The 55,858-nt window shown below is 72.2% G+C and carries 54 protein-coding genes (1 of these 54 cut by a window edge); 25 read left to right on the top strand and 29 right to left on the bottom strand.

The features are described from left to right. Positions 1-573, top strand: partial view of a thymidine phosphorylase gene (locus ACYVOO_RS16440; protein WP_461016435.1) — the 3' portion only. It extends 705 nt beyond the left edge of the window; 573 of the gene's 1,278 nt are visible here — the last part of the coding sequence; the start codon falls outside the window, past its left edge; it ends in the stop codon at positions 571-573. Positions 574-1,052: 479 nt separating this feature from the next. Beyond that, positions 1,053-2,438 carry a helix-turn-helix domain-containing protein gene (locus tag ACYVOO_RS16435; RefSeq protein ID WP_461016383.1) on the top strand — a complete coding sequence of 462 codons (1,386 nt, stop codon included), beginning with the start codon at positions 1,053-1,055 and terminating at the stop codon, positions 2,436-2,438. On the opposite strand, the gene ACYVOO_RS16430 is transcribed toward ACYVOO_RS16435, so the two are convergent. Together ACYVOO_RS16430 and ACYVOO_RS16425 are read right to left on the bottom strand one after the other, a co-directional pair. Continuing rightward, positions 2,344-3,681, bottom strand: a complete 1,338-nt coding sequence (locus ACYVOO_RS16430) for an aminotransferase family protein (protein ID WP_461016382.1) — start codon at positions 3,679-3,681, stop codon at positions 2,344-2,346. The two genes, ACYVOO_RS16435 and ACYVOO_RS16430, sit on opposite strands and share 95 nt — an antisense overlap. Then, positions 3,678-5,117 carry an aldehyde dehydrogenase family protein gene (locus ACYVOO_RS16425; protein ID WP_461016381.1) on the bottom strand — a complete coding sequence of 480 codons (1,440 nt, stop codon included), beginning with the start codon at positions 5,115-5,117 and terminating at the stop codon, positions 3,678-3,680. Before ACYVOO_RS16425 ends, ACYVOO_RS16430 begins: the two co-directional genes overlap by 4 nt. A 161-nt stretch (positions 5,118-5,278) precedes the next feature. Here ACYVOO_RS16425 and ACYVOO_RS16420 point away from each other — a divergent pair, with 161 nt between their 5' ends. From ACYVOO_RS16420 to ACYVOO_RS16405, 4 genes are read left to right on the top strand one after another with little or no spacing between them, the layout of a single operon-like run. After that, positions 5,279-6,043, top strand: a complete 765-nt coding sequence (locus ACYVOO_RS16420) for a HalD/BesD family halogenase (protein WP_461016380.1) — start codon at positions 5,279-5,281, stop codon at positions 6,041-6,043. 28 nt (positions 6,044-6,071) lie between these two features. Continuing rightward, positions 6,072-7,532 carry a hypothetical protein gene (locus ACYVOO_RS16415; protein ID WP_461016379.1) on the top strand — a complete coding sequence of 487 codons (1,461 nt, stop codon included), beginning with the start codon at positions 6,072-6,074 and terminating at the stop codon, positions 7,530-7,532. A gap of 52 nt (positions 7,533-7,584) precedes the next feature. Next, positions 7,585-8,232 (top strand): LysE family translocator, encoded by a 648-nt coding sequence (locus ACYVOO_RS16410; protein ID WP_461016378.1) that lies wholly within the window; start codon positions 7,585-7,587, stop codon positions 8,230-8,232. 20 nt (positions 8,233-8,252) lie between these two features. Continuing rightward, positions 8,253-8,942, top strand: a complete 690-nt coding sequence (locus ACYVOO_RS16405) for a TauD/TfdA dioxygenase family protein (protein ID WP_461016377.1) — start codon at positions 8,253-8,255, stop codon at positions 8,940-8,942. A 33-nt stretch (positions 8,943-8,975) separates the two neighbouring features. Here the strand turns inward: ACYVOO_RS16405 and ACYVOO_RS16400 are convergent, their stop codons facing one another. Genes ACYVOO_RS16400 through ACYVOO_RS16390 form a run of 3 tightly spaced genes read right to left on the bottom strand, consistent with a single transcriptional unit; the run spans position 8,976 to position 11,308 of the window. Then, positions 8,976-9,203 carry a non-oxidative hydroxyarylic acid decarboxylases subunit D gene (locus ACYVOO_RS16400; RefSeq protein ID WP_461016376.1) on the bottom strand — a complete coding sequence of 76 codons (228 nt, stop codon included), beginning with the start codon at positions 9,201-9,203 and terminating at the stop codon, positions 8,976-8,978. Positions 9,204-9,252: 49 nt separating this feature from the next. After that, a complete protein-coding gene (locus tag ACYVOO_RS16395) occupies positions 9,253-10,680 on the bottom strand; it encodes a non-oxidative hydroxyarylic acid decarboxylases subunit C (protein ID WP_461016375.1) in 1,428 nt (475 codons plus the stop codon). A gap of 49 nt (positions 10,681-10,729) precedes the next feature. Further along, entirely contained in the window at positions 10,730-11,308 is a 579-nt protein-coding gene (locus tag ACYVOO_RS16390; protein ID WP_461016374.1) for a non-oxidative hydroxyarylic acid decarboxylases subunit B, read from the bottom strand. Between the two features lie 57 nt (positions 11,309-11,365). Here ACYVOO_RS16390 and ACYVOO_RS16385 point away from each other — a divergent pair, with 57 nt between their 5' ends. After that, the gene (locus tag ACYVOO_RS16385; RefSeq protein WP_461016373.1) at positions 11,366-11,806 is read left to right on the top strand and encodes a MarR family winged helix-turn-helix transcriptional regulator; all 441 of its coding nucleotides are present in this window, start codon (positions 11,366-11,368) and stop codon (positions 11,804-11,806) included. A gap of 948 nt (positions 11,807-12,754) precedes the next feature. Here ACYVOO_RS16385 and ACYVOO_RS16380 read toward each other — a convergent pair. Then, entirely contained in the window at positions 12,755-14,077 is a 1,323-nt protein-coding gene (locus ACYVOO_RS16380; RefSeq protein ID WP_461016372.1) for an MFS transporter, read from the bottom strand. Between the two features lie 92 nt (positions 14,078-14,169). On the opposite strand from ACYVOO_RS16380, the gene ACYVOO_RS16375 reads away from it, so the two are divergent. Continuing rightward, complete coding sequence (locus ACYVOO_RS16375; protein WP_461016371.1) at positions 14,170-15,111, top strand: LysR family transcriptional regulator; 942 nt, start codon at positions 14,170-14,172, stop codon at positions 15,109-15,111. Between the two features lie 17 nt (positions 15,112-15,128). On the opposite strand, the gene ACYVOO_RS16370 is transcribed toward ACYVOO_RS16375, so the two are convergent. Further along, positions 15,129-15,761, bottom strand: coding sequence for a helix-turn-helix domain-containing protein (locus ACYVOO_RS16370; protein ID WP_461016370.1), 633 nt, complete (start codon positions 15,759-15,761; stop codon positions 15,129-15,131). Between the two features lie 101 nt (positions 15,762-15,862). On the opposite strand from ACYVOO_RS16370, the gene ACYVOO_RS16365 reads away from it, so the two are divergent. Next, complete coding sequence (locus ACYVOO_RS16365; protein WP_461016369.1) at positions 15,863-16,813, top strand: class I SAM-dependent methyltransferase; 951 nt, start codon at positions 15,863-15,865, stop codon at positions 16,811-16,813. Positions 16,814-16,834: 21 nt separating this feature from the next. On the opposite strand, the gene ACYVOO_RS16360 is transcribed toward ACYVOO_RS16365, so the two are convergent. Further along, positions 16,835-17,638: an alpha/beta hydrolase gene (locus ACYVOO_RS16360; RefSeq protein WP_461016368.1), complete on the bottom strand. Its 804-nt coding sequence runs from the start codon at positions 17,636-17,638 to the stop codon at positions 16,835-16,837. 205 nt (positions 17,639-17,843) lie between these two features. On the opposite strand from ACYVOO_RS16360, the gene ACYVOO_RS16355 reads away from it, so the two are divergent. Together ACYVOO_RS16355 and ACYVOO_RS16350 are read left to right on the top strand one after the other, a co-directional pair. Beyond that, a complete protein-coding gene (locus ACYVOO_RS16355; protein ID WP_461016367.1) occupies positions 17,844-19,013 on the top strand; it encodes an adenosine deaminase in 1,170 nt (389 codons plus the stop codon). Between the two features lie 148 nt (positions 19,014-19,161). Then, entirely contained in the window at positions 19,162-19,599 is a 438-nt protein-coding gene (locus ACYVOO_RS16350) for an ATP-binding protein (protein ID WP_453349338.1), read from the top strand. Between the two features lie 176 nt (positions 19,600-19,775). Here ACYVOO_RS16350 and ACYVOO_RS16345 read toward each other — a convergent pair whose 3' ends face one another. The 5 genes from ACYVOO_RS16345 to afsQ1 form a co-directional block, all read right to left on the bottom strand. Then, the gene (locus ACYVOO_RS16345) at positions 19,776-19,973 is read right to left on the bottom strand and encodes a PspC domain-containing protein (protein ID WP_453347890.1); all 198 of its coding nucleotides are present in this window, start codon (positions 19,971-19,973) and stop codon (positions 19,776-19,778) included. Positions 19,974-20,054: 81 nt separating this feature from the next. Beyond that, positions 20,055-20,684, bottom strand: a complete 630-nt coding sequence (locus ACYVOO_RS16340; protein WP_461016366.1) for a VanZ family protein — start codon at positions 20,682-20,684, stop codon at positions 20,055-20,057. A 126-nt stretch (positions 20,685-20,810) separates the two neighbouring features. Beyond that, positions 20,811-21,479 carry a hypothetical protein gene (locus ACYVOO_RS16335; RefSeq protein ID WP_461016365.1) on the bottom strand — a complete coding sequence of 223 codons (669 nt, stop codon included), beginning with the start codon at positions 21,477-21,479 and terminating at the stop codon, positions 20,811-20,813. After that, positions 21,476-23,083 (bottom strand): ATP-binding protein, encoded by a 1,608-nt coding sequence (locus ACYVOO_RS16330; RefSeq protein WP_461016364.1) that lies wholly within the window; start codon positions 23,081-23,083, stop codon positions 21,476-21,478. The genes ACYVOO_RS16335 and ACYVOO_RS16330 overlap by 4 nt, the downstream gene beginning before the upstream one ends. Beyond that, positions 23,080-23,757, bottom strand: coding sequence for a two-component system response regulator AfsQ1 (afsQ1, locus tag ACYVOO_RS16325; RefSeq protein WP_453347893.1), 678 nt, complete (start codon positions 23,755-23,757; stop codon positions 23,080-23,082). The genes ACYVOO_RS16330 and afsQ1 overlap by 4 nt, the downstream gene beginning before the upstream one ends. A 252-nt stretch (positions 23,758-24,009) precedes the next feature. Here afsQ1 and ACYVOO_RS16320 point away from each other — a divergent pair, with 252 nt between their 5' ends. Further along, a complete protein-coding gene (locus ACYVOO_RS16320; RefSeq protein ID WP_461016363.1) occupies positions 24,010-24,765 on the top strand; it encodes a SigE family RNA polymerase sigma factor in 756 nt (251 codons plus the stop codon). 170 nt (positions 24,766-24,935) lie between these two features. Here the strand turns inward: ACYVOO_RS16320 and ACYVOO_RS16315 are convergent, their stop codons facing one another. Then, entirely contained in the window at positions 24,936-25,526 is a 591-nt protein-coding gene (locus tag ACYVOO_RS16315) for a uridine kinase (protein WP_461016434.1), read from the bottom strand. 147 nt (positions 25,527-25,673) lie between these two features. Next, complete coding sequence (locus tag ACYVOO_RS16310) at positions 25,674-26,885, bottom strand: pyridoxal phosphate-dependent aminotransferase (RefSeq protein ID WP_461016362.1); 1,212 nt, start codon at positions 26,883-26,885, stop codon at positions 25,674-25,676. A gap of 116 nt (positions 26,886-27,001) precedes the next feature. On the opposite strand from ACYVOO_RS16310, the gene ACYVOO_RS16305 reads away from it, so the two are divergent. The 3 genes from ACYVOO_RS16305 (at position 27,002) to ACYVOO_RS16295 (ending at position 28,967) form a co-directional block, all read left to right on the top strand. Then, positions 27,002-27,682 carry a winged helix-turn-helix transcriptional regulator gene (locus tag ACYVOO_RS16305; RefSeq protein ID WP_461016361.1) on the top strand — a complete coding sequence of 227 codons (681 nt, stop codon included), beginning with the start codon at positions 27,002-27,004 and terminating at the stop codon, positions 27,680-27,682. A gap of 143 nt (positions 27,683-27,825) precedes the next feature. Then, a complete protein-coding gene (locus tag ACYVOO_RS16300) occupies positions 27,826-28,725 on the top strand; it encodes an alpha/beta fold hydrolase (RefSeq protein WP_461016360.1) in 900 nt (299 codons plus the stop codon). Positions 28,726-28,766: 41 nt separating this feature from the next. Beyond that, positions 28,767-28,967, top strand: a complete 201-nt coding sequence (locus ACYVOO_RS16295) for a hypothetical protein (protein ID WP_461016359.1) — start codon at positions 28,767-28,769, stop codon at positions 28,965-28,967. A gap of 37 nt (positions 28,968-29,004) precedes the next feature. Here ACYVOO_RS16295 and ACYVOO_RS16290 read toward each other — a convergent pair whose 3' ends face one another. From ACYVOO_RS16290 to deoC, 3 genes are read right to left on the bottom strand one after another with little or no spacing between them, the layout of a single operon-like run. Next, positions 29,005-29,922, bottom strand: a complete 918-nt coding sequence (locus tag ACYVOO_RS16290) for an aldehyde dehydrogenase family protein (protein ID WP_461016358.1) — start codon at positions 29,920-29,922, stop codon at positions 29,005-29,007. Beyond that, positions 29,915-31,378: an aldehyde dehydrogenase family protein gene (locus ACYVOO_RS16285; RefSeq protein WP_461016357.1), complete on the bottom strand. Its 1,464-nt coding sequence runs from the start codon at positions 31,376-31,378 to the stop codon at positions 29,915-29,917. Before ACYVOO_RS16285 ends, ACYVOO_RS16290 begins: the two co-directional genes overlap by 8 nt. Positions 31,379-31,381: 3 nt before the next feature. Next, positions 31,382-32,344 (bottom strand): deoxyribose-phosphate aldolase, encoded by a 963-nt coding sequence (deoC, locus tag ACYVOO_RS16280; RefSeq protein ID WP_461016433.1) that lies wholly within the window; start codon positions 32,342-32,344, stop codon positions 31,382-31,384. Between the two features lie 110 nt (positions 32,345-32,454). Here deoC and ACYVOO_RS16275 point away from each other — a divergent pair, with 110 nt between their 5' ends. The 4 genes from ACYVOO_RS16275 to ACYVOO_RS16260 all read left to right on the top strand — a co-directional run bounded on the left by ACYVOO_RS16275 (position 32,455) and on the right by ACYVOO_RS16260 (position 34,765). After that, positions 32,455-33,183, top strand: a complete 729-nt coding sequence (locus ACYVOO_RS16275) for a PH domain-containing protein (protein WP_461016356.1) — start codon at positions 32,455-32,457, stop codon at positions 33,181-33,183. Between the two features lie 196 nt (positions 33,184-33,379). Next, a complete protein-coding gene (locus ACYVOO_RS16270) occupies positions 33,380-33,673 on the top strand; it encodes a type II toxin-antitoxin system RelE/ParE family toxin (protein WP_461016355.1) in 294 nt (97 codons plus the stop codon). Next, a complete protein-coding gene (locus tag ACYVOO_RS16265) occupies positions 33,673-34,008 on the top strand; it encodes a helix-turn-helix domain-containing protein (protein ID WP_461016354.1) in 336 nt (111 codons plus the stop codon). The genes ACYVOO_RS16270 and ACYVOO_RS16265 overlap by 1 nt, the downstream gene beginning before the upstream one ends. 142 nt (positions 34,009-34,150) lie before the next feature. Further along, positions 34,151-34,765: a methylated-DNA--[protein]-cysteine S-methyltransferase gene (locus ACYVOO_RS16260; RefSeq protein ID WP_461016353.1), complete on the top strand. Its 615-nt coding sequence runs from the start codon at positions 34,151-34,153 to the stop codon at positions 34,763-34,765. Positions 34,766-34,881: 116 nt separating this feature from the next. On the opposite strand, the gene ACYVOO_RS16255 is transcribed toward ACYVOO_RS16260, so the two are convergent. Continuing rightward, entirely contained in the window at positions 34,882-35,511 is a 630-nt protein-coding gene (locus tag ACYVOO_RS16255) for a TetR/AcrR family transcriptional regulator (protein ID WP_461016352.1), read from the bottom strand. 98 nt (positions 35,512-35,609) lie between these two features. Here ACYVOO_RS16255 and ACYVOO_RS16250 point away from each other — a divergent pair, with 98 nt between their 5' ends. Further along, entirely contained in the window at positions 35,610-36,482 is an 873-nt protein-coding gene (locus ACYVOO_RS16250) for a ketopantoate reductase family protein (protein ID WP_461016351.1), read from the top strand. A 111-nt stretch (positions 36,483-36,593) separates the two neighbouring features. Here the strand turns inward: ACYVOO_RS16250 and ACYVOO_RS16245 are convergent, their stop codons facing one another. The 4 genes from ACYVOO_RS16245 to ACYVOO_RS16230 form a co-directional block, all read right to left on the bottom strand. Beyond that, positions 36,594-38,282, bottom strand: a complete 1,689-nt coding sequence (locus tag ACYVOO_RS16245) for a phospho-sugar mutase (protein ID WP_461016350.1) — start codon at positions 38,280-38,282, stop codon at positions 36,594-36,596. Positions 38,283-38,385: 103 nt separating this feature from the next. Further along, positions 38,386-39,207, bottom strand: a complete 822-nt coding sequence (locus tag ACYVOO_RS16240) for a purine-nucleoside phosphorylase (protein WP_453347906.1) — start codon at positions 39,205-39,207, stop codon at positions 38,386-38,388. 138 nt (positions 39,208-39,345) lie between these two features. Next, positions 39,346-39,621 (bottom strand): type II toxin-antitoxin system RelE family toxin, encoded by a 276-nt coding sequence (locus tag ACYVOO_RS16235; protein WP_461016349.1) that lies wholly within the window; start codon positions 39,619-39,621, stop codon positions 39,346-39,348. Positions 39,622-39,732: 111 nt separating this feature from the next. After that, positions 39,733-40,170, bottom strand: coding sequence for a gamma-glutamylcyclotransferase (locus ACYVOO_RS16230; RefSeq protein ID WP_461016348.1), 438 nt, complete (start codon positions 40,168-40,170; stop codon positions 39,733-39,735). A 95-nt stretch (positions 40,171-40,265) separates the two neighbouring features. Between ACYVOO_RS16230 and ACYVOO_RS16225 the strand changes: the two genes are divergently transcribed. Together ACYVOO_RS16225 and ACYVOO_RS16220 are read left to right on the top strand one after the other, a co-directional pair. Beyond that, complete coding sequence (locus ACYVOO_RS16225; RefSeq protein ID WP_453348004.1) at positions 40,266-41,714, top strand: NAD(P)H-quinone dehydrogenase; 1,449 nt, start codon at positions 40,266-40,268, stop codon at positions 41,712-41,714. A 212-nt stretch (positions 41,715-41,926) separates the two neighbouring features. Beyond that, positions 41,927-42,913 carry a DeoR/GlpR family DNA-binding transcription regulator gene (locus ACYVOO_RS16220; protein ID WP_461016432.1) on the top strand — a complete coding sequence of 329 codons (987 nt, stop codon included), beginning with the start codon at positions 41,927-41,929 and terminating at the stop codon, positions 42,911-42,913. Between the two features lie 101 nt (positions 42,914-43,014). On the opposite strand, the gene ACYVOO_RS16215 is transcribed toward ACYVOO_RS16220, so the two are convergent. Further along, positions 43,015-44,790, bottom strand: a complete 1,776-nt coding sequence (locus tag ACYVOO_RS16215; RefSeq protein ID WP_461016347.1) for an acetyl/propionyl/methylcrotonyl-CoA carboxylase subunit alpha — start codon at positions 44,788-44,790, stop codon at positions 43,015-43,017. A gap of 370 nt (positions 44,791-45,160) precedes the next feature. Here ACYVOO_RS16215 and ACYVOO_RS16210 point away from each other — a divergent pair, with 370 nt between their 5' ends. Continuing rightward, on the top strand, positions 45,161-45,676 hold the full coding sequence (locus ACYVOO_RS16210; protein WP_461016346.1) for a hypothetical protein: 516 nt from the start codon (positions 45,161-45,163) through the stop codon (positions 45,674-45,676). A gap of 51 nt (positions 45,677-45,727) precedes the next feature. On the opposite strand, the gene ACYVOO_RS16205 is transcribed toward ACYVOO_RS16210, so the two are convergent. The 4 genes from ACYVOO_RS16205 to mmpB all read right to left on the bottom strand — a co-directional run bounded on the left by ACYVOO_RS16205 (position 45,728) and on the right by mmpB (position 49,345). Next, the gene (locus ACYVOO_RS16205) at positions 45,728-46,201 is read right to left on the bottom strand and encodes a CstA-like transporter-associated (seleno)protein (RefSeq protein ID WP_461016345.1); all 474 of its coding nucleotides are present in this window, start codon (positions 46,199-46,201) and stop codon (positions 45,728-45,730) included. After that, positions 46,198-48,393 carry a carbon starvation CstA family protein gene (locus ACYVOO_RS16200; RefSeq protein ID WP_461016344.1) on the bottom strand — a complete coding sequence of 732 codons (2,196 nt, stop codon included), beginning with the start codon at positions 48,391-48,393 and terminating at the stop codon, positions 46,198-46,200. Before ACYVOO_RS16200 ends, ACYVOO_RS16205 begins: the two co-directional genes overlap by 4 nt. 131 nt (positions 48,394-48,524) lie before the next feature. Then, on the bottom strand, positions 48,525-49,160 hold the full coding sequence (locus tag ACYVOO_RS16195; protein ID WP_461016343.1) for a Maf family protein: 636 nt from the start codon (positions 49,158-49,160) through the stop codon (positions 48,525-48,527). 56 nt (positions 49,161-49,216) lie between these two features. Continuing rightward, positions 49,217-49,345, bottom strand: coding sequence for a morphogenic membrane protein MmpB (gene mmpB, locus ACYVOO_RS16190; protein ID WP_461016342.1), 129 nt, complete (start codon positions 49,343-49,345; stop codon positions 49,217-49,219). Between the two features lie 309 nt (positions 49,346-49,654). Here mmpB and ACYVOO_RS16185 point away from each other — a divergent pair, with 309 nt between their 5' ends. Beyond that, positions 49,655-50,320, top strand: coding sequence for a hypothetical protein (locus tag ACYVOO_RS16185; RefSeq protein ID WP_461016341.1), 666 nt, complete (start codon positions 49,655-49,657; stop codon positions 50,318-50,320). Then, on the top strand, positions 50,320-54,510 hold the full coding sequence (locus ACYVOO_RS16180) for a putative T7SS-secreted protein (protein ID WP_461016340.1): 4,191 nt from the start codon (positions 50,320-50,322) through the stop codon (positions 54,508-54,510). The genes ACYVOO_RS16185 and ACYVOO_RS16180 overlap by 1 nt, the downstream gene beginning before the upstream one ends. A gap of 237 nt (positions 54,511-54,747) precedes the next feature. Here the strand turns inward: ACYVOO_RS16180 and ACYVOO_RS16175 are convergent. Continuing rightward, a partial coding sequence (locus ACYVOO_RS16175) for a replication initiator (RefSeq protein ID WP_461016339.1) occupies positions 54,748-55,858 on the bottom strand: 1,111 nt, incomplete at its 5' end.

Here is a 55,858-nt window from a genome sequence, read left to right as displayed (position 1 = left end):
CTGACCGGTATGGCCACCCCGCTGGGCCGCACGGCAGGGAACGCGCTCGAAGTCCGCGAGTCGGTCGAGGTGCTGGCCGGGGGCGGCCCGGCCGACGTGGTCGAGCTGACCCTCGCGCTGGCCCGCGAGATGCTGACGGCCGCCGGGCTGCCGGACGCCGACCCGGAGAAGGCGCTCGCCGACGGCACCGCGATGGACCACTGGCGACGCATGATCACCGCGCAGGGCGGCGACCCGGACGCGCCGCTCCCCGAGGCCCGCGAGCGCCAGGTGGTGACCGCGCCCTCGTCCGGGACGCTGACGCGGCTCGACGCGTACGCGGTCGGCCTGGCCGCCTGGCGCCTCGGCGCGGGACGCGCCCGCAAGGAGGACCCCGTGCAGGCGGGCGCGGGCGTGGAGCTGCACGCCAGGCCGGGGGACAGGGTGGTGGCGGGACAGCCGCTGCTGACCCTGCACACGGACACCCCGGAGAAGTTCCCGTACGCGGAGGCGGCGCTGGCGGACGCGACCGAGATCGCCACGGGCGCGGTGGACTTCGAGGCGCCGCCGATCGTGCTGGAGCGGGTGGGCTGACGGGAGCGCGCCCGCGCACGGGTCACGGGGCGCGGTCACGCGGGGTGCGGCGCTCGCGGGGCGCCACCCGTGCGGGGGCGGGCCCGCGCCGTTCGCGTCCCGTTCGCGGCGGCGCGGGGTGCTTGCCGCGAGGCGTTGCCCGCGCGACGGGTGGGCAGCGCGGTGGCCGGGTCCGGCGTTCGGGCCGGGAGGAGCGGTCGGGGGCGTTCCCGGACCGTTTCCCGGCCGTTCGCGGGCGGGGCCGGGTGCGATACAAGCCATTCCGCCGGGAAGGCGCTCCGCGCCCACTGTGCGGGCCGCCATCGCGGTTTGCGCGGCGCTGCGGGTGGTAGTGCTTGGGCGTGAGCCCTCTGTGCCACCCGCCAAGGGCGTCCGTCACGCTCTGCCACGGCCCGGCAACCGGTTCACGTTGACGGGACGGGCGCGTGCTCCGTCCCGCCGGGGGTCGCTCTCGGCCGTCACGGGGGTCTGGTTCGCTCATGGGAAACCGCGTACTCGTCATCGAACGGAACGGCTTCGCCCCTGGCCGTCCGGCCTGGCCTCCGTATCCGGCCGACGACGCCGACGACGAGGTCCGTATCGCGCACGACTCGCTCACGGCGTGGCGAACGGCCCGCGAGTGGCGCCCCGATGTCGCGATCGTCAGAACGGACCTCCTCGCGGTCCGTGATGTCGCTTTATTACGCGGCCTGGCGGACAACCCGTCAGGCCCTCCTCCCGCGCTGGTGCTGATCGCCGCGTGCGACGACACGGAGCTGCTGCTCGACGCCGTGCGCGCCGGAGCACGCGGGTTCCTCTCCCCTGGCACGTCGGCCGAGTCGGTCCGCAAGGCCACCCGGACCGTGCTGGACGGCGGCGCCCACCTCGGCCCCGAGGCCGCCGACCGCCTCCTCGGGAACGCCACCTCCAGGGAGGCCCCGGACGGCGGCGCCCCCGCGCACCCCGCCGCGTCCACGCCCGCCGTGCCGCGTCCGTACGCGCCGTCGCCCGCGCCGTCGTCCGCGCGCGGGACGGGGCGGCCCTTCGACCATGAGCCGCAGCGGCTGCTGGCCGAGGACGCCGCCGCGATCCCGCTGCTGCTGGAGGCGCTCTCGCACCGCGTGTCCCGGCACCTCGACCGCCTCGCGGGTCACCCGCCCCCGGCCCACCAGTCGCCCCATCAGTCACCGCACCGGCCACCCCGCCCGGCCGCGCCCCCGCCGCCCGGCGGTTCACGCGTCGTCGCCGTGGCGGCGCTCGACGGTGCGGAGGGGCTGCCCGAGCAGGTGCGCGAGCGCCTGGCGGAGAGCGGTACGCCGCTGCCCGTGGCCCGTACCTACGGCGCCGTGCTGGTGGTGGCGCCCGAGCGCGTATGGCGGAAAGTGGCCCTGTCGCTGCTGGCCCTGGAGCGCCCCGTCCACCTCGGCGTCTCCGAGACCCTCGCGGACGACGACGACCTCGACGCCGCGACCGCCGACGCGCTCGCGGCCCTGCGGCAGTTGCGCCACCACGCGGCCCCGCCGGGCAGCGAGCTGTCGGCCGCCGAGTTCACGCTGCCCATGTGGCTGGCCGACGCGGCGCACCGCGCGGCGCTCAGCAGGCGGATACCGGCGTCCTTCGTCAGGCTGCGCGAGCACCCGACGCTGTCGAGCACCCTCGCCGCCTGGCTCGTCCACGACTGCGACGTGCGACGGGTGGCCAGCTCGCTGCACATCCACCCCAACACCGTGCGCTACCGGCTCTCCAGGGTCGAGCAGATCACCCAGCACAGCCTGTCCGAGATGCCGGTGCTCACGGCGCTGTATCTGACAGTGCTGGCGTTTCCCGCGACGATGGGGCTGCCGCCCGAGACCGTCGGCCTGATACACGCGACAGCGCGGCGCTGATCGCCACCGGAATGCGGTCGATGTCCTCGTCGCCGATGACGAACGGGGGCGAGATCTGGAGCGCGTCGCCGCCCGTCACCCGCATCAGCATGCCCTCGTTCACCACGGCGTGGGCCACCTCCTCCGCGACGTCGTGCCCGCGCAGCGCCACGGCCGCCATGAGCCCGGTGCCGCCGCGCACATCCGCGACGAGGGGGTGCTCGCGCAGCGGCAGCAGCGCCTCCAGCAGCCGCCCCTCGCGGGAGCGGACGCGGCCCACCAGGTCCTCGCGCTCCAGGATGTCCAGGTTGGCGAGCGCGGCGGCGCACGCGGAGGCGTGCCCCGAGTAGGTCAGGCCGTGCTGGAAGACGTGCGGCGAGCCCGGGGCCCAGAACGCCTCCGCGACCCGGCCGCCCGCGACGGCGGCCCCCAGCGGCAGATAGCCCGAGGTGAGCCCCTTGGCCAGCAGCATGATGTCGGGGCGCAGCCCGTAGCGCTCGGCGGCGAACATGCTGCCCGCCCTGCCGAACCCGGTGACCACCTCGTCGAGCATGAAGACGATGCCGTGCTCACGGCACAGCTCCTGAGCGCCCGTCAGATAGCCGTCGGCAGGCGGCACCACGCCCGCGCCCCCGGCGATCACCGGTTCGCACAGGAACGCCGCGATCCGGTCGGGGCCGTGCGCCAGGATGGCCGCCTCCAGCGCCGCCAGATCCATCGCGGGCACGGTCAGCGCGCCGGGCAGCAGGGCGCCGAAGCCCTCGCGGAAGGCGGGGACGCCGACGATGCTCGTGCCGAAACCGTGCAGCCCGTGATAGCCGCCCTCGCGGGTGATGACAGTCTGGCGCGCGGGCTCGCCCGTCAACTGCCAGTAGCGCCGCACGAGTTTGACGGCGGCCTCCAGCGCCTCCGAACCGCCGCTGGTGAAGAACACCTTCGCGTCCTCGACCGGCACGAGGCCCGCGATCCGGTCGGCCAGCTCCTCGGCGCGCGGATTGCAGAAGTCACCGAACACCGGATACGTCGCCAGCTCGCTCAGTTGCCTGTGCACGGCGTCGGCGATCTCGGCGCGGCCGTGCCCGACGTTCGCGAACCACAGCCCGGCCGGTACGTCGAGCAGTTCGCGGCCCGCGTCGTCGTAGACGTAGGCGCCCGCGCCGCGCACGATGCGGTGCTCCCTGCCGGGCATGGTGGGCATGTGCGCGTGGTTGTGCCACAGCGCGTTCACACTGTTCGCGCTGTTCGTACCGTTCGCGGTGTTCACAGGGTTCCCCCGTCCGGCAGTGCGGCCATGACGTGCTTGAGACGGGTGTACCCGTCGAGTGCCTGGACGGACAGATCCGTCCCGTGCCCGGAGCCGCCGAAGCCGCCGAAGGGCATCTCCGAGGTGATGGGCCCGTGCTCGTTGAGCCAGACGGTGCCGAAGTCCAGCTCGCGCGCGAGGTCCAGCGCCCGGCCCAGGTGGTCGGTCCACACGGAGGCGGCCAGCCCGTACGGCACGTCGTTGGCGAGCCGCAGCGCCTCCCCGGGGTCCGTGGCGCGCTGCACGGTGAGCACGGGCCCGAACACCTCGCGCTGCACGATCTCGTCGTGCTGCTCCACGCCGGTCAGGACGGTGGGCTCGCAGTAGGCCGGGCCGAGGCCCGCGTCGCCGCCGCCCGTCAGGACGCGTGCCCCGCGCTCGCGGGCGCGCTCCACGAAGCCCCGCACCCGCTCCCGGTGCTCCGCGCTGACGAGCGGGCCCATCTCCGTCGACGGGTCGGCCGGGTCACCGAGCCTGATGCCGCGCGCCATCTCGACCAGCGCCTCGGTGACGGCCTCGAAGACCGGGGCCTCGGCGATGACGCGGGCAGCGGCCGTGCAGTCCTGGCCGCCGTTCCAGAAGGCGCCCGCGCGCAGCCCGGCGGCGACGCGCGCGGGGGAGGCGTCCGCGAGGACGACGGCCGGCGCCTTGCCGCCCAGTTCGAGGTGGGTGCGGCGCACGGTCTCGGCCGCCGCGTGCGCCACCGCCCGGCCCGTGGACACCTCCCCTGTCACCGCCACGACGGCCACACCGGGGTGCGCGGCCAGCGCGGCGCCCGTCTCGCCGTCCCCGCACACGACGTTCAGCACGCCCGGCGGCAGCAGGCCCTCGGCGAGGCGGGCCAGCCGCAGCGTGCTCAGCGGCGTCAGCTCGGAGGGCTTGAGCACGCAGGTGTTGCCCGCTGCGAGCGCGGGGCCGAGCTTCCACGCGGCCATGTGCAGCGGATAGTTCCAGGGCGTGATCAGCCCGGCGACGCCCAGCGGTTCGCGCCGTACGAACGACGTCGTGCCCCGGGCGTACTCGGCCGTCGGCAGCCCGTGCAGCGCGCGTGCGGCGCCCGCGAAGAAGCGCAGTCTGTCGGCGCTGCGGACGGCCTCGCCCTCGGCGGCGGCGAGCGGCTTGCCGACGTTCCACGACTCGATCCTGCCCAGCGTCTCGCGGTCGCCGTCCACCGCGTCGGCCAGCGCCAGCAGGGCAGCGGCGCGCTCTCCCGGCGGCGTCCGCGCCCAGTCGCGCGCCGCGCGGGTGGCCGCCTCGACGGCCGCCGCCACATCGTCGCTCCGCGCGAGGGGGACGGTGCCGAGGGTGCTGCCGTCGGCCGGGTTCAGTACGGCCGTGCGTCCGCCGTCGGCGGCCGGTAACCATTTCCCGCCGACCAACTGTGCGTGCTCGATCATAAATCCACATGCTAGCCGCGATATCGGGGATGGCCCATTGGAGGAAATACAAAGATTCCGTATCGCGATTTGAATAATCTCCAACCAGTGGAACTTGCGCGCGTGTTGACGGGTGGGATCTAATCGATCCGACATCCGTGAAACCCTGAGAGGAGCGGATTGTGGAGGGTGACCTCGACGCACGTATTGAGCAGCACATCGAATCGTGGCTGACCCCTTCCGTGCTCTTCGATCTCTCCGGAAGATTTCAGCGCGACGGCTTCATCAAGGTGCGCGAAATATACCCCGATGAGATCCGTGAGAGCGTACGGGAGGAGGTTCTTCTCCTGCTGGAGAAGAACGCCGAGCGCCGTGATCTCCTGCTGGAGACGACGGGCAACACCCCGCGCTTCATGAGCGTGGTGCGCAGCGAGTTCATCGCGGCACAGGGCGAGCTGATCAACCGCCTCTACCGCTCGCAGCCCCTGATCGCGGCGCTGGAGCGGATCGCGGGCGAGAAGCTGTACGCCTGCCCCGCGGCCGACGAGGAGTTCCTGATCACCCGTCAGGAGAAGAAGGGCGACACCCACGGCTGGCACTGGGGCGACTTCAGCTTCGCGCTGATCGGGCTCATCGACACCCCGCCGCTGGAGGTCGGCGGCATGCTCCAGTGCGTACCGCACACGAAGTGGGACAAGTCGAACCCCCGCATCCACGAATACCTCTGCGCCAACCCGATCACGACGTACGGCTTCGTGCCCGGTGACTTCTATTTCCTGCGCACCGACACGACGCTGCACCGCACGGTGCCCCTCAACGAGGACGCGCGGCGCATCATCCTCAACCTCACCTGGGCGGGCGAGCGGGACTTGCGCGGCGCCCCCAAGGGCGACGACCGCTGGTGGGAGAACAGCGAGGCCCAGGCGGCGAGCGCGGTGCAGGACTGACGGTGGCGCGACCGACGGGGGACCAAAGGTGACGTTCACCCTCGGCGACCAGCACGATCCGGCGACGCTCGCCGACGCCGGACGGCTGGTCGCCGGAGCCACGAACGAGGAACTGGCCGCGCGCGTACGCGCGCTGGTCGCCGACAACGCGCGCTGGCGCGGCGCCGAATGCCTCAATCTCATCGCCGCCGAGTCGCCCACGAGCCCGGGGGTGCGCGCGCTGCTGTCGGCCGAGGTCGGCACCCGGGCCTCCGGCGGCCACATCGGGGCGCTCTCGCGCTGCTTCCCCGGCATGGTCTACATCGACCAGCTCGAAGCGCTCTGCGTCGAGTTGCTGAAGGACCTCTTCGGCTCCGGCTTCGCCGACCAGCGGCTGATGGGCGGCATGGCGGGCTGCATGGTGGCCTTCACCGCGCTGGCCGAGCCGGGCGACCACCTGATGAGCCTGTCCCTGGCGGCCGGGGGCGACTCCAGCGGCCACGACGAAGGGCCGGGCGGGGCGCGTGGCCTCACCGTCTCGTCGATCCCCTTCGACCCCGTCGAACTCACCGTCGACCTGGATGCCTTCCGCAGGGAGGCCGAGGCGCGGCGCCCGCGCGTGGTGTCGCTCAACCAGACCACGGCGCTGTTCCCGCTGCCGGTGCGCGAGATGAAGCGGATCATCGAGCCGTGGGGCGGGCGCCTCTACTTCGACGGGGCGCACCAGGCCGGGCTCATCGCGGGGCGGCAGTACCCGGACCCGCTGGCCGAGGGCGCCGACGTGCTCACCGGCTCCGGCGGCAAGACCTTCAGCGGTCCGCAGAGCGGCATGATCCTGTGGAACGACGAGGAACTGAGCGTCCCGATCGTCTCCGCGATCTTCCCGGTGCTCACCGGATCGCACCAGCTCAACCGGGTCGCGGCGCTCGCGCTCGCGGCGTGCGAGCTGCGCGAGTTCGGCGTCGGCTACATGGCGGCCGTGGTCCGCAACGCGCGGGCGCTCGCCGCCGCGCTGCACGCGCGCGGCTTCGCCGTGGTGGGGGAGCGCCGGGGGTTCACGGCGACGCACCAGGTGCTGGTGGACGTGCGCGCGCACGGGGGCGGGGTCGCCGTCAGCCAGGCGCTGGAGCGCGCCGGGATCATGGTGAACAAGATGCTGCTGCCGGCGGCCGAGGACGTGCCGGACCCGGTGTCCGAGGGCATCAGGATCGGCACCGTCGAGGTCACCAGACTCGGCATGGGACCGGCCGAGATGGAGACCGTCGCCGATCTGATCACGCGGGTCGTGGTGGCCGGTGAAGAGCCGGAGGCGGTCGCGGCGCGGGTACGGGAATTCCGTTCCGCTTTCCAGATACTGAGGTTCTGCTTTCCGGCAGAGCCCGCGGAGCCCGCAGAGTCCGCAGTTCCAGCGGATCCCGGGGAATTACCCGCGGATCCGGAAAACGGCGTGTCATCTCCTTCGGGGAAGAAGAGTTCCTTACGGGATGCCGCCCCGAACGAAGTGAGGTGATCAGGTGTACGCAGGGCTTCCCGCATTCGCCGGGGCTACCCTTCTCTTGGCCATGTCGCCGGGCCCGGCGTCCGTGCTCGTCATGCGGCAGACTCTTTACGGCGGCCGTCGCATAGCGGTCCTGTCCATTCTCGGCATCGCCAGCGGGCTCATCGCCTGGGTGGTCTCGGCGGCCCTCGGACTCACGGCCGTCATCGCCTCCAGCGAGGCGAGCCATCAGGTGATCCGCGTCCTCGGCGCGGCCGTCCTGGTGATCCTCGGCGCGCGGACGCTGCTGGCCGCGCGGCGCGCGCGTCAGGCGGAGGAGCGCGCGGAGGGCACGGAGAGCACGGCGGGCGCCGAGGGTGCCCAGGGGCCGGACGGCGCGGACGGGGCAGCGGGGGCGCCCCGTCCGGCAGCGCCCAAGGCCGCCTACCAGGCCGGTCTGCTGACCTGCCTCACCAACCCCAAGGTGGTCATCTTCGCGGCGGCGCTGCTGCCCCAGTTCGTCTCGGCCGGAAAGTGGTCCGGCTGGGTGGGAGTGGTCTACGCGCTGGTGTGGGCTGCGACGAGCAGTGTCTGGTACGTGTTCCTCATGGCCGTGCTCCGGCGCATGAGGTGGATCTACGAGCGCCCGGCCGTCCGCCGCCGACTGGAGCAGTTCTCCGGTCTCGTCCTCCTCGGCTTCGGCCTCCGCCTCGCCATGACGACGAGTTCGTAGAGAGTAGAGAGGGGACAGTGATGCTCAGTTCGCTCACCTATCCCGGGTACTCGGAGACGGCCTTCCGACGGCTGCTGGACACGCACGGGTACGTCTACCTGAACGAGATCCCCGACGGCTTCGACCACACGGACTTCTGCCGCCGCTACGGCGAGCTGATGCCGCAGTACGACGGGAAGCTGCACTACCTCATCCGGGCCGAGGAGGAGTTCCAGCACCTGAACCACTCGCTCACCACGAACCCGCTGCAACCGCACACCGATGGCTACGAGTTCACCGGAGCGCCGCCGCGCCACCTCGCGCTCTGGTGCCTGTTCCCGCCGTCCGACGGCGGGGGCCGCACGACGCTCTGCGACCTGTACCCGTTCCTGGACACGCTGGACGAGGAGGACCGGCGCACACTGGCCGAGCGCCGGTACCGCTTCCTCTCGGGCATCGAGGACACCAGCGTCGAGCGCTCGGCCCTGCACCCGGTGCTGGACGAGGGGGACGCGGCTCGTCCGACGGTCCGCTTCAGCCCGGACTTCGTCGAGGGCGACGCGTTCCTCACCGACGTCACGGGGCGCCTCCTCGACTACTTCCAGCGGCACCACGTCGAGATCGCGTACGAGACGAACGCGCTGCTGTTCTGGGACAACCTGCGCATGGTGCACGGGCGCACCGGCTACGAGGACCGCAGACGGCAGTTGCGCCGCGTCTGGCTGCGCTGACGCGTTGACGCGTCGACGTTCTGACGCGACGGCTCAGGCGGCGCGCAGCGGCGGCACCGTGGGCACCTCGATGGCGTTCGCGATGTCCTCCGGGGTCATCTTGAACTCCTCCGGGTACGCGTCCCGCAGCACGCGGCGGGCCGGTTCCGTGGTGCGCCAGGTGTAGAGGCACTGGCGGCACTGGAACACCTCCCACACGCCGGGCACGGGCGAGTCGGCGAGCTTGTCGAGGGCTTCATGGCCGCAGCGGGCACACATCATGGCGGGGTCTTCCTTCCGTTGACGTGACGGGGGTGGCGGGGGAGGGGGATCAGCGTGCGGCGGCCAGCATCGACTGGAGCCTGGCCGTCCACTCCTTCGTCTCCGGCAGGTCCTTCGCCGGGGTCGAGAAGTTGCCGCGCCGGTCCGGATCGACGGGAGTGGTCGCGTCGATGATCAGCTTGTTGGTGATACCGGCGGGCTCGGACGCGGGATCGAGTTCGAGGACCGAGAGGTTGGGGATGTTGACGAGGTCACCGGCCGGGTTGACCTTCGCGGACAGCGCCCACATGACCTGCGGCAGATTGAAGGGGTCCACGTCCTCGTCGACCATGATCACGGTCTTGACGTAGCCGAGCCCGTGCGGCGTGGTCATGGCCCGCATGCCGACCGCCTTCGCGAAGCCGCCGTACCGCTTCTTCGTCGAGATGATCACCAGCAGTCCGTGCGTGTACATGGCGTTGACCGCCTGCACCTCGGGGTATTCGGCGCGGAGCTGCTTGAGCAGCGGCACGCACGTGTTGGGCCCGATGAGGTAGTCGACCTCGGTCCACGGCATGCCGATGTAGAGGGACTCGAAGACCGGGTTCGTGCGGTACGAGACCTTGTCGATCCGCACCACCGTCATGTTCCGCCCGCCCGAGTAGTGCCCCGTGAACTCACCGAACGGCCCCTCGATCTCGCGCTTGCGGCCCTCGATGACGCCCTCCAGCACGACCTCGGAGCCCCACGGCACGTCGAACCCGGTCAGCGGCGCCGTGGCGATGGGCTCGGGCGCGCCGCGCAGGGCGCCTGCCATCTCGTACTCGCTCTGGTCGTACGCCATCGGCATGCCCGCGACGACGGAGATCACCGGCTCGTTCCCGAGCGTGATGGCGATGGGCAGGTCCTCGCCCTTCTCCTCCGCCTTGCGCAGATGCAGCGCCACGTCGTGCATCGGCACCGGCTGCATGCCCAGCTTGTTGCGGCCCTTGACCTCCAGCCGGTACGTGCCGACGTTCTGCTTGCCGAAGTCGTCCGGGTCCTCGGGGTCGCGGGAGACGACGGCTGCCTTGTCGAGATAGAAGCCGCCGTCGCCGTCGTTGAGGCGGAACAGGGGCAGGATCTTGAAGAGGTCGACGTCCTCGCCGTCGAGCGTGTTCTGGGCCCACGGTGCGTCGGGACGGCGCTCGGGCGCGACGGGGAAGTCGTCCCAGCGCCGCGCGAACTCCTCCACCTGGTCCTTGACCGAGGTCCCCACGGGCAGGCCGAGCGCGAGCGCGTGGTTGCGCCAGGAACCGTGCACGTTCATGGTGATACGGGCGTCCGTGAAGCCGGTGACGTTGTCGAACCAGAGCGCGGGGGCGCCCTCGCCGATCCGCCCCGCCGCGTTCGCGGCGGCGGCGAGATCCGGCTCGGGCGCGACCTCCTCGGTGACGCGCAGCAACTGCCCTTCCCCTTCGAGGGTGCGGAGGAAGGAGCGGAGGTCGTCGTAGGCCATGGGGTGTCGCCTTTCTGCGAGTGGTGTGGCGCGCGTCGTGCGACGCGGTTCAGGCGGTGCGCGCGGCGCGCATCCCCTCCCAGCGGCGGGCCGCGGGCGCGGGCAGGCCGAACTGGTCGAGGACCCGGGTGGTGAGGTGGTCGACGATGTCGTCGACGGATTCGGGACGGTTGTAGAAGGCGGGCATCGGCGGCACGATCCGCACGCCCATCCGCGAGAGCGCGAGCATGTTCTCCAGATGGATCTCGCTCAGCGGCGTCTCGCGCGGCACGAGCACGAGCGGGCGGCGCTCCTTGAGCACGACGTCCGCGGCCCGTCCGACGAGGCCGTCGGCGTAGCCAGCGCGTATCCCGGCGAGGGTCTTCATGCTGCACGGCGAGATCACCATGCCGTCGGTGCGGAAGGAACCCGACGAGATGGGCGCGCCCTGGTTCTCCGGGCTGTGCGTGGCGTCCGCGAGGGCGGCGACCTCGCGGACGGAGCGGCCGGTCTCCAGCTCGATCGTGGTGCGGGCCCAGCGGCTGAGCACGAGGTGGGTCTCGACGTCGGGGTCGCGCGCGAGGTGCTCCAGCAGCCGCACACCGAGGACGGCTCCGGTCGCTCCGGTGATGCCCACGATGAGCCGCATGCCGCACTCCTTCATAGTTTGTGTACGAACTATTTGTTTACACACTACCATTCCCGCATGGTGGACGCAGAACGGGCGCCCGGCGCCCCCGGCGAACTGAACCGCGATGTGCTCGCGCGCATGCGCAGGATCACGCAGCTTCATACCTCGCTCTGGCAGGAGCGGGTTCCTGAGCTGACCAAGCCGCAGTACGGGGTGGTGCGGGCGCTTGCCGACGCGCCCTCGGGGCTGTCGCAGGCGGCGGTGGGGGAGCGGGTGGCCATGGACAAGGCGACCCTCGCCCAGTTGATTCCCCGGCTGGAGGCGCGCGGGCTGGTCGTCCGCGCGGTGGCACCCGAGGACCGGCGCCGCCGTGTCCTGAAGCTCACCCCGGAGGGCGCGCGGACGGTCCGCGACCTGTCCCCCCGAGTCGAGGCCCTCGACGAGGAAACGCTCTCGCCGCTGCCCCCTTCGGACCGCCACACCCTGCAACGTCTCCTGACCGACCTCGCGGAGTAGGCCCTTCACGGGGGTGTTGCGCGGGACGGGTTGCCCTGTGTGGTGCGCACTGTAGGGTCCCGCGCCAATTTTTGTGCCCCTGTCCGGGGGTGCCGTCATGTGGCTTGGCGCCGTGTTCGGCTGCCTGGCCGGTGGCTTCGGCGCGGCGTGTGGATCGGTGCTTTGCGGCTGGCGCCGCGTGTTTCTTGGCTCGGGTCGTGGTTGTGGGTGTGTGGGTGGTGGGTGTCCGGTGCCGGGGTGGGGTGTCTCCTCGGCGTGAAGGTCTCGTTTACGGCTTTCCGCCGGTGACTTTCTCGACCTGCGGGGACACCCCACCCCGTCCCCGTCCCGCCGGTGGCCCCCTGCCCGGTTCCGGGTCGGCTGACGCCCGCTCCCGCCCCTGGCGCGGGACCTCCGGTCCCCGCTTCACGGGGCGACCGGTCCCGCGCAACTCCCCCTGTCGGCGGGGCGCCTATCCGAGTGCCCCTCGGGGTTTCGTTCGCGGCTGCGGGCCGGTGGGTGGGTTGTGCCCACCCGTTCCGCCATGCGGAACGCTTGCCCACAACAGTTGGAGCGGACCGGAAGCTGGCCGCGACCCCCCGCAAGTGGTGGCGACGAGTATGTGCAGGCAGCCGAAAAGCCGACCCGCACTTGTCGCCGCCCGAGGAGACACCCCGGCACGGCACCGACCCCCACCACACACGGGCCCCACACGACCACCGGCACAAACCAAGAACCACGCGGCGCCAGCCGCAACGCACCGCAACCACACGCCGCGCCGAAGCCACCGGCCCGCACCCGAAAAACGCCGCGCCCCGTGCAGCGGCACAAAAATGTTGTGGGCAATCGTCCCGCTGGCGGGACGGGTGGGCACAACCCGTGCCACCGGCCCGCCACACGCGAACGAACCCCCAAAGGGGCACCCACACCAGGCGCACCCCTACGAGAGAGGAGCACTCCGTGAAGGCTTCACCCCGCACCCCGTGAAGGGGTGCGACCCGCGACGGGGGAACCCTGCGTTTCCTGCCGCCCCCCGCGAAGGGTGGCGTACAACGTGACGCCGCCCGCCAGGGCCATCGCGGCGAGGGCCATCGCGACCGTCGCCCCCCAACCGCCGCCCGCGAAGGCCGCCGCGCCCAGCGCCCCGCCGACGGAACTCCCCATGTAGTACGCCATTTGGTACAGCGCCGACGCCTGCGCCTTGCCCTCCTTCGCGGTGTGGCTCACCGAGCCCGAGGCCACCGCGTGCCCGGCGAAGAAGCCCGCCGTGATCAGGACGAGGCCCAGGACGACCGCGACCATGTTGTCGGACAGGCTCAGCAGCAGGCCAGCCGACGCGGTGCCGATGCCCAGATAGAGCGTGCCGCGGCGCCCGAGGCGCGCGTTCAGCCTGCCCGCCGTCGCGGAGGCCACCGTACCGACCAGGTAGATCACGAAGATCGAGCCGACCAGCCCCTGCGAGAGCCCGAAGGGCTCGGCGACGAGGCGGTAGCCGATCACGGTGTAGACCGCGCCGAAGACGGTCATGAACAGCAGCCCGATCGCGTACAGCCTCCGCAGCAGCGGATCGGACAGATGCATGGCCACCGTGCGCCCCAGCGCCCGCGCACTCGCCGGACGGGCCTTGAAGTGCCGCGCCTTGGGCACGAGCAGCCGGAAGGCGACCGCGCACAGCAGGGATGTCACGGCCACCGCCGCGAGCCCCACGCGCCACCCCCACGCCTCGGTGACCCAGCCGGTGAGGATGCGGCCGCTCATGCCGCCGACGCTGTTGCCCGCGACGAACAGCCCCGTCGCGCCGACGAGATACCGCGCCCGCACCTCGTCGGCCATGAACGCCATCGCGGACGCGGGGACGCCCGCGACCGCCGCGCCCTGGAGTGTGCGCAGTGCGATCAGCGTGCTCAGGTTCGGCGCGAACGGGATCACGAGCGCGAGGGCGACGGCCACCGCCATGGACGCGGTGAGCATGCTGCGCCGCCCGAAGCGCTCGGAGAGGGCGCTCAGCGGCAGTACGGCCACCGCGAGGCCGATCGTCGCGCCCGAGACGGTCCAGCTCGCCTGGTCGGGGGTGGCACCCAGGTCGTGGGAGATCTCGGGGAGCAGTGCCTGCGTCGAGTAGAGCAGCGCGAACGTCGCGAGTCCCGCCGCGAAGAGCGCGAGCCGCATCCGGCCGTGGCCCGGATCACCAGGGCTCAGCTTCGTCGCCTCGGGGTCGGCGGGAGGAAGAGAAGGAGAGGGGTCAACAACGGCGCCCACGGTGGTGGACGCCTTGGTATCAACAGGAGGCATGCCTCGAAGTTACGATCACGTGTTTGATGCGTCCAATGCACAGAGGGGCCATAATCGTTCCAGCAGTGCATTACCGCAGATGAGGAGGGGCCGTGTCACCGCGACGCAACGTAAATGACAGCTCCGTCACATCCGACTGGGCCGCCTCGCTCACCCCGCGTCTGGCCCAGTTCGCTGCCGTCGCACGCCACGAGCACGTGACCCGCGCGGCGCTCGAACTCGGCGTCCCCCAGTCGACGTTGAGCCGCGCCGTCACACGCCTGGAGGCGGATCTCGGGGTCGCGCTCTTCGCGCGCCACGGCCGCGCCCTCTCCCTCACCCCCGCCGGCCGCACCTTCCTCGCGTCGGCCGAACGCGCGCTGGCGGCCGTCGAGCAGGCGGCCGAGTCCGTGCGCTCCGACGCCGACCCGGCCACCGGCAAGGTCGCCTTCGGCTTTCTGCACACGCTGGGCTGGGAGACCGTGCCGAGCCTGCTGCGCGCCTTCCGCGCCGACCACCCGCGCGTGCGGTTCTCGCTCGTGCAGAACTACGGCGAGGCCATGCTCGACCGCCTCCGCGCCGGTGACCTGGACCTCTGTCTGACGTCGCCGGTCCCGGACGCGCCGGACCTGGTCGCCCGCCGCCTCGACGAGCAGCGGCTCAGCCTCGTCGTGCCCGACGACCACCGGCTCGCCTCCCGCAAGCGCATCCGTCTCGCAGAGGCGGCCGACGAGTCCTTCGTGACGCTGGAGCGCGGCTACGGCATGCGCCGCATCCTCGACACCCTGTGCGCTGAGGCGGGCTTCACGCCGCGCATCGCCTTCGAGGGGGAGGAGGCGGAGACGGCCCGCGGGCTGGTGGCGGCAGGGCTGGGCGTCGCGCTGCTGCCGCCACCGGTGATCACCAGGCCGGGCGTCCGCGAGCTGACGGTGACCGCGCCCCGCGCGGTGCGCGAGATCGGCCTCGCCTGGCTGGCGGGCCATCCGGACACCCCGCCCGTCGCCGCGTTCAAGAAGTTCCTGCTGGCGCGCAGGGGACAGCTCCTCTCGGGCTGACGGCCCCCGGCACGCCCCTACGAGCCTCCGGCGTCCCGCGTGCGCGGCTTGGCGCGTACGTGCATGCGCTCGCCCTGGCTGCCGAAGAGGCTCAGCACCTCCACCGGCTGGTCGTCCGCGCTGCCGAACCAGTGCGGCAGCCGGGTGTCGAACTCGGCGGCCTCGCCGGGGCCCAGCACCAGATCGTGGTCGGCAAGCACGAGCCTGAGCTTGCCCGCGAGCACGTAGAGCCACTCGTAGCCCTCGTGCGTGCGCGGCTCCGGATCGTTGCGCCTGGAGGGGATCACCATCTTGTACGCCTGGAGCCCGCCGGGCTGGCGCGTCAGCGGCAGCACCGTCATGTCGTGCACCCGCCGTGGCGCGATCCGCACCCGAGGGTCCCCGACCTCGGGGGCGCCGATCAGCTCGTCCAGGGGCACCTGATGGGCCCGCGCGATGGGCAGCAGGAGTTCGAGACTCGGGCGCCGCTGCCCCGACTCCAGCCGCGAGAGGGTGCTCTTGGAGATTCCGGTCACCTCCGAGAGTGCGGTCAGTGTCACCTCGCGCTGCGTACGGATGCGCCGGAGGCGGGGGCCGACCTCGCTGAGCACGTCGGCCAGAGATGCGTCGTGGCTGTGGCTGTGATCGTGGCTGTGACTGTCCTCGTCCATGCCCTCATCACACCTCGCTTTCCCGGGTTCAGCAACAAAAGTTGTCGCTTCTGGGACTTGCGGTGCACGTTCGGCGGCAGACACCCCACCCAGGAGGTCCCGTGACAGCGCAGCAGCACACCCACACCCACCAGCCCGGCCACCAGCACGACCACTCCCACTCCCAGTCGCACGATCACACCCACTCCCACTCCCACTCCCACGAGGACATCGACTGGGAGGCCATGGCCGATCACCTCGAACGCGAGGCCGAGATCGGTCTCCCCTTCCTGGACGAGGCCGCCGCCTGGCTGCGCGGCCTGCTGCGCGACTCCGTCGCCGTCACCCGTGTCCTCGACGTGGGCAGCGGCCCCGGCGTGGCCACGTCCCAGCTCGCGCTGGCCTTCCCCGAGGCGGAGGCCGTCGCCGTCGACGGCGCGCCGAAGCTGCTGGAGCGGGCCCGCGCCCGCGCCGACGCACTCGGCGTCGGCGACCGCGTGACCACCCGCAAGGCCGAGCTGCCCGACGACCTCGGCTCGCTCGGCGAGGCCGACCTGGTCTGGACGGGCCACGTCGTCCACCACCTCGGCGACCAGCAGGAGGCACTGCGCGAGATGGGCCGCCTGCTGCGCCCCGGCGGGGTGCTCGCCGTCGTCGAGAGCGGCCTGAACGCGCGCTTCCTGCCCCGCGACATCGGGATGGGGCGTCCGGGCCTGCTGGCGCGGGTCGAGGCGACCCGCGAGGACTGGTTCGTCCGCATGCGGACCGCGCTGCCCGGTCACAAGGCGACCGTCGAGCACTGGCCGGGGCTGCTCGCCGCCGCCGGTCTGACCCCGTCGGGCACCCGCTCCTTCCTGACGGACATCCCGGCGCCCGTGGACGCGCCCGTACGGGCCCACCTCCACGCCCAGCTCACCCGCATGCGCGACGTCCTCACGGACGAGCTGGCGGCCGACGACCTGACCGTCCTGGACCGCCTCCTGGACGACGACTCCCCGGAGGGCATCCTGAACCGCCCCGACGCCTTCTACCTGACGGCGACGACGGTCCACACGGCGCGCCGCACCGCGTAACCCGGCCCCCGCCGCCAGGCGCTATGCCCTGAGCGACTTCCCGAACCCCGAGGCGAGGGGCATGCGCAGGCCCAGCGGCGGGGGCGCCGCCATCGCGTCGGTGAGGGGGCGCGCGAAGTCGCGCCCGCACAGCGTGCCCAGGACGAAGTCCTGGGCCAGCGCGACCACTTCCGCGTGGTGCTGCCGCAGCCCGTGCCCGTCGCTGTGGACCTCGAACCTGCACACGTCAGCGTTGATCTTCTTCGCCCGCTCGGCGAGCCGGTACGACAGCTCCGGATCGGTCCGTACGTCATCCGTGCCGTGCACCATCAGCACACTGCGCCCGGCCAACTGCTTCACGGGCTCGGGCTCCGGCCGGGACCCGGTCCCGGATCCGGCCCCCGCGCCCTCCGGCTCGTCGCCGGGCCCTGGCAGCCACGTCCCCAGCGCGAGCACCGAGGTGACGGCTGGATGCCCGGCGGCGCGCAGTGCCGCACGGGCGCCGACGTCCACCCCGACGAGGCAGACGGGCACGTCCCCGTACCGCCGCACCGTCTCGTCGAGCGCCCACTCCGCGTCCCGCGCGGGATGCGCCGCGTCGCCGTTCCAGCCGCGGTAGCGGTAGTGGACGACGTGCGCGACGAGCGACTCCTCGCGCGCGGCCCGCACCAGCCGCCGCGCCAGCGGAAACGCCTGCGCCGCCGCGACGGGCGAGCGCCGCCGCACGCTCCGCGCCACCCCGCCCCCCGGCAGCAGGAGCACCACGGCGTTCGCGGCGGCCCCCGCCGCCGCTCCCATCGCCCTTCCCAGCCGGGCCTCCCGGTCCGGCAACGCTTGCTGAGCCATGGCAAGAACGATGGCAGAAGCGCGGGTGTACGCATCGTTCCAGGGGATCACCATTACGTATCGAATCCCCGCCCGAACTCCCCGCCCGCACCGGCCGGTCCGCGACGGGCGGCCCCCGGCCGGTCCAGGGTCGATCCTCGGCCCATCCGTGTCCGGTCCGCGTCGGACGAGTGCCATCTACGCGCGTAGGAGCTACAGTACGAAAATGACGAGCCAGACCCTCAACACCGTCCCCACCGAGGAGCAGATCCGACGCGCTCCCAAGGTTCTTCTGCACGATCACCTCGACGGCGGCCTCCGTCCCGCCACCATCGTGGACCTCGCGCGCGAGACGGGCTATGACGCGCTGCCCGAGTCCGAGGCCGACCGCCTGGAGGCATGGTTCCGCGAGTCCGCCGACTCCGGTTCGCTGGAGCGGTATCTGGAGACCTTCAGCCACACCGTCGCCGTGCTGCAGACCCGCGACGCGCTGTTCCGCGTCGCCGCCGAGTGCGCTGAGGACCTGGCGGCCGACGGCGTCGTCTACGCGGAGGTCCGCTACGCGCCCGAGCAGCACCTCGAAGGCGGCCTCGGCCTCGAAGAGGTCGTCGAGGCCGTGAACGAGGGCTTCCGCGAGGGCGAGCGCCGGGCCCGCGCCGCGGGCCACCGCATCCGCGTCGGCGCCCTGCTCACCGCGATGCGCCACGCGGCCCGCGCCCTGGAGATCGCCGAACTGGCGAACCGCTACCGCGACGTGGGCGTCGTCGGCTTCGACATCGCGGGCGCCGAGGCGGGCTACCCTCCCACCCGCCACCTCGACGCCTTCGAGTACCTCAAGCGCGAGAACAACCACTTCACGATCCACGCGGGCGAGGCGTTCGGCCTGCCCTCCATCTGGCAGGCGCTCCAGTGGTGCGGCGCCGACCGCCTCGGCCACGGTGTGCGCATCATCGACGACATCCAGGTCGCCGACGACGGCACGGTGAAGCTCGGGAGGCTCGCCTCGTACGTGCGGGACAAGCGCGTCCCGCTGGAGCTGTGCCCCTCGTCCAACCTCCAGACGGGCGCGGCCACCTCGTACGCCGAGCACCCCATCGGCCTGCTGCGCCGGCTGCACTTCCGGGCGACGGTGAACACCGACAACCGGCTGATGAGCGGCACGAGCATGAGCGGCGAGTTCGCCCGCCTGGTCGAGACGTTCCGCTACACGCTGGACGACATGCAGTGGTTCACCGTCAACGCGATGAAGTCCGCGTTCATCCCTTTCGATGAACGTCTCGCCATGATCAACGAGGTCATCAAGCCGGGATACGCCGAGCTGAAGTCCGAGTGGCTCTTCCAGGACGCTCTCACGGGCACCGCTGTGACCAGCGCTTCCACCGGCGAACCGGGCTGAGTCCGGGGTGCCGGGACACGCCCGGGAGTGGTGCTCCGGGGGAGTCCCGGCACCGACTCTCGGACGTTTCGACGTGTTTGCCGCCGGTTCCCTCTGTGGCTACGTTCGCCGGGCTGCTCAAGCCACCTTCACAAGGACGTAGTTACAGATGAAGCAGGGAACCAAGAAGACCCTCGGTGTCGCCGCTCTCGGTGCCGCCTTCGTCGCCACCGGCTCGGGCGTCGCCTCCGCCGACACCGCCGAGACGGTGGGTGCCGCGGCCGGTGCGGCCAATCAGGTCGCGCAGGCGCTGCCGCTGGAGGAGGCGACCGAGAGCGTTCCGGGGAACAACGGGACGGTCAGGACCACCAAGGACACCCTGGGCAGCGCGAGCGAGAACATGCCGGGCGCGGTCGGCGAGATCGTCGACGCCACGGCGAAGAAGGACGAGGGCAAGCTGCTCGACCCCGTCGTGGAGAAGCTGCTCGGCGGCCTCCCGGTCCTGGGCGATCTGGCCAAGCAGGGTCTGGGCGGTCTGCCGACGGACAAGCTCACCGGTGGCAAGTCGCCCGTCGGCCTCCCGGTGAACACGACGCTCGGAAGCTGAGACCGGACGGCCCCCGGCCGTTTCCCGGTTTTCCCTTTCTTTCGCGGCCCGGAACTCGCCCCCCGCCCTCCGGGCCGTCGCGCAGCGGCGGGCCGACGCTCATGGACGTAGAGCGTCGGCCCGCCGCTTTCTCGCGTGTAAGGGCGCCATATTGGCCGGTCACCAGGCGGTGCCGGTCACCAGGCGGTGCGCTGGTCCTCGTTCGGGAGGAAGATCCACAGCGCGAGGTAGAGCAGGAACTGGGGGCCGGGGAGCAGGCAGGAGAGCAGGAAGATCACCCGCATGGTGGTGGGCTTCATGCCGAAGCGGTGGGCCAGTCCGGCGCACACACCGCCGATCATCCGGCCATGACGAGGGCGGGCAAGTGCGGACATGTCGGCGACTCCTTCGCTTCATGAGGTATGTATGCCTTGATGCTTCGACGGTAAGCCGCACGGCGCCTCGTGCGCTTCGGTCTACGGGGCGATCCCGACCCTGGGAGCTCTCGGGGTCGAACCCTGAGCGCCCTGCGCCCCGTGGCCCGTGCCGCCGCGCCGGGTGAGCGGGCCCTTCGGCCGCGCCTCGCCGGCGGTCCTGCGCAGCAGCCAGGCCCGCAGCGGCGGGAAGAGCAGCAGGCAGCTCAGGGCCACCCCCGCGGTGTTCAGCAGTACCGTGTCCACATTCACGACCTGGCCGGGGATGCCCGTCTGGAGCAGCGCCGTCCCCAGCGAGATCATCGCCCCGGCGAAGACCGTACGGGCACAGGTACCCGCCAGTCCGCGGTGCAGTCGTCCCGCGGCCAGGGGAAGCAGCACGCCGAGCGGCGCGAACATCAGCAGCCCGCAGCCGATGCTCTCCAGCGCGGCGTGCGGTCCGGCGGCGAGGTCGGAGCGGATCGTGGCGAAGGGCCGCAGGTTGCCGGGCGCGACCCAGGGCACGGCCAGGGGCCGCAGCGTCAGCCACCCGGCGATCAGCAGATGCGCGGTCAGCAGGACGAGACCTGCGACGCGGATACGGGGAGTGGCGGTACCGCCGCCACTGACATGACGCTGCACGCCGGAGAGGACGCCACGACCGGCGGGCGCGGTTCCGGTGGCGCCTGTCACGCCCGTGTCACCGCGTGCGCCGCGCGGGGCGCGCCGTGGGCGCGTGCGCCGGGGGCCCGTGAGGGAGCGGCGCCCTCGTCCCCGTACCGGATCCAGGTCGCGCATCCCGGCACACCGCGTCCCGCGTCAGACCCGGGTGCCCGCCGTTCTGGCCGCCTCCGGCTGCGTGCGCAGCGCCGTCTCGCACTCGTAGCGGCGCGGCGGTTCGTCCGCCTTGGCCGGGCCGCCCAGGGTCACCGACTTCTCGGCGTCCCCCGCCGGGGTGTTCGCGTAGGTGCAGACGATCTGCGCGAGCGCGAAGGCGGGCAGCTCGTCCGGGGCCGTGCTCAGCCGCAGCGTCGCGTCGGGGTCGCCCTCGCTGGGGGCCTCGGCCTCCAGGTCGCGCGGCACGGCCGTCTCGAAGCCTGCCGCGTGCTCCTCGGGGTACGGCTCGGCCTGCAACTCGTTCAGGAGCGTGCGCGCGGCGGTGAGCCGGTCCTTGTCCGTGGTCCCGTCGGGCAGGTCCACGCGGCGCTCGACGTGGGAGACGCGGGAGCTGCACACGAGGTAGATCCGTACCTGCGGGTTCCCCTTGGCCGCGTCCGCGCTGTCGTCGTCCGCCCTGTCGACGGGCATGACGCAGCCCACGCGCGAGGGCGCGGCGCCCGCGTCCACGGGCACGGACGTGGCCCGGATGCCGCACCCGGCGAGGAGCAGCGCGGCCGTCGCGGTCCCGGCGGCGAGGGCCACGAGCCGCAAGGGCCCGGCAGCGCGCGCGGCCCCGGCAGCGCGCCCCGTCGTCCCGTCGCCCCTCATCGGCTGCCCCCTTCGTCGCCGTCACCGTCGCCCCGGCCCGTGCCGGGGGTGTCGTCGCCCGGGTCCGCGTCCGGGTCGCCGTGGGCCTCGTCGTCCTCGGGGAGCGCGTTCGCGCCGTGGGGGAGGCGGAGGGTGAAGACGGCGCCGCCCTCGGGCGCGTTGTGCGCGGTGATCGAGCCGCCGTGGATGTGCGCGTTCTCCTGTGCGATGGACAGGCCCAGTCCGCTGCCCTCGGAGCGGGGGCGGGAGGCGCTGGCCTTGTAGAAGCGGTCGAAGACGTGCGGCAGCACCTCTTCGGGGATGCCGGGGCCCCGGTCCGCGACCTCGATCACCAGCACGTCGGGCTCCGTACGCACCGAGATCCGCACCGGCGAACCCCCGTGCTTCAGCGCGTTGCCGATCAGGTTCGCGAGGATGACGTCGAGCCTGCGGGGGTCGAGGCGCACCATGATGCCCCGGTCCGCGTCCAGCTCGACGGCGTCCAGCCAGGCCCGCGCGTCGATGCAGGCGGTCACCTGGTCGGCCACGTCCACGTCGTCGAGCACGACCTTGGCGGTGCCCGCGTCAAACCGGGTCACCTCCATCAGGTTCTCCACCAGGTCGTTGAGCCGACGGGTCTCGCTGACCACCAGCTGGACGGCGGGCGCGATCATCGGGTCGAGGTTGTCCTGCTCCTCCTCCAGCACCTCGGTCACCGCCGAGATCGCCGTCATCGGGGTGCGCAGCTCGTGCGACATGTCCGCGACGAAGCGTCGGCTGGACGCCTCGCGGGCGCTCAGCTCGGCCACCCGCCGCTCCAGCGATGAGGCGGTCTGGTTGAACGTGCGCGACAGCTCGGCCAGTTCGTCCGTGCCCGACACCTTCAGCCGGGTGTCGAGCTTGCCCTCGCCCAGCCGGGTCGCCGCGTCCGCCAGCCTGCGCACGGGCCGCAGCACCGTGGTGGCGGCGGCCTGCGCGATGAGCATCGCGCCGATCAGCGCGAGCCCGGTGGCGATCCCGAGGGACCAGGCCAGCGAGTTGAGGTCGTCGCGCTCCGGCGCCAGCGACTTGAGCATGTAGCCCGACGGCGTGCCCGTGTCGCTGTCACCGATGAGCTTCGCGCCGCCGACGAGGTAGGGGTCGCCGTCGCTCTTCTTCGTGATCCGCTGCCAGTAGAGGTGGTACGGGTAGGAGTTGCCGTCGTCCACGGGGCGGCGCTTGGCGACGGCCTTGCGCAGCGCGGACGGCACGTCGGAGACGGCGAAGGCGCTACGGTCCGACGCGACCGCGCACGGCTCGCCGCGCGCGTCCTCGCCGAAGAGGAGGACCTGGTAGTTCTGCGTGGTGCCCGCCATGCTCCGCGCCGCGTCGCGCAACTGCTCGCAGTCGAACTTGCGCGGCAGGCTGCCCGCGTTGTCCTCCATGGACTTGCGGAAGTCGTTGAGCGCGGCGTTCTGGGCGCGGGTGAGGACGGCGTCCCTGTTGAGCCAGTAGGCGATGCCCGAGGCCGAGACGGCGGCCGTCAGCGCGACCAGCGCGAACACGACGACGAGCCGCAGCCGCAGCGTCGGCAGTACCCCCGCGAACCACGCGCGCAGCCGGCCCGGCCGCGTCGCGTCTGTCACGAGGGAGTGTCCAGCCGGTAGCCGACGCCGCGCACGGTACGGATCAGGGTCGGGGACGAGGGCACGTCCTCGACCTTGGCGCGCAGCCGCTGCACACAGGCGTCGACGAGCCGCGAGTCACCGAGATAGTCGTGCTCCCACACCAGCCGCAGCAACTGCTGCCGCGACAGGGCCTGTCCTGGGCGCCTGCTCAGCTCCAGCAGGAGCCGCAGCTCCGTGGGAGTGAGCTGGAGGTCCTCGCCGTTCTTGGTCACCGTCATCGCCGAGCGGTCGATGACCAGGCTGCCGAACGTCGCCGCGTCGTTGGACTCCCGCTCGCCGCGCCGCATCACCGCGCGGATACGGGCGTCGAGCACCCGGCCCTGCACGGGCTTGACGACATAGTCGTCGGCCCCGGACTCCAGGCCCACCACCACGTCGATGTCATCGCTGCGCGCGGTGAGCAGGATGATCGGCAACTGGTCGGTGCGGCGGATGCGGCGGCACACCTCGAAGCCGTCGATGCCCGGCAGCATCACGTCCAGCACGATCAGATCCGGCCGCTGCTCGCGCAGCAGTTTGAGGCCGTCCTCGCCGGACGCGGCGGTCACCACGCGATGACCCTGACGGGTCAACCCCATCTCCAGGGCCGTACGGACAGCGTCGTCGTCCTCGATCAGCAACAGGAAAGGCACGCGCGCCATTCTGGCCCATGGGCGGCCCGGACTTCGACCGCGGGCCTGTGAGGGGGCTGTGGCGGGTGCCGCGGTGGTGGGCGAGGCGGGACGGAGACGAGTGGCGGTAACGGATCACGCAACGATCACGGCGCACGGGAGATCCGGCCTGTGACACCCCTGTGACAGTCGGGGGACCTCGCGATGAAACTGGCGCGGCAAGGTTTACCGCATCGAGCAAGCGACCGGGATGGCTCCGAGGGGGGCGCAAAGATGAACACACTGCACCGCACCACTACCAGCGCAGTTATTCACACGCGCCTGCACACCCCTGCGGTTCCAACGAGCCGGATCGCGGAGAAGTCCGGTGCCGTGAGCGGGCGGGGGTGCGCTCGCGGCACCGGGCGTCAGCGTCCACAGCACATCGGTGCGGTGGAGGGTCTCAGGGGAGAGACCAGGGGGGAAGCGGAGTACAGGGAGGAATCGGGGGAGCGGAGCGAGAGCGTCTCAGAGGCGGAGTTCACCGCCTACGTACGCGAGCGCCGCGCCTCCCTGTACGCCACCGCCTACCACCTGACCGGTGACCGCTTCGAGGCCGAGGACCTGCTCCAGAGCGCGCTGTTCTCCACGTACCGTGCCTGGGACCGGATCAGCGACAAGGCGGCCGTCGGCGGTTATCTGCGCCGGACGATGACGAACCTGCACATCAGCGCGTGGCGCCGCCGCAAGCTGAACGAGTACCCGACGGAGGAGCTGCCGGAGACGCCGCACGACCAGGACGCGATGCGCGGTACCGAACTGCGCGCCGTGCTCTGGCAGGCGCTCGCCCGGCTCCCCGAACTTCAGCGCACGATGCTGGTCCTCCGCTACTACGAGGGCCGCACGGACCCGGAGATCGCGGAGATCCTGGACATCAGCGTCGGCACGGTCAAGAGCAGCATCTGGCGCTCGCTGCGCCGGCTGCGCGACGACGAGGTGCTCAGCTTCGGCCGGGACCAGGACGAGTCCTTCGGCGAGCTGGTCGCCTGAGAGACGCCCGAGGGGGGCGTGGGGGGAACACGGGGGAGCACCACCGGGGGGTGGGGAAACGGGGATCACGGGGGATCCACGGGGAGAGGGAGCGGGTCCAGCCGGCCGGGGGGTCTGGCTGGGCCCGCTCTTTCGTGTGCGCGCTGTGTCACGTCGCCGTCGCGACAGGGTCAGGCGTGCGGGCGCGCCGTCTCCCGGAGCCGGGCGATACGGGCCATCGCCTCGTCCCGCGCGCACGGCAGCGCTCCCAGTGCCCGGTGCCGCTCCACGATCGCGCCCTCGGCGCGCAGCAGCCGCCAGCCGCGGCGCAGCAGTACGGGCACCGACTTGCGGCCCTCGCGCAGGTCCCGCAGCAGCCGCCGCCGGAAGGTGGTGGAGGGGCGGCCGCGCAGGCAGATCGCCTCGGCCAGCACGCCCAGTTCGCGGCAGCGGGCCACTATGTCGGCGGCGAAGATGCCCTCGGCGACGAACAGGGGCGCGCCGTCCAGGCGCAGTTCCTCCTCGCCGGTGCGGGCGCTGGTGGCGATGTCGTACACCGGGGCCGTCGTACGGCCGCTCGCGCACAGTTCCACGACGGCGGCGACCGCCGCCTCCGCGTCCCAGGAGAGCGGGGAGTCCCAGTCGGTCCCGGCGCCGTCGGGGAGCCGGGGGAGGGTGGGGTCGTCGTGCTCCTTGTAGAAGTCGTCGAGGCGCAGCACCGGCAGCCCCGTGCGGGCCGAGAGGCGGGACTTGCCCGACCCTGAGGGCCCGGTCAGCAGGATGACGCGGGGGGCGCGGCGGGGCCCGGCGGAGGCGGGGGCGTGGGCGGTGCCGGTGTGGTGGGTGCTGGTCACGAGGAACCATTGTCGGTCATGGTTCCGAGCCGTGAACCCCCTCGGGACGGGGTGCTACGTGTCCCGTCCGCGCGGTCACTGGCGGTAGCCGTCTAGGAAGCGGCCGATGCGGCTGATGGCGGCGTCCAGGTCGTCCGCGTAGGGGAGGGTGAGGATGCGGAAGTGGTCGGGCGTGGGCCAGGCGAAGCCGGTGCCCTGGACGACCTGGATCTTCTCGCGCAGCAGCAGGTCCAGTACGAAGCGCTCGTCGTCGTGGATCTTGTGGACCTTGGGGTCCAGGCGCGGGAAGGCGTAGAGCGCGCCCTTGGGCTTCACGCAGGAGACGCCCGGGATGTCGTTGAGCCGTTCCCAGGCGCGGTCGCGTTGCTCGTGGAGCCTGCCGCCGGGGAGGACGAGGTCCTGGATGGACTGGCGTCCGCCGAGCGCGGCCTGGATGGCGTACTGCGCGGGGGCGTTGGGGCACAGCCGCATGGAGGCCAGCGTGCCCAGGCCCTCCAGATAGTTCTTCGCGTGCTGCTTGGGGCCCGAGACGACGAGCCAGCCGGAGCGGAACCCGGCCACGCGGTACGCCTTGGACAGGCCGCTGAAGGTCAGGCAGACGAGGTCGGGCGCGAGGGCCGCGGCGTGGTGGTGGACGGTGCCGTCGTAGAGGATCTTGTCGTAGATCTCGTCGGCGAAGACCATCAGATGGTGGCGGCGGGCGAGGTCGAGGATGCCTTCGAGGATCTCGCGCGGGTAGACGGCGCCCGTGGGGTTGTTGGGGTTGATGATCACGACGGCGCGGGTGCGGTCGGTGATCTTGGCGGCCATGTCCGTCAGATCCGGGTACCAGTCGGAGGACTCGTCGCACATGTAGTGGACGGCCTTGCCGCCCGCCATCGTCGTCACGGCCGTCCACAGGGGGAAGTCGGGTGCGGGAATCAGGACTTCGTCGCCGTCGTCGACGAGCGCGTGCACGGCCATGGAGACGAGTTCGGAGACGCCGTTGCCGAGGTAGACGTCGTCCACACCGGTGTCGGGCAGGCCGCGCTCCTGGTAGTGCTGGGCTACGGCGCGGCGGGCCGGGAGGATGCCGCGCGACTCGGTGTAGCCATGGGCCTGGGGCAGCATCCGGATGACGTCCTGGAGGATCTCCTCCGGCGCCTCGAAGCCGAAGAGCGCCGGGTTGCCCGTGTTGAGCCGCAGGACGCTGTGGCCCGCCTCCTCCAGGGCGTCGGCCTGCTCGATGACCGGGCCGCGGATCTCGTAACAGACCTCGCTGAGCTTGCTCGACTGCCGGAACTCCATGGGTGGGCCTTCCTCTCGTCCCCGCCGTGTCCGCGTGGCCGTCGCGCGGCCCCCGCTTGCTTGGTTCTACCAAGTGGCCACTTGGAAAGTCCAACTTATTGCTTAGACTGCGTCGTATGCCACGCCGAACGCACCGCAGCTACGACCAGTTCTGCGCCATCGCCCGCGCCCTCGACCTCGCCGGGGACCGGTGGACCCTGCTGATCGTCCGGGAACTGCTGGCCGGGCCCCGCCGCTACACCGACCTGCACACCGATCTGCCGGGCGTCAGCACGGACATGCTGGCCACCCGGCTCAAGGACATGGAGCGCGACGGGCTCGCCGAGCGCAGGCGGCTGTCGCGGCCCGGCGCCGCGCACGTCTACGAGCTGACGGACAAGGGGCGCGGGCTGCTGCCCGTCCTCACCGCGCTGGCCGCGTTCGGCGCGCCCGAGCTGGCCGAGCGCCACGACACCGACGCGCTGCGCGCGCACTGGTTCGCGCTGCCGCTGCTGCGCGCGCTGGAGCGGGCTGCGGGGGCTGCGGGGGCGCATGCCGTCGGCACCGTCGACGTCCGGCTGGAAGAAGGCACGTTCCATCTGCGGCTCGGCGCGGGCGGGGATGCGGGCGGGGGCGCGGGTGCCGTGTACGGGGAGGGTCCCGCCGAGCCCGCCGCCGACGCGCGGATCGAGCTGGACGTGGACGCGTGCGTGGGGCTGGCCGAGGGTTCGCTGACGGTGGAGGCCGGGGCGAAGGACGGCACGGTCAGGGTGCGCGGGGAGGGGGCGCTGGCGCGGGCGCTTCGGGGAGAGGCGTAGGGAGGGGTTCCGGTTCGGGCGCCTCGCGTACGGCCGTCGTCCCGGGTCCGGAAACGGGGGAAGTGGCGTCGTGCGCGCGGTTATTGTCGCGGCACCGGGTGGCTCGCCCCACGAGTCACCGTGCTCTTCGCGCGAGGAGAAGCATGACCGCCGTCGCACCGCCCGCGTACTTCGACGCCTACGACGCCGTGCTGCGCCGGTGGCCCGCCGGGACCGAGACCGTCGAGGTTCCCTCGCTGTACGGCACCACCCGCGTCAACGTCCTCGGCCCGCGCGAGGCGCGCCCCCTCGTCCTGCTGCACGGGGGCGGCGCCACCTCCACCGTCTGGGCGGCGAACGCGGCAGCGCTCAGCCGTACGCACCGCGTCTGCGCCGTCGACCTCGTCGGCGACCCGGGACGCAGCACGCTCGCCCCTGGCCAGCGGCTCACGGGCGTCGGGGACCTGATGGCCTGGCTGGACGGGGTGCTGGACCACTTCGTGCCCGGCGGGGACGGGGGCGAGGGCGGCCAGGCGGTCCAGGCGGACCTGTGCGGGCACTCCTACGGCGCCTGGATCGCGCTCACCTACGCGCTGCACGCCACCGGACGCGTACGCCGCCTCGCGCTCCTCGACCCCACCCAGTGCTTCGCGTCCTTCTCGCCGCGCTATCTGCTGCGCGCGCTGCCGCTGCTGCTGCGTCCGACAGCGGCGCGTGCGCGCGGCCTCGTCGGCTGGGAGACGGGCGGCGCCGCGCTGGACCCCGACTGGCTGGAGCTGTACGCGCGGGGCACCTCCGACTTCCCCTCGGCGCGCCCCGTCACGGGCCCGCGTCCCTCCGCCGCACGGCTGCGCGGGCTGACGGCGCCGCTGCTGGTGCTGCTCGCGGGGGATAGCCGCGCGCACGACGTGCGGCGGGTGGCGGCGGGGGCGCGGCGCGCGGTGCCCGGGGCCGTCGTGGAGACGCTGCCCGGCGTCTCGCACCACGCGCTCCCGCTGCACGCGCCCGCCCACGCCCGGCTCGACGAGCGTCTTACGGAGTTCTTCGGGGACGACGGCCGCTGACGAGCGGTTCTTCGGCGGACGGGACTTCGGTACCGGTACCGGTGCCGATACCGGTACCGCCACCGTCGCCGTACCCGTTCCGTCGGCCCGCCGCCGCTCCAGCGCACGCGCACCCGCGCGCAGCACCGGCAGGCACAGCCACCGAGGACAGCAGGGAGGCGGCGAGCGCGTTCATCGACGTCTTCCGGCGCACCTTCGGGCACACGCCGGGCACGCACCAGCAGGGCGCCCGTCACGGCTGAGACCGGGGCCGGGGCCCAGCCGTGACGGGCGCGACGCTCAGGCCCCCACGGGGTGCCAGACCGTCTTCGTCTCCAGGAACGCGAGCAGCCGCTCCGTGCCGGGGTCCGCGCTCCAGTCGGCGGCGCCGTCGCCGGGCCGTACGACCCGCTTCAGGTTGTCGGCCGCCGCCACCTCCAGCTCCGTCGCCAGCTCCGCGTCTCCCGCCGCGCCCGCGAGGTCGATCGCGTTGACGTCTTGGTGCGCCGCGAGCGGGGCCGCCAGCTCGCGCGTACGGCCCGCGAGGACGTTCACCACCCCGCCCGGCACGTCGGAGGTGGCCAGCACCTCGGCCAGCGCGAGCGCCGGGAGGGGACGGTCCTCGGACGCGACGACGACCGCCGTGTTGCCGGTGACGACGACCGGGGCCAGCACCGAGACCAGACCCAGGAACGAGGACTCCTGGGGGGCCAGCACCGCGACCACGCCCGTGGGCTCGGGCGAGGAGAGGTTGAAGTAGGGGCCAGCGACGGGGTTGGCTGACCCGGCGATCTGCGCGACCTTGTCCGACCAGCCCGCGTACCAGACCCAGCGGTCGACGGCCGCGTCCACCTGGGCCGCCGCCCTGGCCCGAGACAGGCCCTCGGCCGCCGCGACCTCCGCCGTGAACTGCTCGCGGCGGCCCTCCAGCATCTCCGCGACGCGGTAGAGGACCTGGCCGCGGTTGTAGGCCGTCGCGCCCGACCAGCCGCCGAACGCCTTGCGGGCCGCCGACACCGCGTCCCGCGCGTCCTTGCGGGAGGACAGCGGCGCGTTGGCCAGCCATGTGCCCTTGGAGTCGGTCACCTCGTACACCCGCCCGCTCTCGGACCGGGGGAACTTGCCCCCGACGTACAGCTTGTAGGTCTTGAAGACCGGCAGTCGCTCAGCGCGCTCGGACGCGCGCTCAGATTTGCGCTCAGACTTTCGCTCAGACATCGAGGTAGCCCTCCAGACCGTGACGGCCGCCCTCGCGGCCCGAACCCGACTCCTTGTAGCCGCCGAAGGGGGAGGCCGGATCGAACTTGTTGAACGTGTTGGACCAGACGACCCCGGCCCGCAGCTCCCGCGCCATCTTGAGCATCCGCGAGCCCTTCTCCGTCCACACGCCGGCGGACAGGCCGTACGGGGTGTTGTTGGCCTTGGCCACGGCCTCGTCCGGGGTGCGGAAGGTGAGGACGGACAGCACGGGGCCGAAGATCTCCTCGCGCGCGATCCGGTGCGCCTGGGTGACGCCCGTGAACAGCGTCGGCGCGAACCAGTAGCCGCTGGAGGGCAGTTCGCACGGCGCCGACCAGCGCTCCGCGCCCTCCGTCTCGCCGGAGTCGGCCAGCTCGCTGATCCGGGCGAGCTGCTCGGCGGAGTTGATGGCGCCGACGTCGGTGTTCTTGTCGAGCGGGTCGCCGACGCGCAGCGTCGACAGCCGCCGCTTGAGCGCGTCCAGCAGCTCCTCCTGCACCGACTCCTGCACCAGCAGCCGCGAACCGGCGCAGCAGACCTGGCCCTGGTTGAAGAAGATGCCGTTGACGATGCCCTCGACGGCCTGGTCGATGGGTGCGTCGTCGAAGACGATGTTGGCGCCCTTGCCGCCCAGTTCGAGGGTGACCTTCTTCCTGGTGCCCGCCGCCGTACGGGCGATCTCCTTGCCGACGGCCGTCGAGCCCGTGAACGCGATCTTGTCGATGTCCGGGTGCCCGACGAGCGCCGCGCCCGTCGCGCCGTCGCCCGTGACGATGTTGACGACGCCCCTGGGCAGCCCCGCCTGACGGCAGATGTCCGCGAAGAAGAGGGCGGAGAGCGGCGTCGTCTCGGCGGGCTTGAGCACCACGGTGTTGCCGGTGGCCAGCGCCGGGGCGATCTTCCAGGCCAGCATCAGGAGGGGGAAGTTCCACGGGATGACCTGGCCCGCGACGCCCAGCGGCCTGGGCTCTGGGCCGTAGCCCGCGTAGGCCAGTTTGTCGGCCCAGCCCGCGTAGTAGAAGAAGTGGGCCGCGACGAGCGGGAGGTCGCCGTCGCGCGTCTCGCGGATCGGCTTGCCGTTGTCCAGCGTCTCCAGGACCGCCAGCTCGCGCGAGCGCTCCTGGATGATGCGGGCGATGCGGAACAGGTACTTCGCGCGCTCGGCGCCCGGCAGCGCCGACCACGTCCCGAACGCCTTGCGGGCCGCCTTCACCGCGCGGTCGACGTCCTCGGCATTGGCCTGCGTGTACTCGGACAGCACCTCCTCGGTGGCGGGCGAGACGGTCTTGCGCAGACCGTCGCCCGTGCCCGTGCCCGAGCCGGTGCCCGTGCTCGTGCCCTCCGTGAACTCGCCGTCGATGAAGAGGCCGTAGCTCGGGGCGATGTCGACGACCGCGCGGGACTCCGGGGCCGGCGCGTACTCGAAAGCTGCCATGGGTCAGTCCACCGTCACGTAGTCGGGGCCGGAGTAGCGGCCGGTGCTCAGCTTCTGGCGCTGCATCAGCAGGTCGTTGAGGAGGCTGGAGGCGCCGAAGCGGAACAGCGCCGGGTCCAGCCAGGCGTCGTCCAGCGTCTCGTTCACCATCACCAGGTACTTGATCGCGTCCTTCGACGTCCGGATGCCTCCGGCGGGCTTCACGCCCACCCGGGTGCCCGTCGCCGCGTGGAAGTCCCGTACGGCCTCCAGCATCAGCAGCGTGTTGGGCGGCGTCGCGTTCACCGCGACCTTGCCCGTCGACGTCTTGATGAAGTCCGCGCCCGCGAGCATCGCCAGCCAGGAGGCGCGGCGGATGTTGTCGTACGTCGACAGCTCGCCGTTCTCGAAGATCACCTTCAGGTGCGCTGCCTCGCCGCCGTCGGCGCGACGGCAGGCGTCCTTGACGGCGGTGATCTCCTCGAAGACCTGCATATAGCGGCCGGCGAGGAACGCGCCCCGGTCGATCACCATGTCGACCTCGTCCGCGCCGGCGGCGACGGCGTCCCTGGTGTCGGCGAGCTTGACGGGCACGGAGGCGCGCCCGGCGGGGAAGGCTGTGGCCACGGACGCGACATGGATGCCGCTGCCCTCCAGCGCCTCCTTCGCGGTGGCCACCATGTCCGGGTACACGCAGATCGCGGCGACGCGGGGCACGGTGCGGTCGGTGGGGTCGGGACGCACGCCCTTGGCACAGAGCGCGCGCACCTTGCCGGGGGTGTCGGCGCCCTCCAGGGTGGTCAGGTCGATCATCGAGATGGCCAGGTCGATGGCGTACGCCTTGGCCGACGTCTTCACCGAGCGCGTGCCGAGGGTCGCGGCGCGGGCCTCGAGGCCGACCGCGTCGACGCCGGGCAGGCCGTGGAGATAGCGGCGCAACGCCGCGTCGGACGAGGTCACGTCCGCCAGTGCGGGAGCAGTAGGCATGGTCACCAGGGCAGCATATCTACACGCGTAGCGTCGTGCGTGTGCCCCGGAAACGGATCGATGCCGGACCGCAACGTCCGCCATGCGGACGTTCCGGCAGAATCGGCCCTATGACGAGCGAGTCCCGGCCGCCCGAGCGCGAGTCCGCATCCGAGCCTGAACCTGCGTCCGAGTCCGCGCCCGAGGGGGGACCCGTGAGTGCGGGCGGGCCCGTGAAGTACGAGGACCGCTGCTACCGCTCACCGGCCGGGATGGCCGGGGGCGCGCTGCTGCTCGCGCTGGGCGTGTGGCTCGGGGTGGACGGGGTGCTCAACGGCTCGGGCCGCACCCCCTGGGTCGCCCTCGCGGCGCTCCTGCTGATGGCCCCGCTGGTGATCGCGTTCACGCTGCGGCCCGCGGTGTACGCGGGGGACGAGCGGATGCGGGTGCGCAACCCCTTCCGCACCGTCACCGTGCCGTGGGGCGCGGTGGAGTCGGTGCGCTCCGGGTACTCCAGCGAGGTGCTGGCGGACGGCGGGAAGTACCAGCTCTGGGCGATCCCGGTCTCCCTGCGCGCCCGCAAGAAGGCGGCCCGCCACAACGAGAACGTCGCCGCTGGCCGCCCGCCCTCGCGCGGCTTCGGCCTCTTCGGGCCCGGCGCCCAGACGTCCCAGATCCACGACACCTCCGAGCGCCGCGCCCCCTCCGACCAGGCCATCGACGAACTCCGCGCCCTGGCCGAACGCCACGCCGAATCCGCCCCCGCCCAGGGCAGGGTCACGGTCCGCTGGGCCTACGAGATCCTCGCCCCGGCGCTGGTGGGTGCTGTGGCACTGGCGGTGCTGCTGGGCATGGGGTGACGGTCCGCTGACGCGGTGGGGGTGGGCGCTTCGGGTGGGCGCTTAACCCTTTGGAGTGGCGGTATAAGCGTTTCCTTTTACTCGCGGGCTCCTTATGCTGAAGTGCGGGGCATGATTTGGGAGATCACGGTTCATCCATCGGTTGAGAAGTGGCTGCTCAACCTGGCTTGAGGAGGATCCACACGGCGCGGATCTGGTGGAAGAGGCGATTGACCTGCTCGCCCGTGCGGGCCCTGTCCTGGGGCGGCCCTTAGCGGACCGGGTTCACGGAAGTCGTCTCCACAACCTCAAGGAGCTGCGCCCGGCGAGTTCGGGGAGCACGGAAGTCCGAATTCTCTTTGTCTTTGATCCGGAGCGGGAGGCGATCCTCTTGGTCAGTGGGGACAAGGCCGGGCGCTGGAGCCGCTGGTACGACGAGGCGATCCCGCTCGCCGAAGTGCGTTACGAGGCGTATCGCGCCCGTCGTAGGGCCGAGTCGGAGGAGGGCTGATGAGCGAGCACAGCAGTTGGGACGAGGTGAAGGGGCGGATGCGTGAGCGCTCCGCACCGGTGTCCGAGACGGAGTGGGAGTCCCGCAAGCAGGCGGCGCGGCTCGCGACGGAAGCGTATGTGCTGGGACACCACCTGCGAGAGCTGCGCGAGGAGCAGGGGCTGACACAAGCGCAGGTAGCGGCGTCCCTGGGCATCTCGCAGGCGCGGGTGTCGCAGGTCGAGCGCGGCGAGATCCACCAGCTGGAGACCATGTGCACCTACGCCGCCGCGCTCGGTGCGAAGGTGACGCTGGCTCTTGAGTACGAGGGGCGCGTGATCGGGGCCGCCTCGTGACGGCCGAAGAGTCCCAGGAGCCCGCTCTCCCGGAGCGAGGGGCCCAGGGCGGGCGGGGCCGCCCCGGCGCCTCGCCCGGGTGCCGGGTGACCATGTCGCGAATCCGCCAGCGCCGTGCTCCGCGCGCGGTCACGCTCGACGTATGCAGGCACAGCGGACAGCGCAAGCGCGGGCGAATCCACGGCGGGACGGCGTACGGGGCGGGACGGCGAGGGTGCACGCCGTCGTCGACAGTCCCTATGACCCCCTCACGCTGGTCGCGGCGGACGGGCATCTCGTCGGGCTGTACATGGTCGACCAGCGGCACCGGCCGGACGACAGCTCCTTCGGCGAGCGTGTGCGGTCCTGTGACGAGCCCGTGCTGGCCGAGACGGAGCGGCAGTTGGGGGAGTTCTTCGCGGGGGAGCGCGAGACGTTCGGCCTTCCGCTGAGGCCCGAGGGCACCGCCTTCCAGCAGCGGGTCTGGGCCGCGCTGGCCGAGATCCCGTACGGCCGCACCTGGACCTACGGCGAACTCGCCGCGCACATCGGCAGCCCGTCGGCCTCCCGCGCGGTGGGCCTCGCCAACGGCAAGAACCCGATCGGCGTGATCCTGCCCTGCCACCGCGTGGTCGGAGCCGACGGCAGCCTCACCGGTTACGGCGGCGGTCTGGAGCGCAAGCGGGCGCTGCTGCGGCACGAGGGCGCGCTGCCGTCCGGGGCGGCGGGCGCGAGGGGTGCGACGGGCGCGACGGAGCAGCAGATGCTGGCCTTCTGACGGTTCCGTTTCCGCGAGGGCGACCGTGCCCCCCCGCCACCGGAGCATCGCACCCGAGACCGTTCCGCCGGTGAGCGCGGCAGCAGTCGGTGAACCGCCGACGGCGGCCCGGGCCGTCAGGTCCGGGTCGGTGGTGCGGTCATCGCTGCCGTCAGGAATGTGATCGCCCAGCGCCGGGCCGCCTCGCCCGCTACGGGGGACGCGCAGCCGGGGGAGGGCCGCTGGTGGGCCTCAAGGCGGTCGACGGCCGTCACGGCGAGGATCCCCCGCATCCGGAACCGCAGCTCGTCCGGGGAAAGGCCGGGCAGTGCGCGTGCGAAGGCCGCGAGGTAGCGCTCGCGGACCGTGTCCTCGGCCGGTCCTGTCCAGCCGCGTGCCTCGTCGGCCGGGTCGCTGAGGATCGTCATGATCAGCCGGGATCTCCGGGCGCCGCCCTCGTCGCCCGCCGGCATCCCGTCGAACAGGGGCCCCGCGAATGCCTCCACCAGTTCGCCGACCGCTGGGTCGGGGGTCCTGGCGAGCAATGCGTCGAGCCCGGCGCACTGGGCGGCGTTGATGGGCTCGATCGCGCGGCGGGCGACCGCGGCCATCAGCTCCGCCTTCGAGCCGAAGTGGTAGCCGACGGCGGCCAGGTTCGCTCCGGCGAGTCCGGTGATCGCGCGGACCGAGGTGCCGCGGTATCCGTGCTCGGCGAAGAGGTGCTCGGCAGCGTCGAGGATCTGGGTGCGGGTGTCCGGGTTCGCCACGCGAGGGACTATATATATGTTTGAATAAAACGAACGTATGATTCAAACGGTCGTGTGAAAAAGTCCACGCGAAAGAACCCGTGTGAAAGAGGTCGGACATGAAGCTGCTCGTGTACGGCGCCGGAGTGCTCGGCAGCCTGTTCGCCGCCCGCATGCACGAGGCCGGTCACGATGTCTCGCTCCTCGCCCGGGGCGAGCGCCTGACCGCCCTGCGCCGGCACGGGGTGCGGCTTGCCGAGGAAGACGGCCCAGCCGTCAGGCGGGTACCGGTACCGGTGGTCGAGCATCCGGACGGCGCGTACGACCTGATCACCGTCTTCGTCCGCACCCACCAGGTGGACGCGGTGCTGGAATCGCTCGCCGGTGTCCAAGGTGACGTGCTGTTCCTCCTCAACTGGGCGGCCGGTGCGCAGCCGCTGGGCGCGGTGATCGGCCACGAGCGGGTGCTGCTCGGCTTCCCCGCGAACGGCGGCACGATGGACGGCGACGTGGTCCGCTACCGCAAGAGCAACCTCGTGACACGCCGGGTCGCGATGCCGGTCGGCGAGCCCGAAGGCCGCACCACCCCGCGGCTGGAGCGGATCGTGGAGACGTTCCGTAGCGCCGGGTTCAACGCCAGGGCCGAGCCGCGGATGGACGCCTGGCTCAGGACGCACGCCGCGTTCACGGCCCCGCTCGGGCAGGCGGCGCACCTGGCGGGCGGCCCGGTGGAGCTGGCCGCCGACCCGGACGCGGTCCGCGGCATGCTCCACCGCATACGGCAGAACCTCGCCGCGCTGGAGACGCCGCCGGTACCTCGCGCGTTCGCCGCGCTGCGGACCCTGCCGCAGGGGCTCCTCGTGGCCGTGCTCCGGCGCTTCCTGAAGAGCCCGACGGCCGTGCACAGCGGACTCAGCGACCTCTCGCCCGCCACGGCGGCCGAACTCGATCGGCTGGCCGGACAGCTCCGTGCCCCCGCGGGAGATCGCTGAGCCACCCAGGGCGGCGAGACCATCGCCGGGCGGCGCGCCGGCGGTACTGGCGCGACGCCAAAGGACGCTGACCCGAACGCCGACCCGGCGAGGCAGGGCCTCAGCGCACCCTCACAGCCCCGTCGCAGTCCGCAGGTCCGCCTTCACCTCCGCCAGGACCTCCGCCGCGCGGGCGCGGGCCCGTGCCAGACCGGCCGGATCCGCGACAGGGAGTACGACCTCCAGATAGCACTTGAGCTTCGGCTCCGTGCCGCTCGGCCTGACGACCACGCGCCCGGAGCCGACCTCCCCGCTCCCCGCGAGGTGGTAGCGCAGCCCGTCCGTCGGCGGGAGCGCTGGCGAGCCCGCGGTCAGGTCCTCGGCCGAGGCGACGGCGAGGCCCGCGAGGGAGGACGGGGCCCGTGAGCGCAGGCGCTCCATCGCCGCGCCGATCAGCGACAGGTCCTCGACGCGGACGGACAACTGGTCCGTCGCGTGCAGCCCGTACTCGACGGCGATGTCGTCCAGCAGACCGGAGAGCGTGCGGTCGGCCTGCTTCAGCTCGGCCGCCAGCTCGGCGACGAGCAGCGCGGCCGTGATGCCGTCCTTGTCGTTGACGCCGTCCGGATCGACGCAGTAGCCGAGGGCCTCCTCGTACGCGTAGCGCAGCTCCGGCACGCGCACCAGCCACTTGAAGCCGGTGAGGGTCTCCTCGTACGCGAGCCCACCGGCCCGCGCGATCTTGGACAGCAGCGACGAGGAGACGATCGTCGTCGCGAACGTGCCGCGCGCCCGCTTGTGCACGAGGTGCGTGGCGAGCAGCGCGCCGACCTCGTCGCCCCGCAGCATGCGCCAGCCGTCGGCCGCCTCCGCGTCGGGGACGGCGACGGCGCAGCGGTCCGCGTCGGGGTCGTTCGCGAGGACGAGGTCGGGCCGCACCTCGGCCTCGCGCGCGGTCGCGAAGGCGAGGCCCATCGCGCCGGGCTCCTCCGGGTTGGGGAACGCGACGGTGGGGAAGTCCGGGTCGGGCCCGGCCTGCTCGGGGGTGGCGACGGGGGCGGGGAAGCCCGCCCGTACGAACGCCTCGTGCACCGTCCGCGCGCCCACGCCGTGCAGCGCGGTGTGCACGGTGCGCAGGTCGCGCGGGGAGCCCTCGGTCAGTACGGCGCCGCTGCGCGCGAGGTACGCGTCGATCGTCTCGTCGCCGAGCACCTGCCAGCCGGAGCCGGGGCGCGGCACCCCGGACAGCGGTCCGACGGCCTCGATCGCGGCGGCGATCTCGGCGTCGGCTGGCGGGACGATCTGGGAGCCGTCGCCGAGGTAGACCTTGTAGCCGTTGTCGCGGGGCGGGTTGTGGCTCGCGGTGACCATGATGCCCGCGACGGCGCCCAGGTGCCGGATGGCGAAGGCCAGCACGGGCGTCGGCAGCGGCCCTGGCAGCAGCGCCGCGCGGAGCCCGGCGCCGGTCATCACGGCGGCGGTGTCCCGCGCGAAGTCGGCGCTCTTGTGGCGGGCGTCGTAGCCGATGACGACGAGGCCGCCGGCGTCGCCCTCGCCCTCGCCGCCTCCGTGGCCCTGGCCGCGCAGATAGGCGGCCAGCCCGGCCGCGGCGCGGATCACCACGCTCCGGTTCATCCGCATGGGGCCCGCGCCCAGCTCGCCCCGCAGTCCCGCGGTGCCGAACTGGAGCGTGCCGGAGAAGCGCGCGGTCAGCTCGTCGAGGTCGCCCGCCTCGATGAGCTTGGCCAGCTCCTCCCGGGTCTCCGGGTCAGGGTCCTCGGCCAGCCACGTGCGGGCACGCGCTGTCACGTCCTCGTGCACGGTTCGCTCCTGCCTGTCAGCCTCTGTCGGTCACGGTCACGGTTGCGGTGCTCGGGGTACTCGCGGTACTTCCATACTCGGCGCGGACGCCGCACGGGTTCCCTCAGACGCGCCCGAGTACCTGCGCCAGGAGCGTGCCCATCCGGGAGGCCGAGTCCCGGCCCGCCTGGAGGACCTCCTCGTGGTTGAGGGGTTCTCCCGTCATGCCGGCGGCGAGGTTCGTGACCAGCGAGATGCCGAGCACCTCCGCGCCCGCCTCGCGCGCCGCGATGGCCTCCAGGACGGTGGACATGCCCACCAGGTCACCGCCGATCGCCCTGACCATGCCGATCTCGGCCGGGGTCTCGTAGTGCGGCCCGGGGAACTGCACGTAGACGCCCTCTTCGAGGGACGGGTCGATCTCCTGGCAGAGGGCGCGCAGGCGCGGGGAGTAGAGGTCGGTGAGGTCGACGAAGTTGGCGCCGACGATGGGGGAGGTGGCGGTGAGGTTGATGTGATCGCTGATGAGGACCGGCTGCCCGGGGCGCATGCCCTCGCGCAGGCCGCCGCAGCCGTTGGTGAGGACGATCGTCTTGCAGCCCGCGGCCACGGCCGTGCGCACCCCGTGCGCGACGGCGGCGACGCCGCGTCCCTCGTAGTAGTGGGTGCGGCCGAGGAAGACGAGTGCGCGCTTGTCGCCCGCCCGGTACGAGCGGATCATGCCCGCGTGCCCGGCGACGGCGGGCGCCGGGAACCCCGGCAGATCCGTGACGGGGAACTCCTGCTCGGGCGTCCCGAGCGCGTCTGCGGCGGGCACCCAGCCGGAGCCCATGACCAGGGCGACGTCGTGGCTGTCCGTACCCGTCAGCTCGCGCAGCCGCGCCGCGGCGGCGTCGGCGGAACGGTGGGGGTCTTCGGCAATGTGTGCGGTGGCGGAAGCGTTCACGCGACGAAGGGTAGCCTGTTGTCGCCTACGCGCGTAGAAGGGCGGTCGAAGTCAAGGGGAAAGCACATGTCAGCGCGGTGATCGGCCGCTGACTCCTGTGCTTTCCCCCAGTCCCGCTGACCGGCTCGTCCGGGGAGGTCAGACCTCGTCGGTGACGAAGATGTCCTTGTCGTTGAAGACCTCGACGATGAAGATCAGCAGCCGCCCCATGGTCACCGTGTACTCGACGAGGATGTTCTGCGTGAGCCTGATGGTGCGGTCGTCGCCCGTCGCGCTTATGGGGCGGGACAGCTTCGGGAACGGGTCGCGCGCGAGCAGGGCGACGCCTTTGTCGAAGGCGGCCCGCTGCTGATCGTCCAGCCGGTCCCTCGCGGCTGCCGCCTGCTCGGTGAAATACACCTGGTACGTGGGCATCGTGCTCTCCCCTCAGGGCCTCCCGGCCCCGTCCGGGCACAAGTCTAGGGCCGTCGCGCGAGGCGCGCGGGCCGTCGGAGGCAGTGGTCGGCGGGGGTGGTCGGCAGATGGTCAGCAGGGGCGCTTGCGCAGCTCCATGACGTAGTCGTGGGGCGCTCCGGCCGACTCCGCCGCGTCCGCGATGTCGCCGAGATAGCGGGCCGCCGGCAGGCCGCCCTCGTACCCGTTCAGGACGTAGCACCAGGCGGCCTCGTCCCCGTCGAGCGTGTGCACGCGCAGCCGGGCCCGGCGGTAGATGCCCATGCCGACGCCCTCCCAGCGGTCCATCGAGTCCTCGTCCATGGGCGCGATGTCGTACAGGGAGACGAACGTCTGCGACACCGGTGCCTCGACCACGGTGGCCAGCGCCCCCTCCCAGCCCATCTGCTCGCCCCCGAACGTCAGCCGCCACCCGGAGACCCAGCCCGTGCCGCGCAGCGGGGAATGGGGGGCGCGGCGTGCCATGAGCCGTGCGTCGAGATTGACCGCGTAGGCGGCGTAGAGCGACATAGGCACGAGGGTACGGGAGGGACGTCCGGGACTCAGGGGGACAGAAGCCCCGAACGGAGGGGGCGGGCGGGTGGCGGCGCGGCGGGTGCGGGACACTGGAGTATGTGACTCGGATCGTGATCATTGGTGGCGGACCCGGCGGCTACGAGGCGGCGCTTGTCGCGGCCCAGCTCGGAGCGGAGGTGACCGTCGTCGACTGCGACGGTCTCGGCGGCGCTTCGGTGCTCACCGACTGCGTGCCGTCGAAGACCCTCATCGCCACCGCCGAGGTCATGACGAACTTCGACTCCTCTTACGAGGAGCTCGGCATCCGCGTCGAGGACAGCACCCACGACCCCAATGACCCGGCCCGCGTCGTCGGCGTGGACCTCGGCAAGGTCAACCGCAGGGTGAAGCGGCTCGCGCTCGCCCAGTCCCACGACATCACCGCCTCGGTCACCCGTGCGGGCGCGCGGGTCATGCGGGGCCGTGGCCGCCTGGAGCCCGCGCAGGCGCCTGACGGTTCGCGCCAGGTCGTGGTCACCGTCGCGGACGGCACGGAGGAGCGGCTGACGGCCGACGCGGTGCTGATCTCGACGGGCGGCCACCCCCGCGAGATCCCGGACGCGCGGCCCGACGGCGAGCGCATCCTCAACTGGACGCAGCTCTACGACCTCGACGAGCTGCCCGACGAGCTGATCGTCGTCGGCTCCGGTGTCACGGGCGCGGAGTTCGCCGGCGCGTACCAGGCACTGGGCTCGCAGGTCACCCTCGTCTCCTCGCGCGACAGGGTGCTGCCCGGCGAGGACGCCGACGCGGCGGCCGTGCTGGAGGACGTCTTCCGGCGGCGCGGCATGAACGTCATGAGCCGCTCCCGCGCCTCCTCCGCGAAGCGGGTGGGGGACCGGGTCGAGGTCACGCTCCAGGACGGGCGCACCATCACGGGCTCGCACTGCCTCGTCGCGGTCGGCGCCGTCCCCAACACGACGGACATGGGCCTGGAAGAGGCCGGGGTACGGCTCAAGGACTCCGGGCACGTCTGGACGGACAAGGTCTCGCGCACCTCGGCACCCGGTGTCTACGCGGCCGGTGACTGCACGGGCGTCTTCGCGCTCGCCTCGGTCGCGGCCATGCAGGGCCGCATCGCGATGTACCACTTCCTGGGCGACGCGGTCACCCCGCTCAACCTGAAGGCCGTCTCCGCGAACATCTTCACCGACCCCGAGATCGCCACCGTCGGCTACAGCCAGGCCGACGTCGAGGCGGGCGTCATAGACGCGCGCGTCGTGAAGCTGCCGCTGCTGCGCAATCCGCGCGCCAAGATGCAGGGCATCAGGGACGGTTTCGTGAAGCTGTTCTGCCGTCCGGGCACGGGGATCGTCGTGGGCGGTGTCGTCGTCGCGCCCCGCGCGAGCGAGCTGATCCATCCGATCTCGATCGCGGTGGACAACAATCTGACCGTCGAACAGATCGCTAACGCGTTCACCGTGTACCCCTCCCTGACCGGCTCGATCGCCGAGGTGGCGCGGCAGTTGCACACGAGGAAGACCGCGGAAGAGGGCTGATGGGGGCCGATCAGGGCTGACGAGGGCCGATCGGCGCTGATCACGGGCCCGCCCGCCGGGCAGGCGGGCCACCGGATGACGCTTCTATACCACGCTGGGCGCTCTGGTACGAACAACTTCTGTTAATCGGCGCAAACCGCTGAAAGCAGACGGACATTGGCGTTACTGTCAGTTTCGTGTTCGCTGCGGAACGTCGTCAATTGATCCTCGAAATGGTGCGCGCGAACGGAGCCGTATCGCTCCGTGAGCTCGCACGCGTCGTCCAGACCTCCGAAGTGACCGTCCGACGTGACGTACGGGCGCTGGAGGCAGAAGGGTTGCTCGACCGCCGGCACGGCGGCGCCGTCCTCCCCGGTGGCTTCACCAGGGAGTCCGGCTTTCCCCAGAAATCCCACCTATCGACCGCGGAGAAGACGGCCATCGCCGATCTCGCCTCGGGACTCGTCGAAGAGGGCGAGGCGATCGTCGTCGGAGCGGGGACGACCACACAGGAACTGGCACGCAGGCTCGCCCGGGTGCCGGGGCTGACGGTGGTCACCAACTCGCTGCTCGTCGCCCAGGCCCTGGCACACGCCAACCGGGTCGAGGTCGTCATGACCGGCGGCACCCTCCGGGGCTCCAACTACGCGCTGGTGGGCAGCGGAGCCGAGCAGTCGCTCCAGGGGCTCCGCGTCTCCCGCGCCTTCCTCTCCGGAAGCGGCCTCACGGCCGAACGCGGTCTCTCCACGTCCAACATGCTCTCCGCGAGCGTCGACCGTGCGCTGGTCCAGGCCGCCACGGAAGTCGTCGTCCTCGCCGACCACACCAAGCTGGGCTCGGACACCATGTTCCAGACGGTGCCGACGGACGTCATCACCCGGCTGGTGACCGACGAGCCGCCCCCGCACGACGACCGTGCCGCGACGGAGTTGCAGGCCCTGGCGGACCAGGGCGTGCAGATCACCGTCGCGGGCCCCGCCGCGGGCGGCCCCGACGGGGTCGCGGGCTCGGGGGGCGCGCAGGGCGGTGCCACCGCGCACGGGCAGCACGGGCAGCACGGGCAGGGCCGCCGGGACATGCCGCTGCCAGGGCAGCGGCGCAACCACCAGCAGGGCGCGGGCGGCTCCCCGCCGTCGCCGCCCCAACTGCGCAGCGCCTCCGGGGGCCTCGCGGACGGGGGGCAGGGGCGCGTGGCCGATCTGGCGCCGCGGCGCCGATAGCGGCCGGCGGCGGATAGCGGCTGGAGGATGGCGGAGGCCCGGCGCCGAGGCGCCGGGCCGCGCTGTACGGGGCTCCCGGAGTCGTCCGGGGGCCCCGGGGGTCAGTCCTTGATCTGGCAGATCACGGTGCCCGCGGAGAGCGAGCCGCCGATCTCGGCGCTGAGGTCCTTCACGGTCCCGGAGCGGTGCGCGTTCAGCGGCTGCTCCATCTTCATGGCCTCCAGGACGACGATGAGTTCGCCCTCCTCGACCTGCTGGCCCTCCTCGACGGCCACCTTGACGATGGTGCCCTGCATCGGCGAGGCCAGCTCGTCGCCCGAGGCGCCGGAACCGGACTTCTTGGCCGCCTTGCGCTTGGGCTTCTTCGCCGCGCCGTTGGCCGCCGGGGCCGCCGAGACACCCAGCGACGAGGGCAGCGAGACCTCCAGGCGCTTGCCGCCGACCTCCACGACGACGGTCTCGCGCCCGCCCTCGTCCTCGTCGGCCTCGGCACCGGTGCCCGCGAAGGGCTTGATCTCGTTGTGGAACTCCGTCTCGATCCACCGGGTGTGGACGTCGAAGGGCTCGCCCTCGCGGCCGTGGACCTCCGGCGCGAACGCCGGGTCCTTCACCACGACCCGGTGGAAGGGGATGGCCGTGGCCATGCCCTCGACGGTGAACTCGTCCAGGGCGCGGGCCGCGCGCTGGAGCGCCTGCTGACGGGTGGCGCCGGTGACGATGAGCTTGGCCAGCAGCGAGTCCCAGGCCGGGCCGATGACGCTGCCCGACTCCACGCCCGCGTCCAGCCGGACACCGGGGCCCGACGGCGGCGCGAAGGTGGTCACGGTGCCGGGCGCGGGGAGGAAGTTGCGGCCCGGGTCCTCGCCGTTGATGCGGAATTCGAAGGAGTGGCCGCGCATCGGCGGGTCGCTGTAGCCCAGCTCCTCGCCGTCGGCGATCCGGAACATCTCCCTGACCAGGTCGAGGCCCGTGACCTCCTCGGTGACCGGGTGCTCGACCTGGAGGCGTGTGTTGACCTCCAGGAAGGAGATCGTGCCGTCCTGGCCCACCAGGAACTCGCAGGTCCCGGCGCCCTCATAGCCCGCCTCGGAGAGGATGGCCTTGGAGGCGCGGTACAGCTCGGCGTTCTGCTCCTCGCTCAGGAACGGGGCCGGGGCCTCCTCCACCAGCTTCTGGTGGCGGCGCTGGAGCGAGCAGTCACGGGTGGAGACGACCACGACGTTGCCGTGCTTGTCGGCAAGGCACTGGGTCTCCACGTGCCGGGGGCGGTCGAGATAGCGCTCGACGAAGCACTCGCCGCGGCCGAAGGCGGCCACGGCCTCGCGGACCGCGGAGTCGTACAGCTCCGGGACCTCCTCCAGCGTGCGGGCGACCTTCAGGCCGCGACCGCCGCCGCCGAAGGCGGCCTTGATGGCGATGGGCAGGCCGTGCTCCTCGGCGAACGCGACGACCTCCTCGGACCCGGAGACCGGGTCCTTGGTCCCCGCGACCAGGGGTGCGCCCGCGCGCTGGGCGATGTGGCGCGCGGCGACCTTGTCGCCCAGGTCGCGGATCGCCTGCGGGGGCGGCCCGATCCAGGTGAGCCCGGCGTCCAGGACGGCCTGGGCGAAGTCGGCGTTCTCGGAGAGGAACCCGTAGCCGGGGTGGATGGCGTCGGCGCCGGACTCGGCGGCGGCCTTGAGTACCTTCTCGACATCCAGGTAGCTGGCTGCGGGAGTGTCACCGCCCAGGGCGTATGCCTCGTCGGCGACGCGCACGTGCAGCGCGTCCCGGTCGGGCTCCGCGTAGACGGCGACGCTCGCGATACCCGCGTCCCGGCAGGCGCGGGCGACGCGGACTGCGATCTCGCCGCGGTTGGCGATGAGCACCTTGCGCACGATGACTCCCTACTTGGCGCTGCGCCGCAACAGTTGACGCTGCGATTTTAGGTACTGGCGACACCGGACGCCGAGTCGCCTTGGGGGGTGAGCTTGCCCACAGAGGCGGTGATCCGCGGGTGCGGAAACTGCCACCGACCCTGTTGTTCCACGGTACGCCGGGTTTCGCCGCTTGCTCACCGAACCCCGGATGTGGGCAACGTCTCTGTAGGTGGACACCGGGACCGCCCGCGCATTTTTGTGGGATTCCTACGAAGTAGAGGGGGAAACTTTGCTTCGCGTCGATCCCCTTGCCGAGCCTCATACCCGTAAGTAGCGTTCGGCCTGCTGTACGACGTACTCGCGGTAACGAGCGGAAGTGGGTGGCGGGGTGGTGCTCAGACGTCCGGTGGCGGCGGTCGCGGCGCTGGTGCTGGTGCTGGAGGCGGCGGGGATCGTGCTGCTCAATCTCGTCCTCGGCCTGGTCGTTGACGATCAGGACATGTCCCTCGCCGGTCTCGACCCCCGCGCGATGAGCGTGTCGGCCTGGATAGCGGGGTGCCTGTTCGGAGCCTATCTGCTGCTCTGCGCGGCGATCCTGCTGACCATGGCCGCGCGGGACAGGCCGCCGAAGAGCTTCTTCCGCATCGTCCTCATCAGCTGCGCCGTGGTGCAGGGCCTGCTCGGGGCCGCGTCCGTGGGGCTCGTGGGGTGGGCCGCCTTCTTCTTCATGATGCTGTCGCTCGCGCTGATCGTGTGGTCGCTGGTCAGCTACGGCGACGGCGCGGGCCAGGGCTCGCGCGGCGCGGACGGGACGGCGGGCTCCGGTTCCGGTCCGGGTTCCGATTCCGGTTCCGGCGCGGGGCCCGAGCCCATGGGCCCGAGCCCCGAACCCTCGGCCTCCTGACCTTTCTGACGGACCTTCGGCCCGGACCCTCGCGGTCCGGGCCTCGTCGCGTCAGCAGCAGTGGCCGCCCTCGCGGGGGTCGGCGTCGCGCCGGTCGGTGCGGCGGCGCTCGAACTCGCCGCGCGTGAGCACCCGCGCGTGCGGATCCTCGGCGCGGGCGCGGGCCGCGTAACGCTCGTAGGCGTGCTCGCCGTTCAGCTCGCGCACGTACCAGAGCGCCCACGCGACGGCGTGCCGCAGCCGCGCCCGGACACCGGCGCCGGCGGGGAGCCGCGGCGCGGCGCCCGGCACGGGTGGGGTGCGACGGCCGGGGCCGTGTCCGGTACGGCGGCCTCCGGTGCCGGGCTCCTCGCGTCCTTCGCGCCCTTCGCGGCGCTTACGGCCGGTGCGCGACGCCGACGACCTCGCACCCGGCACCGAGGGCGTGCCCGCACCGGGCGCGTGGGGCGGCTCGTACGCGCCGGACCCGTCGGAGCGGCCGGAGCCACCGGAGCCGGAGGCGCCACGCCTGCGGGGCCAGATCACGGCGCCCCGCCGGAACCGGAACCGTCACCCGTCGCGGAACCCGTTCCCGCCCCCACGAGCGCGTCCTCGCGCTCGCCCTCGCGCGTCACGCGCCGCTCCTCCGCCGTCGGGAACATCCCCGAGGGCGCCGTCAGCCTGGACTCCACGTAGGCGTCCTCGTGCGTCGGGAGCGAGCCCCCGTTGCGCAGCGCCTTCACGCAGACGCGGGCGCACGCCAGGAAGATGACGATCGTCAGCGCGGCGAAGACGGCGGACAGCGTGCCCGTGACGGTGGAGTTGTGGACGACGGTCTCCATGTCGGAGAGCGACTTGGCCGGGGCCAGTACCTTCCCGTCGGCCAGCGCGTCCTGGTACTTGGCGCGCTGCGCGAAGAAGCCCACGGCGGGGTCGGACGAGAAGACCTTCTGCCAGCTCGCCGTCATCGTCACGGCCAGCGCCCAGGCCAGCGGCGCGCCCGTCACCCAGGCCCACTTGAGCCGCCCGGACTTGATCAGCAGCGTGGTGCAGATGGTCAGGGCGATGGAGGCGAGGAGCTGGTTCGCCGTGCCGAAGAGCGGGAAGAGCTGGTTGATTCCGCCGAGTGGGTCGGTGACGCCGACCCACAGGAAGTAGCCCCAGGCGAGGACGACGAGCGCCGAGGTGATCCAGATGCCGGGCTTCCACTCCTTGTCGCGGAAGCGCGGCAGGAAGTTGCCGAAGGTGTCCTGGAGCATGAAGCGCCCGACGCGGGTGGCGGCGTCGACGGCGGTGAGGATGAACAGCGCCTCGAACATGATGGCGAAGTGGTACCAGAAGGACATCATGCCGTCGCTGCCGAACGCCTTGGCGAGGATCACCGCCATGCCGACGGCCAGCGTCGGAGCGCCGCCCGTGCGCGCGACAAGGCTCTCCTCGCCGACCGCGTCCGCCATCGACCGGAGCTGGTCCGGGCTGATGTGGAAGCCGAAGCCCTGCACGGCCTGCGAGGCGGACTGGAGGCTGTCGCCGAGCACGCCTGCGGGCGCGTTCATGGCGTAGTAGAGGCCCGGGTCGATCACGCAGGCGGCGACCAGCGCCATGATGGCCACGAAGGACTCCATCAGCATGGAGCCGTAGCCGATCAGCGGGACCTGGCCCTCCTTCTCGATCATCTTCGGGGTGGTCCCGGAGGAGATCAGGGCGTGGAACCCTGAGAGCGCGCCGCAGGCGATCGTGATGAACGCGAACGGGAAGAGCGACCCCGCGAAGACCGGCCCGTTGCCCTCGCGCGCGAAGTGGGTGAGGGGGTCGGCCGCGAGGTCGGGGTTGGCCATCAGCACGCCGACGGCGAGCAGGATGATCGTGCCGACCTTCATGAAGGTGGAGAGGTAGTCGCGGGGCGCGAGCAGCATCCAGACGGGCAGCACGGACGCGACGAACCCGTACACGACGAGGCAGACGACCAGCGTCTTCGGCGACAGGACGAACGCGTCGCCCCACGGCGCCTCGGCCACCCAGCGCCCGCTGACGATGGCGAGCAGCAGCAGCGCGACGCCGATCAGCGAGACCTCGGTGATCCGGCCAGGGCGCAGCCAGCGCAGATAGACGCCCATGAAGAAGGCGATCGGGATGGTCATCGCGATGGAGAAGGTGCCCCAGGCGGACTCGGCGAGGGACTGCACGACGATGAGCGCCAGCACCGCGAGGATGATGATCATGATGGCGAACACGGCGATCAGCGCGGCGATTCCGCCGACCCTGCCGATCTCGTCCCGCGCGATCTGCCCGAGCGACTTGCCGTCGCGGCGCATCGAGAAGAAGAGGACGACCATGTCCTGGACGGCGCCCGCGAAGATCACGCCGACGACGATCCAGATCGTGCCCGGCAGATAGCCCATCTGGGCCGCGAGCACGGGCCCTACGAGGGGTCCGGCGCCCGCGATGGCCGCGAAGTGGTGGCCGAAGAGGACGCGTCGGTCGGTGGGGTGGAAGTCGACGCCGTCGTCGTGCCGTTCGGCCGGGGTCGCGCGGCTGTCGTCGGTCCGCAGGACCTTGCGGGCGAGGAAGCGGGCGTAGAAGCGCTGCGCGATGAGGTACGAGCCCACCGCGGCGGCGACGACCCAGATCGCGGAGATCTTCTCGCCCCGGGAGAGCGCGAGTACGGCCCAGCCCGTGGCGCCGAGCGCGGCGACACAGATCCAGGCGGCGATGCGTAGGGGGGAGAACTTGGACACTCCGTCGTGCCTTGCCTTTCCACAGGATGTTGCATGCAGGGGCCAGCGACGATGCTAACCAGCCACGACGGAGTAAAAGATCTCGATTGAGTGTCGTTATGTCCAAGTCGGAGCGGTGGAGGCGCGGGGCCTCACGCCCAGAGGCTGGTCACCGGAATGTCCAGTTCCGCGAGGAGCTTGCGCAGCAGCGGCATGGAGAGGCCGAGGACGTTGCCGTGGTCGCCCTCGATGCCCTCGACGAAGGGCGCCGACCGGCCGTCGAGCGTGAACGCGCCCGCGACGTGCAGCGGTTCGCCCGAGGCGACGTACGCCGCGACCTCGGCGTCCGTCGGCTCCCCGAAGTGCACCGTGGTGGAGGCGGTGGCCGAGGCGCGGGTGCCGTGGAGGGTGTCGATCACGCAGTGCCCCGTCTGGAGCACCCCGGAACGCCCGCGCATCGCCTTCCAGCGCGCCGTGGCCTCCTCGGCGTCGGCGGGCTTGCCCAGCGCCTGCCCGTCCAGCTCCAGCACCGAGTCGCAGCCGACGACGAGAGCACCGGCCGCCTCCGCGCGACCGGCCACCGCTGTCGCCTTCGCCTCGGCGAGCACGAGGGCCAGCTCGGCCGGTGTGGGCGCGTCGAGCGCGTCCTCGTCGACCCCGCTGACGACCACCTCGGGCGCGAGCCCGGCCTGCCGGAGCAGCCCGAGCCGGGCGGGCGAGGCGGAGGCGAGGACGAGACGGCGGGCGGGCGCTGTGGCGCCGGGGAGCTGAGAGGTCATGGCCGCCATCGTAAGGAGCCGGGGCGGGAGGCCGGGTGCGGACCCGGACGGACTCGGTGCGCGTATCAGCGGACCGAGGAGAGCAGGAGCACGATCACGACGGCCACCGGGAGCAGCCAGGTCAGACGCCGCAGCATCGACTGGGCGGTACGCAGCTCCTCCGGCGGCTCGTCGCGGGGGTCGGACCAGAGCATGCCTTCCATGCTCCGCCCGTCGGGGACGGGAACGCCTGAGTACGGGTACTCAACTCGGCCGCTCCCTCCAGCCTCCTCGTTCCCGCTGTCCTCCCTCGTCCGTCGCGCCCCGCACGCGGGTGCGGCTACGGCAACCGGACCATGCCGCCCTCGTCGTCCGTCACGAGGTGGAGCGGAGCAGCGTGGGGCGGGGCGTGTGGTGCGCGGGATGCGCCGTTACGGTGCTGTGTGCGCCCGTGGCGACTGGCAGGTAACCGGTGGGCCGGGTTGTGAACCGGGGTGTCGAGAGAGTCGGGGGAGGGTCCAGCGGTGGTGGCGAGCGAGTTCGGGGATCTGGACGTCAGCGAGAAGTCCCTGAAGGCCATCACCAAGGGGCTGCGCGCCGCGATCGGTGAGCTGAAGGAACTGGACGGCTTCGCCTCGGAGTCGGCTTCCCTGCGGGGCGCCGGGTTCAGCAGCATGGCCATGACGGGCCTGGAGGCGGGCGACGGCGCGCTGGCCGACTCCTTCGAGGGCTTCTGCGAGCGCTGGGAGTGGGGGGTGCGGGCGCTGGTCGGCGAGGCCAACGTCCTGGCGGAGAAGCTGGGCCTGGCCGCCGGCATGGTGTGGGAGCAGGACGCGTACTGGGCGGGCACCTGGAAGGTGGGCCTCAACTCGCTGGTGGGCAACCCGTACGCGAGCGAGGACGACGTGGCCGGGCAGAGCTACAGCGCCATCATCGAGCCCGACGCGCCCGAGACCCCCGCGCAGCAGAAGGCGGCGCTCAGCGCGATGGGCCAGGAGTGGAAGGACACGGGCCGCAGCCTCAGCAGCGAGGGCCTGGGCGGGGCCCGTACGGACTTCGTGCTGGACCGCGCCGGGATCCCCGAGGAGGCGCGGGAGCGGGCGCTGGACGACACGTTCGGGCCCTCGCCCGAGGACCGGGCCCGGCAGCAAGGGGATGAGCAGGGGGCCGAGCGGGAGGGCGACGGCTGATGGGCCTGGGGGACTTCACGCCTGACTGGCTGGAGGACGGCGCGGAGAAGGGTGCCGAGATGCTCGGCACGGCCGTCGACCGCGGCACGGACTACGTCGCCGACCGCTTCGACGAAGCGGGCGCGCCCGAGGGCGCGACGAACTGGCTGCGCGACAAGGGCGACGCCGCCGCCAACCGGCTGGGCGCGCAGGTCGGCGAGGCGCGACTGGGGGAGACCGAGGACCCGAAGAAGCTGATCCACGGCAGCGTGAGCACGCTGCGCGCGAACGCGTCGCATCTGAAAGACTTCCAGAAGGCGTTCGAGAAGGTCGCCGCAGGACTGAAGGGGCTGGACTCCGAGCATCTGCGGGGCAAGGCGGCGGACGCGTTCCGGGAGAAGGTCGCCGTCGAGCCGAAGAAGTGGCACAAGGCGGCGGACGCCTGCGAGAAGGCGGCCAAGGCGCTGGACGACTTCGCCGGGACCGTCGACTGGGCGCAGGGGCAGGCGCGGGAGGCGCTGGCGAAGTACCGGAAGGCGAAGGCGGCGTCGGACGCGCACGCGGAGAAGGTCAAGACCTATCAGGACTCGGTCGACTACGGCCTCAAGGGCGACGAACTCCCCGACAAACCGGCCGACAGCGATCCGGGCGCCTCCGGCATGCAGGCCGCGCAGGCCCTCCTCGACGAGGCACGGCGACAGCGCGACGAGGCCGCGAGCACCGCCCGTACGGCCGTCGACGCGGCCAGGGACGCGGCGCCGCCGAAGCCGCCGGACAGCATGCAGCTCGACTCGGGCCTGGACGGGCTGAAGACGGACGCCTCGTTCGCGGCGGGCGGCCTCATACGCGGCACGGCGGGCCTCGCGAACTTCGCGCGCGGCCTGAACCCGCAGGACCCGTACAACATGACGCACCCCGGCGCGTACGTCATGAACCTGAACAGCACCGTGACCGGGCTGGTCCGGATGAGCAACGACCCGGTCGGCACGGGCAAGGCGATGTGGGACGGGTTCCGCGAGAACCCCACCGAGTTCACCGCCCGGCTGATCCCCGAGGCGCTGGGTTCCAAGGGGATGGGGCTGGCCCGCAAGGGGCTGGGGGCTGCGCGGAGGGCTCCGCACGAGCACTCTCCGGGCGAGGACACGCGGGCACGTGACGACCTGGACCGCGACGGCCCGCAGGAGCACAAGACCGAGAACAAGGACAGGTGCTCCGACGACACCGACCCGGTGGACCTGGCCACGGGGAAGATGTATCTGCCGCAGACCGACGTGGCCCTGCCGGGCACGCTGCCGCTGGTCTTCCGCCGGCAGGTGGAGTCCGGCTACCGCGCGGGCCGCTGGTTCGGGCCCTCCTGGGCCAGCACCGTCGACCAGCGCCTGGAGATCGACGCCGAGGGCGTCGTCCTCGTCACCGAGGACGGCCTCCTGCTGCCCTACCCCCATCCGGCGCCCGGTGTGCCGACGCTGCCGGAGAGCGGCCCGCGCAGGCCGCTCGCGATCGACGCCGACGGCGACTATCTGCTGACCGATCCCGAGAGCGGCCACACCCGGCACTTCACGGGCCCGGCCGCGTCCGGTCCTGGCGGCGACGGAGTCGCGCCGCTGGAGGAGATCTCCGACCGCAACGGCAACCGGATCACCTTCGAGTACGCGCCCGACGGCGCCCCCTCCCGTATCGCCCACTCGGGCGGCTATGAACTCGCCGTCACCACGGACAACGGCCGCGTCACGGCCCTGAGCCTGGTAGGCGCGGGACCGGGGAGTACGGGTCCGGAGGGCGCGGGGCCGGAGGGCACGGATCAGCTCATCAAGCGGTACGGCTACGACGAGCGCGGCAACCTCACCGGCGTCGTGAACTCCTCCGGGCTGCCGCTGCGTTTCGCGTACGACGAGGAACGCCGGATCACCTCGTGGACCGACACGAACGACCGGCGCTACGACTACGTCTACGACGACCGTCACCGCGTCGTCGCGGAGGGCGGCACGGACGGGCACCTCCAGGTCCGTATCGCCTACGAGGACCCCGACGCGGCCACCGGACACCGCGTCACCACGCTGACCACGGCACGCGGCAACACCACCCGGTACCTCATCAACCGCGCCTGCCAGGTCGTCGCCGTCACCGACGCGCTCGGACACACGGTCCGCACGGAGAGCGACCGGCACGGACGGCTCCTGTCCCGTACCGACGCGCTGGGCCGGGTCACGCGCGTCGAACGGGACGGGGAGGGCCGTCCTGTCCGGGTGACGCGTCCGGACGGACGCGCGAGGGAGGTCGCCTACGGGGAACGGGGCCTGCCGGTCCGGGTCGTGGAGGCGGACGGCGCGCGGTGGGAGTTCGCGTACGACGGGCGGGGCAACCGGGTGGCCGTCACCGACCCGGCGGGGTGCGTGACGCGGTACGGGTACGACGCGCGCGGCCACCTGGCCTCGGTGACGGACGCGCTGGGCGCCGTGACGCGGGTGCGGTGCGACGCGGCGGGGCTGCCGGTGGCGGTGACGGAGCCGGGCGGGGAGGTGACGCGGTACGAGCGGGACGCGTTCGGACGGCCCGTCGTGATCACCGACCCGGTGGGCGCGGCGACGCGGCTGGAGTGGACGGTGGAGGGGCGGCTCGCGCGGCGTACGGGGCCTGACGGGGCGAGCGAGTCGTGGGCGTACGACGGGGAGGGCAACCGCGTCCGCCACGTCGACGCGGTCGGGGGCGTGACGTCGTACGAGTACACGCACTTCGACCTGCTGGCGGCACGGACGGGCCCGGACGGGGTGCGGTACGCGTTCACGCACGACGCGGAACTGCGCCTGACGCGGGTCACCGATCCGCACGGGCTGAGCTGGGACTACGCGTACGACGCGGCCGGACGCCTGGTGTCGGAGTCGGACTTCGACGACCGCGAGGTGATGTACGGCTACGACGCTGCGGGCCAGTTGGAGTCCCGTACCAACCCGTTGGGCCAGACGGTGGCTTTCGAGCGGGACGTGCTGGGCCAGGTGGTGCGCAAGGACGCGGACGGCGCGGTGACGACGTTCGGCTACGACCCCGCGGGACGGCTGCTGCACGCGATGGGCCCGGACGCGGAGGTGATGTGGCAGCGGGACCGGCTGGGGCGGATCAAGGCCGAGGTGGTCAACGGCCGCGCGACGACGTACGCCTGGGACGCGGTGGGCCGCCGGACGCGACGGGTGACGCCCACGGGCGCCGTCGCGGAGACGACGTACGACTCCTCCGGCAACCGGACCTCGCTGACCACGGGCGGGCGCACCGTGGACTTCACGCGGGACGCGGCGGGGCGCGAGGTCGGGCGCCGGGTCGGGGACGCGGTCCAGTTCGCGCAGGTGTGGGACCCGGCCGGACGCCTGAGCGCCCAGACGGTCACCGGCGGCCCTTCGGCCGCCACGATCCAGCACCGCGCCTGGACCTACCGCGCGGACGGTCACCTGGTGGGGGTGGAGGACGCGCTGAACGGGCCGCGCGTCTTCGACCTCGACGCGGCGGGGCGGGTGACCGGGGTGCGGGCGCAGGACTGGACGGAGTCCTACGCGTACGACGAGACGGGCAACCAGACCCGTGCCGCCTGGCCCGCCGCCCACCCGGGGGCCGAGGCCCAGGGCACCCGCACCTACACCGGCACACGCCTGCGCACGGCCGGGGCGCTGCGCTACGAGCACGACGCGGCAGGGCGGGTGGTCCTGCGGCAGAAGTCCCGCCTGTCGAAGAAGCCGGACACCTGGCGCTACACCTGGGACGCGGAGGACCACCTCACCTCGGTGACCACTCCGGACGGCACCGTCTGGCGCTACACGTACGACCCGCTGGGCCGCCGCATCGCGAAGCACTCCGCGACAGAACGCGTCGACTTCACCTGGGACGGCCCCACCCTGGCCGAACAGACCACGACAGGGCCCGGCCTGCCCGACCCGGTGACGCTGACCTGGGACCACGACGGCCTGCGCCCCCTGGCCCAGACGGAACGCCTCACGGACGCCACGTCCCAGACCGAGATCGACTCCCGCTTCTTCGCCATCGTCACGGACCTGGTCGGCACCCCGACGGAACTGGTAGACGAATCCGGCACCCTCGCCTGGCGCACCCGCACCACCCTGTGGGGCACCACCACCTGGACCACCAACGCCACCACCTACACCCCCCTCCGCTTCCCGGGCCAGTACTTCGATCCGGGCACTTTACTAGCCGGGGATAGGGCCTGAGCTGCGGAAACGGCAGTTTTAGCGGCCCTATCCCCGTGCATCATTGATTCCTGTTCGTCTCCTGTCTGTGATCGTCCCGTGATGTGACGGGCGGGGGAAGCAGGTCACGCAGTCGGTTCACGAGGTCCGGCGGGGGACGCCGGATGTCGTCGAGCCAGCTACGGACGAAGGCTTCACGGGTATGGCTGTCGGCTTTCGGCTTGGCCTTGCGGGCCGGGGGCGTCACTCCTTGCGTACTCATGCGTCCGCCTCCCAGGAAGCAGCGCCCAATTCTTCCCGAGCGACCTCACGGTTGATGACAAGGTCCTCGGCAATTCCGGCCGCGAGGAGGGCAGCGCCGGGGGAGTGACCGGAGCCGACGAAGCGCCAAGAGGCTTCGGTAACGGTGTCCGCCTCGTCCGTCTCCCTTCCTTCGAGGGTGCGCAGATGCTCCGCACGTTCGGCACGCAGTGCGGCGTACGTGGTGGAGTAGCGACGGGACTTGGTCAGCACGTGCCCCCGGTAGCCGAGCGTGTGAGCCGACGCGCGCAGCCGAAGGTGCGCGAGTTCCGCCAGGCCGCCCAGACGCCAGCAGGTGCCCATCAGGGCCCGTGTGTGACGGCTGACGGCTGACGACTGGATGTCGGCGTACCGCGTGACCCTGGCATCCAGGCCCGCCCCGGTATCGGCCGCACTCTTCGAGACGTACTTGGCCACGTACGCCGCGACCTTCGCATCTGACAGGTCGTCACCCTCGGCGAAGGAGCGGACGGGCTGGATATCGACCCGCTCCCCCCACGTGCAGCGTTCGGTTCCGTACGCAGCGGATTCCGGCACGGTCACGAAGCTGTGTGCGGCAGCATGGGCCACCGCTTGTGTGAGCAGTTCCCCGCTCGCCCAGGACGGTGCAGGCGAGCCCGGACCCTCCGGACCGTCGAGGCGTACGACCGCGTGGAAGTGCACGGCCGCCCGTTGCTGGAACTCGGCCACCTTGGCGAAGGAGACCACCACGTGTTCACCGAGCCGGGAACGCGGCACCCCACCGGCCGAGGCGAGGTGACGCCGTACCGCAGTGGTGAAGCGGTCCCACAGCCGCCCGGCGTGCGCGTGCCACAGCACATGCCCCGTGAAGTCGTAGCAGGCCCCGCACAGCGGCGCACCGGCCAACGGGTCCCCCTCGGCGTGGACCAGGCCGCAGCCCAGCGGCACACCGTGCTCGCACACCCCGCCACCCCGGCCCAGGCGGCACGGCCCGCCCTCGGTCACACGGTGGACACGGCCGAAGCTCGGGGCGGTCAGGGTGACGAACAGCCGGGGCCGCTCACGCACCGACTCCGGCACGCTCTTGCCCCCGGACAGGCCCGCCCGC

The sequence above is a fragment of the Streptomyces daliensis genome, assembly GCF_054782395.1.
This window is presented reverse-complemented; position numbering and strand designations above follow the sequence as displayed.

What these genes read in the sequence shown, in the direction of transcription:
- ACYVOO_RS16435 (WP_461016383.1), top strand. Translation starts at nt 1,053, where the DNA reads ATGGGAAACCGCGTACTCGTCATCGAACGGAACGGCTTCGCCCCTGGC.
- ACYVOO_RS16425 (WP_461016381.1), bottom strand. Translation starts at nt 5,117, where the DNA reads ATGATCGAGCACGCACAGTTGGTCGGCGGGAAATGGTTACCGGCCGCC.
- ACYVOO_RS16410 (WP_461016378.1), top strand. Translation starts at nt 7,585, where the DNA reads ATGTCGCCGGGCCCGGCGTCCGTGCTCGTCATGCGGCAGACTCTTTAC.
- ACYVOO_RS16405 (WP_461016377.1), top strand. Translation starts at nt 8,253, where the DNA reads ATGCTCAGTTCGCTCACCTATCCCGGGTACTCGGAGACGGCCTTCCGA.
- ACYVOO_RS16400 (WP_461016376.1), bottom strand. Translation starts at nt 9,203, where the DNA reads ATGATGTGTGCCCGCTGCGGCCATGAAGCCCTCGACAAGCTCGCCGAC.
- ACYVOO_RS16395 (WP_461016375.1), bottom strand. Translation starts at nt 10,680, where the DNA reads ATGGCCTACGACGACCTCCGCTCCTTCCTCCGCACCCTCGAAGGGGAA.
- ACYVOO_RS16390 (WP_461016374.1), bottom strand. Translation starts at nt 11,308, where the DNA reads ATGCGGCTCATCGTGGGCATCACCGGAGCGACCGGAGCCGTCCTCGGT.
- ACYVOO_RS16385 (WP_461016373.1), top strand. Translation starts at nt 11,366, where the DNA reads ATGGTGGACGCAGAACGGGCGCCCGGCGCCCCCGGCGAACTGAACCGC.
- ACYVOO_RS16380 (WP_461016372.1), bottom strand. Translation starts at nt 14,077, where the DNA reads ATGCCTCCTGTTGATACCAAGGCGTCCACCACCGTGGGCGCCGTTGTT.
- ACYVOO_RS16370 (WP_461016370.1), bottom strand. Translation starts at nt 15,761, where the DNA reads ATGGACGAGGACAGTCACAGCCACGATCACAGCCACAGCCACGACGCA.
- ACYVOO_RS16360 (WP_461016368.1), bottom strand. Translation starts at nt 17,638, where the DNA reads ATGGCTCAGCAAGCGTTGCCGGACCGGGAGGCCCGGCTGGGAAGGGCG.
- ACYVOO_RS16355 (WP_461016367.1), top strand. Translation starts at nt 17,844, where the DNA reads ATGACGAGCCAGACCCTCAACACCGTCCCCACCGAGGAGCAGATCCGA.
- ACYVOO_RS16350 (WP_453349338.1), top strand. Translation starts at nt 19,162, where the DNA reads ATGAAGCAGGGAACCAAGAAGACCCTCGGTGTCGCCGCTCTCGGTGCC.
- ACYVOO_RS16345 (WP_453347890.1), bottom strand. Translation starts at nt 19,973, where the DNA reads ATGTCCGCACTTGCCCGCCCTCGTCATGGCCGGATGATCGGCGGTGTG.
- ACYVOO_RS16335 (WP_461016365.1), bottom strand. Translation starts at nt 21,479, where the DNA reads ATGAGGGGCGACGGGACGACGGGGCGCGCTGCCGGGGCCGCGCGCGCT.
- ACYVOO_RS16320 (WP_461016363.1), top strand. Translation starts at nt 24,010, where the DNA reads ATGAACACACTGCACCGCACCACTACCAGCGCAGTTATTCACACGCGC.
- ACYVOO_RS16310 (WP_461016362.1), bottom strand. Translation starts at nt 26,885, where the DNA reads ATGGAGTTCCGGCAGTCGAGCAAGCTCAGCGAGGTCTGTTACGAGATC.
- ACYVOO_RS16305 (WP_461016361.1), top strand. Translation starts at nt 27,002, where the DNA reads ATGCCACGCCGAACGCACCGCAGCTACGACCAGTTCTGCGCCATCGCC.
- ACYVOO_RS16300 (WP_461016360.1), top strand. Translation starts at nt 27,826, where the DNA reads ATGACCGCCGTCGCACCGCCCGCGTACTTCGACGCCTACGACGCCGTG.
- ACYVOO_RS16290 (WP_461016358.1), bottom strand. Translation starts at nt 29,922, where the DNA reads ATGTCTGAGCGAAAGTCTGAGCGCAAATCTGAGCGCGCGTCCGAGCGC.
- ACYVOO_RS16285 (WP_461016357.1), bottom strand. Translation starts at nt 31,378, where the DNA reads ATGGCAGCTTTCGAGTACGCGCCGGCCCCGGAGTCCCGCGCGGTCGTC.
- deoC (WP_461016433.1), bottom strand. Translation starts at nt 32,344, where the DNA reads ATGCCTACTGCTCCCGCACTGGCGGACGTGACCTCGTCCGACGCGGCG.
- ACYVOO_RS16275 (WP_461016356.1), top strand. Translation starts at nt 32,455, where the DNA reads ATGACGAGCGAGTCCCGGCCGCCCGAGCGCGAGTCCGCATCCGAGCCT.
- ACYVOO_RS16265 (WP_461016354.1), top strand. Translation starts at nt 33,673, where the DNA reads ATGAGCGAGCACAGCAGTTGGGACGAGGTGAAGGGGCGGATGCGTGAG.
- ACYVOO_RS16260 (WP_461016353.1), top strand. Translation starts at nt 34,151, where the DNA reads ATGCAGGCACAGCGGACAGCGCAAGCGCGGGCGAATCCACGGCGGGAC.
- ACYVOO_RS16250 (WP_461016351.1), top strand. Translation starts at nt 35,610, where the DNA reads ATGAAGCTGCTCGTGTACGGCGCCGGAGTGCTCGGCAGCCTGTTCGCC.
- ACYVOO_RS16235 (WP_461016349.1), bottom strand. Translation starts at nt 39,621, where the DNA reads ATGCCCACGTACCAGGTGTATTTCACCGAGCAGGCGGCAGCCGCGAGG.
- ACYVOO_RS16230 (WP_461016348.1), bottom strand. Translation starts at nt 40,170, where the DNA reads ATGTCGCTCTACGCCGCCTACGCGGTCAATCTCGACGCACGGCTCATG.
- ACYVOO_RS16220 (WP_461016432.1), top strand. Translation starts at nt 41,927, where the DNA reads ATGGTGCGCGCGAACGGAGCCGTATCGCTCCGTGAGCTCGCACGCGTC.
- ACYVOO_RS16195 (WP_461016343.1), bottom strand. Translation starts at nt 49,160, where the DNA reads ATGGCGGCCATGACCTCTCAGCTCCCCGGCGCCACAGCGCCCGCCCGC.
- mmpB (WP_461016342.1), bottom strand. Translation starts at nt 49,345, where the DNA reads ATGCTCTGGTCCGACCCCCGCGACGAGCCGCCGGAGGAGCTGCGTACC.
- ACYVOO_RS16180 (WP_461016340.1), top strand. Translation starts at nt 50,320, where the DNA reads ATGGGCCTGGGGGACTTCACGCCTGACTGGCTGGAGGACGGCGCGGAG.